51 protein-coding genes (1 of these 51 only partly in view) are annotated in these 55655 nt (G+C 73.4%); 27 read left to right on the forward strand and 24 right to left on the reverse strand.

Features of this window, described 5'->3' with window-relative positions; genetic code table 11:
- Positions 1-108 precede the first annotated feature (108 nt).
- Entirely contained in the window at positions 109-1701 is a 1593-nt protein-coding gene (locus ACFVDM_RS05950; RefSeq protein WP_383633833.1) for an MFS transporter, read from the reverse strand.
- Positions 1702-1923: 222 nt separating this feature from the next.
- On the opposite strand from ACFVDM_RS05950, the gene ACFVDM_RS05955 reads away from it, so the two are divergent.
- Positions 1924-2544: a TetR/AcrR family transcriptional regulator gene (locus tag ACFVDM_RS05955; protein WP_383633835.1), complete on the forward strand. Its 621-nt coding sequence runs from the start codon at positions 1924-1926 to the stop codon at positions 2542-2544.
- Positions 2541-3122, forward strand: a complete 582-nt coding sequence (gene thpR, locus ACFVDM_RS05960; RefSeq protein ID WP_383633837.1) for an RNA 2',3'-cyclic phosphodiesterase — start codon at positions 2541-2543, stop codon at positions 3120-3122. Before ACFVDM_RS05955 ends, thpR begins: the two co-directional genes overlap by 4 nt.
- 89 nt (positions 3123-3211) lie before the next feature.
- Here thpR and ACFVDM_RS05965 read toward each other — a convergent pair whose 3' ends face one another.
- From ACFVDM_RS05965 to ACFVDM_RS05975, 3 genes are all read right to left on the reverse strand, one after another.
- Positions 3212-4582: an NtaA/DmoA family FMN-dependent monooxygenase gene (locus ACFVDM_RS05965; RefSeq protein ID WP_383633839.1), complete on the reverse strand. Its 1371-nt coding sequence runs from the start codon at positions 4580-4582 to the stop codon at positions 3212-3214.
- A 5-nt stretch (positions 4583-4587) separates the two neighbouring features.
- Positions 4588-5709, reverse strand: a complete 1122-nt coding sequence (locus ACFVDM_RS05970) for an LLM class flavin-dependent oxidoreductase (protein ID WP_383633841.1) — start codon at positions 5707-5709, stop codon at positions 4588-4590.
- A 284-nt stretch (positions 5710-5993) separates the two neighbouring features.
- Entirely contained in the window at positions 5994-6134 is a 141-nt protein-coding gene (locus tag ACFVDM_RS05975; protein WP_383633843.1) for a putative leader peptide, read from the reverse strand.
- A gap of 814 nt (positions 6135-6948) precedes the next feature.
- Here ACFVDM_RS05975 and ACFVDM_RS05980 point away from each other — a divergent pair.
- The 7 genes from ACFVDM_RS05980 to ACFVDM_RS06010 all read left to right on the forward strand — a co-directional run bounded on the left by ACFVDM_RS05980 (position 6949) and on the right by ACFVDM_RS06010 (position 14748).
- Positions 6949-8565, forward strand: coding sequence for an ABC transporter substrate-binding protein (locus ACFVDM_RS05980; RefSeq protein WP_383633845.1), 1617 nt, complete (start codon positions 6949-6951; stop codon positions 8563-8565).
- Positions 8562-9512 carry an ABC transporter permease gene (locus ACFVDM_RS05985; protein WP_383634451.1) on the forward strand — a complete coding sequence of 317 codons (951 nt, stop codon included), beginning with the start codon at positions 8562-8564 and terminating at the stop codon, positions 9510-9512. Before ACFVDM_RS05980 ends, ACFVDM_RS05985 begins: the two co-directional genes overlap by 4 nt.
- On the forward strand, positions 9509-10429 hold the full coding sequence (locus ACFVDM_RS05990) for an ABC transporter permease (RefSeq protein ID WP_383633847.1): 921 nt from the start codon (positions 9509-9511) through the stop codon (positions 10427-10429). Before ACFVDM_RS05985 ends, ACFVDM_RS05990 begins: the two co-directional genes overlap by 4 nt.
- Complete coding sequence (locus ACFVDM_RS05995; RefSeq protein WP_383633849.1) at positions 10426-12159, forward strand: dipeptide ABC transporter ATP-binding protein; 1734 nt, start codon at positions 10426-10428, stop codon at positions 12157-12159. The genes ACFVDM_RS05990 and ACFVDM_RS05995 overlap by 4 nt, the downstream gene beginning before the upstream one ends.
- A gap of 78 nt (positions 12160-12237) precedes the next feature.
- On the forward strand, positions 12238-13581 hold the full coding sequence (locus ACFVDM_RS06000; RefSeq protein WP_383633851.1) for a VWA domain-containing protein: 1344 nt from the start codon (positions 12238-12240) through the stop codon (positions 13579-13581).
- On the forward strand, positions 13578-14234 hold the full coding sequence (locus ACFVDM_RS06005; protein ID WP_383633853.1) for a helix-turn-helix transcriptional regulator: 657 nt from the start codon (positions 13578-13580) through the stop codon (positions 14232-14234). Before ACFVDM_RS06000 ends, ACFVDM_RS06005 begins: the two co-directional genes overlap by 4 nt.
- Positions 14235-14283: 49 nt before the next feature.
- The gene (locus tag ACFVDM_RS06010) at positions 14284-14748 is read left to right on the forward strand and encodes a DUF3291 domain-containing protein (protein ID WP_383633855.1); all 465 of its coding nucleotides are present in this window, start codon (positions 14284-14286) and stop codon (positions 14746-14748) included.
- Between the two features lie 84 nt (positions 14749-14832).
- Here the strand turns inward: ACFVDM_RS06010 and ACFVDM_RS06015 are convergent, their stop codons facing one another.
- Both ACFVDM_RS06015 and ACFVDM_RS06020 read right to left on the reverse strand, forming a co-directional pair.
- Positions 14833-15282: a spore-associated protein gene (locus ACFVDM_RS06015; RefSeq protein ID WP_383633857.1), complete on the reverse strand. Its 450-nt coding sequence runs from the start codon at positions 15280-15282 to the stop codon at positions 14833-14835.
- 145 nt (positions 15283-15427) lie between these two features.
- Entirely contained in the window at positions 15428-16711 is a 1284-nt protein-coding gene (locus ACFVDM_RS06020) for an amidohydrolase (RefSeq protein ID WP_383633859.1), read from the reverse strand.
- Positions 16712-17018: 307 nt separating this feature from the next.
- Here ACFVDM_RS06020 and ACFVDM_RS06025 point away from each other — a divergent pair, with 307 nt between their 5' ends.
- Positions 17019-17726, forward strand: coding sequence for a hypothetical protein (locus tag ACFVDM_RS06025; RefSeq protein WP_383633861.1), 708 nt, complete (start codon positions 17019-17021; stop codon positions 17724-17726).
- A gap of 4 nt (positions 17727-17730) precedes the next feature.
- On the opposite strand, the gene ACFVDM_RS06030 is transcribed toward ACFVDM_RS06025, so the two are convergent.
- From ACFVDM_RS06030 to ACFVDM_RS06040, 3 genes are all read right to left on the reverse strand, one after another.
- Positions 17731-19758: a prolyl oligopeptidase family protein gene (locus ACFVDM_RS06030; RefSeq protein WP_383633863.1), complete on the reverse strand. Its 2028-nt coding sequence runs from the start codon at positions 19756-19758 to the stop codon at positions 17731-17733.
- Positions 19759-19864: 106 nt separating this feature from the next.
- A complete protein-coding gene (locus tag ACFVDM_RS06035) occupies positions 19865-23266 on the reverse strand; it encodes a CARDB domain-containing protein (RefSeq protein ID WP_383633865.1) in 3402 nt (1133 codons plus the stop codon).
- A 376-nt stretch (positions 23267-23642) separates the two neighbouring features.
- Positions 23643-24503 (reverse strand): helix-turn-helix domain-containing protein, encoded by an 861-nt coding sequence (locus ACFVDM_RS06040; protein WP_383633867.1) that lies wholly within the window; start codon positions 24501-24503, stop codon positions 23643-23645.
- Positions 24504-24581: 78 nt separating this feature from the next.
- Here ACFVDM_RS06040 and ACFVDM_RS06045 point away from each other — a divergent pair, with 78 nt between their 5' ends.
- From ACFVDM_RS06045 to ACFVDM_RS06060, 4 genes are all read left to right on the forward strand, one after another.
- Complete coding sequence (locus ACFVDM_RS06045) at positions 24582-25448, forward strand: alpha/beta fold hydrolase (RefSeq protein ID WP_383633869.1); 867 nt, start codon at positions 24582-24584, stop codon at positions 25446-25448.
- 24 nt (positions 25449-25472) lie between these two features.
- Positions 25473-26693 (forward strand): FAD-dependent monooxygenase, encoded by a 1221-nt coding sequence (locus ACFVDM_RS06050; protein WP_383633871.1) that lies wholly within the window; start codon positions 25473-25475, stop codon positions 26691-26693.
- Between the two features lie 245 nt (positions 26694-26938).
- Positions 26939-27349: a VOC family protein gene (locus tag ACFVDM_RS06055; protein WP_383633873.1), complete on the forward strand. Its 411-nt coding sequence runs from the start codon at positions 26939-26941 to the stop codon at positions 27347-27349.
- A gap of 36 nt (positions 27350-27385) precedes the next feature.
- On the forward strand, positions 27386-27814 hold the full coding sequence (locus ACFVDM_RS06060; protein ID WP_383633875.1) for a helix-turn-helix domain-containing protein: 429 nt from the start codon (positions 27386-27388) through the stop codon (positions 27812-27814).
- On the opposite strand, the gene ACFVDM_RS06065 is transcribed toward ACFVDM_RS06060, so the two are convergent.
- Positions 27815-28390 carry a DinB family protein gene (locus ACFVDM_RS06065; protein WP_383633877.1) on the reverse strand — a complete coding sequence of 192 codons (576 nt, stop codon included), beginning with the start codon at positions 28388-28390 and terminating at the stop codon, positions 27815-27817. It lies immediately after the preceding gene.
- 206 nt (positions 28391-28596) lie between these two features.
- Between ACFVDM_RS06065 and helR the strand changes: the two genes are divergently transcribed.
- Entirely contained in the window at positions 28597-30747 is a 2151-nt protein-coding gene (gene helR / locus ACFVDM_RS06070) for an RNA polymerase recycling motor ATPase HelR (protein ID WP_383633879.1), read from the forward strand.
- Positions 30748-30843: 96 nt separating this feature from the next.
- Here helR and ACFVDM_RS06075 read toward each other — a convergent pair whose 3' ends face one another.
- Both ACFVDM_RS06075 and ACFVDM_RS06080 read right to left on the reverse strand, forming a co-directional pair.
- On the reverse strand, positions 30844-32397 hold the full coding sequence (locus ACFVDM_RS06075; protein WP_383633881.1) for a polysaccharide lyase family 1 protein: 1554 nt from the start codon (positions 32395-32397) through the stop codon (positions 30844-30846).
- A 308-nt stretch (positions 32398-32705) separates the two neighbouring features.
- Positions 32706-33404, reverse strand: coding sequence for a DUF4232 domain-containing protein (locus ACFVDM_RS06080; protein ID WP_383633883.1), 699 nt, complete (start codon positions 33402-33404; stop codon positions 32706-32708).
- A gap of 183 nt (positions 33405-33587) precedes the next feature.
- On the opposite strand from ACFVDM_RS06080, the gene ACFVDM_RS06085 reads away from it, so the two are divergent.
- The 3 genes from ACFVDM_RS06085 (at position 33588) to ACFVDM_RS06095 (ending at position 35435) form a co-directional block, all read left to right on the forward strand.
- Positions 33588-33839 (forward strand): hypothetical protein, encoded by a 252-nt coding sequence (locus ACFVDM_RS06085; RefSeq protein WP_383633885.1) that lies wholly within the window; start codon positions 33588-33590, stop codon positions 33837-33839.
- A gap of 154 nt (positions 33840-33993) precedes the next feature.
- Positions 33994-34701 (forward strand): DUF2470 domain-containing protein, encoded by a 708-nt coding sequence (locus tag ACFVDM_RS06090; RefSeq protein WP_383633887.1) that lies wholly within the window; start codon positions 33994-33996, stop codon positions 34699-34701.
- 86 nt (positions 34702-34787) lie between these two features.
- Positions 34788-35435, forward strand: coding sequence for a DUF1707 domain-containing protein (locus ACFVDM_RS06095; protein WP_383633889.1), 648 nt, complete (start codon positions 34788-34790; stop codon positions 35433-35435).
- Between the two features lie 13 nt (positions 35436-35448).
- Here the strand turns inward: ACFVDM_RS06095 and ACFVDM_RS06100 are convergent, their stop codons facing one another.
- Together ACFVDM_RS06100 and ACFVDM_RS06105 are read right to left on the reverse strand one after the other, a co-directional pair.
- Complete coding sequence (locus ACFVDM_RS06100) at positions 35449-35976, reverse strand: DinB family protein (protein WP_383633891.1); 528 nt, start codon at positions 35974-35976, stop codon at positions 35449-35451.
- A 56-nt stretch (positions 35977-36032) separates the two neighbouring features.
- Positions 36033-37148: an alkene reductase gene (locus ACFVDM_RS06105; protein WP_383633892.1), complete on the reverse strand. Its 1116-nt coding sequence runs from the start codon at positions 37146-37148 to the stop codon at positions 36033-36035.
- Between the two features lie 54 nt (positions 37149-37202).
- On the opposite strand from ACFVDM_RS06105, the gene ACFVDM_RS06110 reads away from it, so the two are divergent.
- On the forward strand, positions 37203-37586 hold the full coding sequence (locus ACFVDM_RS06110; RefSeq protein ID WP_383633894.1) for a MerR family transcriptional regulator: 384 nt from the start codon (positions 37203-37205) through the stop codon (positions 37584-37586).
- A gap of 17 nt (positions 37587-37603) precedes the next feature.
- On the opposite strand, the gene ACFVDM_RS06115 is transcribed toward ACFVDM_RS06110, so the two are convergent.
- The gene (locus tag ACFVDM_RS06115) at positions 37604-38167 is read right to left on the reverse strand and encodes a winged helix-turn-helix domain-containing protein (protein WP_383633896.1); all 564 of its coding nucleotides are present in this window, start codon (positions 38165-38167) and stop codon (positions 37604-37606) included.
- Between the two features lie 108 nt (positions 38168-38275).
- Between ACFVDM_RS06115 and def the strand changes: the two genes are divergently transcribed.
- Complete coding sequence (gene def / locus ACFVDM_RS06120) at positions 38276-38935, forward strand: peptide deformylase (RefSeq protein ID WP_383633898.1); 660 nt, start codon at positions 38276-38278, stop codon at positions 38933-38935.
- A 151-nt stretch (positions 38936-39086) separates the two neighbouring features.
- Here the strand turns inward: def and ACFVDM_RS06125 are convergent, their stop codons facing one another.
- A complete protein-coding gene (locus ACFVDM_RS06125) occupies positions 39087-39692 on the reverse strand; it encodes a hypothetical protein (protein ID WP_383633900.1) in 606 nt (201 codons plus the stop codon).
- 237 nt (positions 39693-39929) lie between these two features.
- Between ACFVDM_RS06125 and ACFVDM_RS06130 the strand changes: the two genes are divergently transcribed.
- A complete protein-coding gene (locus ACFVDM_RS06130; protein WP_383633903.1) occupies positions 39930-40118 on the forward strand; it encodes a DUF6381 family protein in 189 nt (62 codons plus the stop codon).
- Between the two features lie 71 nt (positions 40119-40189).
- Here ACFVDM_RS06130 and ACFVDM_RS06135 read toward each other — a convergent pair whose 3' ends face one another.
- From ACFVDM_RS06135 to ACFVDM_RS06155, 5 genes are all read right to left on the reverse strand, one after another.
- Positions 40190-40588 (reverse strand): DUF6221 family protein, encoded by a 399-nt coding sequence (locus tag ACFVDM_RS06135; RefSeq protein WP_383633905.1) that lies wholly within the window; start codon positions 40586-40588, stop codon positions 40190-40192.
- A 108-nt stretch (positions 40589-40696) separates the two neighbouring features.
- Entirely contained in the window at positions 40697-41665 is a 969-nt protein-coding gene (locus ACFVDM_RS06140; RefSeq protein WP_383633907.1) for an alpha/beta fold hydrolase, read from the reverse strand.
- 197 nt (positions 41666-41862) lie between these two features.
- Positions 41863-42378 carry a lytic polysaccharide monooxygenase auxiliary activity family 9 protein gene (locus ACFVDM_RS06145; RefSeq protein ID WP_383633909.1) on the reverse strand — a complete coding sequence of 172 codons (516 nt, stop codon included), beginning with the start codon at positions 42376-42378 and terminating at the stop codon, positions 41863-41865.
- Between the two features lie 177 nt (positions 42379-42555).
- The gene (locus tag ACFVDM_RS06150) at positions 42556-43434 is read right to left on the reverse strand and encodes a DUF4389 domain-containing protein (RefSeq protein ID WP_383633911.1); all 879 of its coding nucleotides are present in this window, start codon (positions 43432-43434) and stop codon (positions 42556-42558) included.
- Positions 43435-43549: 115 nt separating this feature from the next.
- Positions 43550-44197, reverse strand: coding sequence for a VanZ family protein (locus ACFVDM_RS06155; protein WP_383633913.1), 648 nt, complete (start codon positions 44195-44197; stop codon positions 43550-43552).
- 155 nt (positions 44198-44352) lie between these two features.
- Here ACFVDM_RS06155 and ACFVDM_RS06160 point away from each other — a divergent pair, with 155 nt between their 5' ends.
- From ACFVDM_RS06160 to ACFVDM_RS06170, 3 genes are all read left to right on the forward strand, one after another.
- Complete coding sequence (locus ACFVDM_RS06160; protein ID WP_383633915.1) at positions 44353-45870, forward strand: SDR family oxidoreductase; 1518 nt, start codon at positions 44353-44355, stop codon at positions 45868-45870.
- 68 nt (positions 45871-45938) lie between these two features.
- The gene (locus ACFVDM_RS06165; RefSeq protein ID WP_383633917.1) at positions 45939-47312 is read left to right on the forward strand and encodes a cryptochrome/photolyase family protein; all 1374 of its coding nucleotides are present in this window, start codon (positions 45939-45941) and stop codon (positions 47310-47312) included.
- 142 nt (positions 47313-47454) lie between these two features.
- Positions 47455-48144, forward strand: coding sequence for a DUF1275 family protein (locus ACFVDM_RS06170; protein ID WP_383633919.1), 690 nt, complete (start codon positions 47455-47457; stop codon positions 48142-48144).
- 173 nt (positions 48145-48317) lie between these two features.
- Here the strand turns inward: ACFVDM_RS06170 and rpmG are convergent, their stop codons facing one another.
- Complete coding sequence (gene rpmG, locus ACFVDM_RS06175; RefSeq protein ID WP_383633921.1) at positions 48318-48482, reverse strand: 50S ribosomal protein L33; 165 nt, start codon at positions 48480-48482, stop codon at positions 48318-48320.
- A gap of 452 nt (positions 48483-48934) precedes the next feature.
- Between rpmG and ACFVDM_RS06180 the strand changes: the two genes are divergently transcribed.
- Positions 48935-50425: a PP2C family protein-serine/threonine phosphatase gene (locus tag ACFVDM_RS06180; protein WP_383633923.1), complete on the forward strand. Its 1491-nt coding sequence runs from the start codon at positions 48935-48937 to the stop codon at positions 50423-50425.
- Positions 50426-50465: 40 nt separating this feature from the next.
- On the opposite strand, the gene ACFVDM_RS06185 is transcribed toward ACFVDM_RS06180, so the two are convergent.
- Positions 50466-51962 (reverse strand): hypothetical protein, encoded by a 1497-nt coding sequence (locus ACFVDM_RS06185; protein WP_383633925.1) that lies wholly within the window; start codon positions 51960-51962, stop codon positions 50466-50468.
- A gap of 232 nt (positions 51963-52194) precedes the next feature.
- Between ACFVDM_RS06185 and ACFVDM_RS06190 the strand changes: the two genes are divergently transcribed.
- The gene (locus ACFVDM_RS06190; protein ID WP_383633927.1) at positions 52195-53334 is read left to right on the forward strand and encodes an aminoglycoside phosphotransferase family protein; all 1140 of its coding nucleotides are present in this window, start codon (positions 52195-52197) and stop codon (positions 53332-53334) included.
- Positions 53335-53410: 76 nt separating this feature from the next.
- On the opposite strand, the gene ACFVDM_RS06195 is transcribed toward ACFVDM_RS06190, so the two are convergent.
- On the reverse strand, positions 53411-54742 hold the full coding sequence (locus tag ACFVDM_RS06195) for an N-acetylmuramoyl-L-alanine amidase (RefSeq protein WP_383633929.1): 1332 nt from the start codon (positions 54740-54742) through the stop codon (positions 53411-53413).
- A 402-nt stretch (positions 54743-55144) separates the two neighbouring features.
- Between ACFVDM_RS06195 and ACFVDM_RS06200 the strand changes: the two genes are divergently transcribed.
- On the forward strand, positions 55145-55655 hold the beginning of the coding sequence (locus ACFVDM_RS06200) for a germacradienol/geosmin synthase (RefSeq protein WP_383633931.1). It continues 1706 nt past the right edge of the window; 511 of the gene's 2217 nt are visible here — the first part of the coding sequence; the start codon lies at positions 55145-55147; its stop codon lies beyond the right edge, outside the window.

Here is a 55655-nt window from a genome sequence, read left to right on the forward strand (position 1 = left end):
CCCGCGCCGCCCCCCCACCACGCCGCCCCCGCCCCCTCCCGCCCCCCCGCCCCCCCGAAGGCCCGCCCCGGCCCGCCCTCCGCCCCGCGGGACGCCCACGCGGGCCGGTCAGTGGCTGACGACGGGGATCCGGTCCTCGTCGCGCGTGCCGTCGGCCGTCCTCGGGCCGGCGGCCGGACCGCCCTGGTGTCCGGCGCGGATCAGCGTCAGCGCGAGGGCCGCGGCGAGGACCAGGATGCCCACCGCCCACCAGGTGGCCGTGGCGTAGCCGTCCACCATGGCCCGTGCGCCGACCAGCCGTCGCGCGGCGGGTGTGGTGGCGTCCGCGGCGTGCGCGGTGAGATAGGCGGTGGTGGCGGAGGCGGCGACGGTGTTCAGGAGCGCCGTGCCGATGGCGCCGCCGACCTGCTGCGAGGTGTTGACCATGGCGGAGGCGACCCCGGCGTCACGCGGTTCGACCCCGTGGGTGGCCAGCGACATGGCCGGCATGAACGCGGTGCCCATGCCGAGTCCGAGCAGCAGCAGTCCGGGCAGGACGACACCGGCGTACGAACTGCCGATGTCCATCCGGGTGAGGAGCAGCATGCCGGTCGCCGCGACCAGGAATCCCGGCCCCATCAGCAGCCTCGGCGGCACCCGGGTCATCAGCCGGGCACCGATCTGGGTGGATCCGGTGATCATGCCGGCGACCATCGGGAGGAAGGCCAGACCGGTCCTGACCGGGGTGTAGCCCTTGACGATCTGCAGATAGTACGTGAGGAACAGGAAGGTGCCGAACATCGCGATGACGGCGAGACCGAGCGAGAGGTAGACGCCTCCGCGGCTGCGGTCGGCCAGGACGCGCAGGGGCAGCAGCGGCGCCGCGACCCGCGACTCCGTCACCAGGAACGCGGCGAGGAGCACCGCCGAGGCGACGAACAGGCCGAGCGTCAGGGGGTCGGACCAGCCGGCGGACTCGGCGCGGGTGAACCCGTAGACCAGGGAGACCAGGCCGAGGCTCGACAGCAGGACGCCCGGGATGTCGAGCGGCGAACGGTTGCGCCCGCCGGCCGGTTCGCGGATCACGAAGTACGCGCCCAGGGCGGCGACGATCGCGAAGGGGACGTTGACGAAGAACGTCCAGCGCCAGTTCAGGTACTCGGTGAGGGTGCCGCCGAGGATGAAGCCGACGGCGCCGCCGCCCCCGGCGATCGCGCCGTAGATGCCGAAGGCCTTGGCGCGTTCCCTGGCCTCGGTGAACGTCACGGCGAGCAGGGAGAGCGCGGCCGGGGCGAGAAGGGCGCCGAAGACGCCCTGGAGGGCGCGGGCGCCGAGCATCATGGCCTCGCCGTTGGCCGTTCCGCCGAGGACGGAGGCGGCGGCGAAGCCGGTCAGGCCGACGAGGAAGGCCCGCTTGCGGCCCCAGAGGTCGGCGACGCGGCCGCCGAACAGCAGCAGCCCGCCGAAGGCCAGGGCGTAGGCGGTGATGACCCACTGCCGGTTGCCGTCCGATATCCCGAGATCCTGCTGGGCGGAGGGCAGGGCGATGTTCACGATGGTGGCGTCGAGGACGACCATCAACTGGGCCAGGGCGATGAAGACCAGCGCTTTCCAGCGCCTCGGATCGGGGCCGGCGGTGGCCGCGCCGGGGCCCGGCCGGGTCTCGGCACCGGGACGGCCGCCGGTGTCGCGCCGACGGGCGGACGGAACTGATTCGGACATGGAGGTACCCACTTCTGGACTGCGTGGCGCGTCCGCGCGGCAGCGCCGGTCGGACGGCGGTGGGGCGGGCCGGACGGCCCGCGCTTCGGGCCCATCGGCCCGGGGTGTCAGGGGAGGACGGCATCGGGCCGTCCTGGTGCGGGCCCGGCTAGAATGAAACCGGAACGCCGTTCAGCAATGAGAATACGGAACATTGTTCCGGAGTGCAAAAGGAAATCCGCCATGCCTGACAGCCCCGCCGGGGAGCCGGCCGTCCGCCGCGTGCGGCCCGATGTCCAGCGCAACCTGGACGCCCTGCTGACGGCCGCCGCCGAGGTGTTCGCGACGGACGGCGTGGACGCCCCCGTACGCCGGATCACCGCACGGGCCGGGGTGGGGGCGGGGACGCTCTACCGGCACTTCCCGCAGCGCTCCGACCTGATCACGGCCGTCTTCCGCCATGAGGTCGACGCCTGCGCCGAGGCCGCCCCGGCCCTCTCGGAGCGGTACGAGCCCGTCGAGGCGCTGTCCCGCTGGCTGCACCGCTTCGCGCGGTTCGTGGCGGCCAAACGCGGCCTGAAGGCCGTTCTCCACTCGGGCGACCCCGCCTACGAGAGCCTGCCCGCCTACTTCCGGGACCGTTTCGTCCCGGTGGTGACGGACCTGGTCGAGGCCGCCGCCGGTTCGGGCGGCATCCGTGCGGACGTCCGGCCCTTCGATCTGCTGCGCGCGGTCGGTGATCTGCTCGCCCCCGACGACGAGGCGTACACCGACCGCATGATCACCCTGCTCGTCGACGGGCTGCGGTACGGGGCGGACGCGTCGCCCGCCGCGGCGCGCGGCACGACGGACGTCGCCGGGTGAGCGACGCGCCCCCTCCCGCGCGGCTCCGCGTGTTCGTCGCCCTCGCCCCTCCCGACCCGGCGAAGGAGGAACTGGTCCGGCGGCTCCACACCGCGTACGAGGCCCACCCGCGCCTGCGCTGGAACCGGGTCGAGGACTGGCACCTCACGCTGGCCTTCCTCGGCGAGGTGCCGGCCGAACTGGTCCCGCGGCTGTGCGCGCCCCTCGCCCGGGTCGCCGGCGTCCACCGGCCGCCCCGGCTGGCGCTGCGCGGCAGCGGGACCTTCGACGACCGGGTGCTGTGGAGCGGTGTCGACGGGGAGCTGGACGCACTGCACCGGCTCGCCGGTGCCGTGCGCTCCGTGGTCCGGGAATGCGGCGTCCCGGGCGGGGACCGGGTGCTGCGCCCCCATCTGACGCTGGCGCGCGCCCGGCGCGGCGATCTCTCCTCGGTGGGCGCGGTCGCGGCGGACCTCGCCGGGTTCTCCGGCCGCGCCTGGGACGCCGGGCGTCTCCACCTCGTCGGCAGCAACGACCCGCGCGGCCCCGGACCGGTCCGCTACCGCGACATCGTCTCCTGGCCCCTGGGGTCTGTCTGACGACGCCCGGTAGACGGGAATGGTCAGACGGACCCCAGCCCCGGCGGCCGGGCCCCCGGACCTCCCCCAGCCGCCGCCCCCGACCCCCCTCAGGCCGTGACCGGCGGCAGGTCGAGGTGGTCGCGCAGGGTGGTGCCCTCGTACGCGGTGCGGTAGACGCCCCGTTCCTGGAGTTCGGGGACGAGCCGGTCGACGATGTCCGTCACCGAGGCGGGCAGCAGGTGCGGAAGGATGTTGAAACCGTCGACGGCACGGGTGCGGACGTAGTGGGCCCAGGTGTCGGCGACCGATGACGGGGTGCCGACGAACGACGCGTGTCCGGCCGACACCTCGCGTACCAGCTCGGTGATCGACAGGCCTCGTTCGGCGGCGTGTTCGCGCCACTTCCGGATGAGGGCGGCCTTGCCGCTGCGCAGTTCGATCGCCAGCGTGCCGCGGGACGGGTCGAGTTCCCCCGCGTCGGGTTCGATGTCGGGCAGCGGGCCGTCGGGGTCGTAGCCGGACAGGTCGGTCCCCCAGTACTGCTCCAGATACGCCAGCGCGCGCACCCCGTTGACCTGCTCGTTCCGCACCCAGCGCGCCTTCTCCTCGGCCTCGGCGGCCGTGTCGCCGAGCACGACGCTCGTGCCCGGGAGGATGCGCAACGCGTCCGGTGAGCGGCCGTACCGGGCCAGGCGCAGACGCAGGTCCTCCGCGTAGGCGACGGCCTTGTCGTAGGCGGTGTGGGAGGAGAACACCACGTCCGCGTGGCGTGCCGCCAGCTCCCGGCCGCCGTCCGAGTCCCCCGCCTGGAAGAGCACGGGCCGGCCCTGACGGCTGCCGGGGACGGTCGCGGTGGCGCGCAGCCGTACGAGGTCGTCGTCGTGTGCGACGGAACGGACGGCGCCCGGCGCGGACCAGGCGCCGGCCCGCCCGTCGGTGGCCACCGCGTCGGGGTCCCAGGACGCCCACAACTCCTTCGCCACCTCGACGAAGCGGGTGGCGCGGTCGTAGCGCCGCTCGTGTTCCAGCCAGCCGCCGTGCCGGAAGTTGGCTCCGGTCCAGGCGTTGTCCGTGGTGACGATGTTCCAGCCGGCCCGGCCCTCGGAGAGCAGATCGAGCGAGGCGAGGCGGCGGGCCAGGTCGGCGGGGTAGTTGTAGGTGGTGTTCTGCGTCGCCACCAGACCGATCCGCTCGGTGACGGCGGCGAGCGCGGACAGTTGCGTGACGGCGTCGGGGCGGCCGGCGACGTCCAGGTCGAAGACGCGCCCGCGGTTCTCCCGTACGCGCAGCCCCTCGCCGAGGAAGAACGCGTCGAACAGGCCGCGTTCCAGGGTCCGCGCGATGTCGACGAAGGTCTCGACGGCCGTGTGCGAGGGCGTGCTCGGGTCGGTCCAGATCAGCTGCGGGCCGACTCCGGTGTAGAACACGCCGAGGTGGAGCCGGGGCCGGGGGTCCGCCTGGGTGCGGGTCGTGGTCATGGCGTTCACCTCAGTGTCCGCGCCGCGGTGGCGGCGAAGCGGTTGGCGGGGCGGGGCAGGCCGAGCGTGTCGCGCAGGGTGGCGCCGGGCACCGGCGGGCGGTGCAGGCCGGCGGCGGCCAGCGCGGGCACGACGTGTGCGGCCAGCAGGGGCAGGTCCGTGGCGAGGACGGCGGGGTGCAGTCGTACGCCGTCGACCGGGCCCGCGAGCGCGCGCACCAGATCGACCAGGCCGTCGGTGGAACCGATGTGCCGCAGGCGTCCGGTCGTCCCCCAGGGGGCGTCCTCCTCCAGGGCGGCGAGGCGGTCCCGGGCGGGCACACCGTCCGCGTCGAGCACGACCTCCACCTCCGCGAGGACCAGGGGCGCGCCCGCCTCCCGGGCGTCCGCCGCCCGCACCGCGACCGAGGCGGGATCGGGACGGCCGACCAGGACGACGTCGGCGCGGTCGTCGGCGCCGAGCCCGTCCGGGACCAGGACCACGATCTGCCCCTGCGGCGGGCGCGGCGTGATCAGCGGCCCCTTGACCGTGAACGACGCGCCCACGAAGTCGACGGGGTGCACGCGGTCCGCGTCCAGGAAGCGCCCGGTGGCGATGTCCTTGATGACGGCGTCGTCCTCCCAGGAGTCCCACAGGGCACGGGCGGCATCGATGACATCGGTGATCTCCCGGTGCAGTTCTCCCGGGGACCGCACGGGTGTCCCGACCGTGGCCTGGGCCTGCGCCCCGGACGCGGCACCGACCAGCCAGCCGGCCCGGCCGCCCGAGGCGTGGTCCAGGCTCGCCAGCTGCGTGGCCAGATGGAACGGTTCGGTCGTCGTGACGTGCAGGGTGGGGACGAGGCCGATGCGGTCCGTGAGACGTGAGACGTACGCGGCGCGTGTCCCCGCCTCCACCCGGCCCGCCGGGCCGGGGCCGGTACCGGGCGGCAGGGGCGAGTCGTCGAAGGTGACCAGGGCGAAGCCGGCGTCCTCGGCCGCCGCGACGACCTGACGGAGCGCCCGGGGCGTCAGCACCTCGCCCGGAGGCCGGCCCGCGTGGCGCCAGGCGGCGGGGTGGGCGCCGTCGCCGTCCACCTCGACGGCGAGGAGCGGACCGCCGGGGCGGGCGGCGTCGAATCGGGTCATGGAGCAGCCTCCGGAAGGGGTTTCGGCGGGGTGGGACGGGGGCGGGCCCCGTCGGCGCGGCGTACGGGGGCGAGCAGTCGGCACCGCCCGCACCGGTCACGGACGCACGGGCGCACGGCGGGGGCGGACGGGTGGGGCAACGGCGGGGCCGGGCAGGCGGGACTTTCACAACACGCCCGAAGCCGGACGCCGGAGGCGCCGTCGCGCGGCAGCCGGATCGCACGCACCGGTCACGGCGGAGAGGGCGCGCGGGCCGCTTCAGCGGGCCCGGGAATCCTCTCGGATCAGTGGCCCGCGGGGTCCGTCGGACACAGCGCGCTGCTCACCCGCAGGAGGTCGACGTGGCGTCGGACGACGCGCAGATCGAAGGTCCTGCCGTGGCGGGGCGCACGGCCTGCGCGCTCGCCCAGCGGTCGCGTCCGCATGTCCGTCACCTCGCAGCCTCCGCCCGTCCGGCCCCGCGGTCGTCCCGCGGGTGCCGGGTGATGGCCGGTCACGTTAGCCGCTGACGCGGGGCGGGACAATGCCGGTTCCGGCCGCCGGCGCCCCCGCACCCGCTGCGGCGGGGCCGGATCCGGGCGCCCGGGCCGGATTTCTTCACACAGGTGTAACGAGTGGCCGTCACCTGGGCCGGGGCGTGCGGGCACCGCCGCCGTGCGGGGCGCACGCGGGCCCGCGAGTGGGGCTCCCCGGGCGCGCACGCCGCTCCCCCGCAGCGCCCACGGGGTGTCCGGCGCCTGCGTCCTCGCAGGTCGCGAGGGGGTGGCACGGTTCGCCCGCCGTGTGTGCGGGACCGCGTCCGGGCCGTTCGCGCGCGGATCCCGCGCGAACGGCCCGCGCCCCCAAGCACCGCTTCTCAGACGGGTGTTCGGGCTGGTACGTTGCCCGGCATCGCCCCCCTCGGACGAGGCCTCCCTGCCGGAAAGGACCGCGCCGCCCATGCCGTACCAGCCGCTCGCCCCGGGGGTAACCGCCCCGGACGGTGTCGCCGGTACGCGCCCGGACGGCGTCCCGGCCGAGCGGCCCGCGCCCCACCGCAACGGGCCCGGGCGTCGTTTCACGCTCCGGCGCCACATCGATCTGCACCGCGTCTCCAGCGCCATCTGTCGGGCCTGACGTCTCCTCACCGCCCGGCCTCCCGGCCCCGGCCACCGCCCCGCCCCGGCCGCGCACGCCCGTCGTGCGCGCCGGTGGCCGCGGTGCCCGGCCGCCTCCCTCCCAGCAGCTGGAGAACCACTCATGTCCGGTCCACGCCGCCGGTTCCGCCGTACGCTCGCACCCCTCGCCGCAGCCACCGTCCTCGTTCTCGCGGCCGGCGCCTGCTCCCCGTCCGGCGCCGGGCCCGCGGGCACCTCGACCCCGCGCTCCGGCGGGCACCTCACCTTCGCCCTGGCCTCCGATCCGATGTGCGTCGACCCGCAGCAGGCCGGCAACAACGACGCGATCTACCCCGCCCGTCAGCTCGTCGACTCGCTCACCGACCAGGACCCGGAGACCGGGCGGATCGTGCCGTGGCTGGCGACGTCCTGGCAGGTCAGCAAGGACTCCACGACGTTCACGTTCGTCCTGAGGAAGGACGCGACGTTCAGCGACGGCACGCCCGTCGACGCACGGGCCGTGAAGGACAACTTCGACGGGATCGTGAGACTCGGCGCGAAGGCCGTCCTCGGGAGCAGCTACCTCGCCGGGTACCGGAGCACCACGGTCGTCGACCCGTACACCGCCAAGGTGGTCTTCGACGCCCCCAACGCCCAGTTCCTCCAGGCGACTTCGACGTTCACCCTCGGTCTGCTCGCCCGCTCCACGCTCGCCCTGCCCGCCGAGAAGCGGTGCACCGGCCGTCTCGTCGGATCCGGTCCGTTCACGCTCGCCGGCTACACGCCGAACCGGTCCGTCGAGGAGCGCCGCCGCGCGGACTACGCGTGGGGCTCCTCGCGGTGGACCCACAAGGGCGCCGCCCGGCTGGACCGGCTGACGTTCACCGTCGTCCCCGAGTCCGGGATACGCACCGGAAGCCTCCAGTCCGGCCAGGTCGACGCCATCGGCGGGGTCGCGCCGCAGGACGAGGCCGGGCTGAAGGCGGCCGGGTTCACGCTGAAGAGCCGCGCCAACCCCGGCCTTCCCTTCGCGCTGACGGCGAACGTCGCCCGGCCGGCCACCCGGGACATCCGGGTCCGCCGGGCCGTCCAGAAGATCATCGACCGCCGCGAGATCGTCGACACCGTGCTGAGCGGCAGCTACAAGCCCGCCACCAGCGCCCTCGCGAGCACCACCGACGGGTACCGGAACCTGAACGCCCGGCTCGGCCACGATCCGGCGGGCGCGGCACAGCTCCTCGACGCGGCCGGCTGGCGCCCCGGACCCGACGGAATCCGCGTCAAGGACGGCAGGAAGCTGTCGCTGAAGGTCATCTGGGGGGCCAACTTCGGCCCCAACCAGACGGCGCTGGAACTCATCCAGCAGCAGCTGCGGAAGGCCGGCATCGCCGTCACCCTGCGGTCCGCGACGATCGGGGAGTTCCTGACGCTGCGGCAGAAGGGCGACTACGACTTCTCCTGGGGCAACACGACGCGCGTGGACCCCGACATCCTGCGGACCGGATTCTCCAGCAAGCTGCTCAACACCGGCCATCTCTCCGACCGTGAACTCGACGGCGTCCTGGACCGGGAGGCGTCCACGAGCGATCCGGAGGCGCGTGCCGCGCACGTGGCCCGCGCCCAGGAGATCGTGCTGGACCGGGCCTACCAGATCCCGGTGTTCGAGCTGACCACGGTGCTCGGTCTCTCGCCGAAGGTGCACGGTCTGGACTTCGAGGCGTCCTCGCGGCTCCAGTTCCACGGGACGTGGCTGTCATGACGCGCTATCTCGCCGGACGGCTCCTCCAGGCGGTGTTCGTCCTCTGGGCGGCGTTCACCCTTTCCTTCGCCGTGCTGTACCTGCTGCCCGGGGATCCGGTCTCCATCATGGCGGCGGGGGGCGGCGACACCAACACCGTCCCGCCGGAGCAGCTCGCCGAGCTGAAGCAGGCGTACGGACTCGACAAGCCGGTTCTCGCACAGTACGGCGACCGGCTCCTGGACGCGGTGCGGGGGGACTTCGGGACCTCGGTACAGACCGGGGAGAGCGTGCGGCACATGATCGCCGCGGCGCTGCCGGCCACCCTGCAGCTGACGTCCGGGGCGCTGCTGCTGGCGCTGGTGATCGGGGCGGGCATCGCACTGCTCGGCACGTACACGCGGTGGCGCCCGCTGCGGCAGCTCCTGCTGTCGCTGCCCGCGCTGGGGGTGTCCGCGCCTACGTTCCTGGTCGGTCTGGTGCTGGTGCAGATCGTGTCGTTCCGCTGGCGGCTGCTGCCGGCCGTCGGGAACGAGGGCTTCGACAGCCTGGTCCTTCCGGTGATCACCCTGGCGCTGCCCACCGGCGCGGTGCTCGCGCAGGTCTTCGCCAAGAGCCTGCGGACCACGCTGGAGGAGCCCTACGTGGAGACGGCACTGGCCAAGGGGGCGAGCCGGGCGCGGGTGCACTTCCGGCACGCGGCGCGCAACGCCGCGATCCCGCCGCTGACGGTCGTGGGGGTGCTCGTGGGCAATCTGCTGGCGGGATCGGTGGTGGTGGAGACGGTGTTCTCCCGGACCGGGGTGGGGCGCATCACCGCCACGGCGGTGGGTTCCCAGGACATCCCCGTGGTCCAGGGGCTCGTGGTGTTCGGGGCGCTCGTCTTCGTCCTGGCGAACCTGGCGGTCGATCTGGTGTATCCGCTGATCGACCCCCGGATCACGACGACGGCGGCGGTGGCCCGGTGACCGGGGTGGCGGTGGGCGCGCTCGACGGCCGGGACCCCGGCCCGCGCACACCCGACCCGCGCGAGGTCGTCCGGGACGGGGCCGGTGCGCGGGCGAGGCGGCTGGGCGGCTTCCTGCTGCGCCGCCCGGGACTGGTCCTGTCGGTGCTGCTGCTGGCGCTGGTGCTGGTGGCGGCGTTCCTGCCGGGCCTGTTCACCTCGCAGGATCCGCTGGCAGGTGTCCCCCGCGAACGGCTCGGGGCGCCGGGGGCCGAGCACCTCTTCGGTACCGACCAGCTGGGCCGGGATCTCTTCGCGCGGGTGGTGCACGGGGCGGGGCTGTCGCTGCGGGCCACGGTGCTGGCCGTCGCGGTGGGGCTCGTCGGGGGCTCGGCCGTCGGACTGCTCGCCGGATATCTCGGCGGCTGGGCCGACGCCGCGCTGATGCGGGTCGCCGACGTGCTGCTCGCGGTCCCGAACCTGCTGCTGTCCATGGCGGTGGTGACGGCGCTGGGCTTCGGCACGGTGAACGTGGCGATCGCCGTCGGTCTCACGAGCGTGGCGAGCTTCGCCCGCATCATGCGCTCCGAAGTGCTGCGGGTGCGCGGGGCGGTGTACGTCGAGGCGGCCCGCTCCTCCGGCACGCGCTGGTACGCGGTACTGCTGCGGCGGGTCCTGCCGAACGCCTCGGGCCCCGTGCTCGTCTACGCGGCCGTCGACTTCGGAGCCGTCGTGCTCCAGGTCTCGGCACTGAGCTTCCTGGGGTACGGGGCGACCCCGCCCGCTCCCGAATGGGGAGCCCTGGTGTCCGGGGGCCGGGACTACCTCGCCACGGCGTGGTGGCTGACCACCCTGCCCGGACTGACCATCGCGGCCACCGTGCTGGCCGCCAACCGGATCTCGCGCGCGCTCGACGGCGAAAGCAGGCTCATCCCATGAGTGACGAACCACTGGACCCGGCGCCCGCCGCCCCGCTGCTCGACGTGCGCGGTCTGCGGGTGTCGTACCGCACGCGGGGCGGACGGGTCCCTGCCGTCCGGGACGTGGGTCTGACCGTACGGCCGGGCGAGACCGTCGCCGTGGTCGGGGAGTCGGGGTCGGGCAAGAGCACCACCGCCCACGCGCTCATCGGGCTGCTGCCGGCGGGTGGTGTGCTGGAGTCCGGCGAGATCCTGTTCGACGGGGTCGATCTGGCCCGGGTGCCGGACCGGGAGCTGCGGGCCCGGCGCGGCCGGGACATCGGGCTGATCCCCCAGGATCCGATGGTGTCGCTCAACCCGGTGCAGCGCATCGGCCCCCAGGTCGCGGAGGTCCTGCGGATCCACGGCCTGGCCGGCCGGGAGGAGGCGGCCGAGCGGGCCGTGGAGATCCTGGGGCACGCGGGACTCCCGGAGCCCCGGGTGCGGGCCCGGCAGTATCCGCACGAGCTGTCGGGCGGGATGCGGCAGCGGGTGCTCATCGCCGTCGCCGTGGCGGCCCGGCCCCGGCTGGTCGTCGCGGACGAGCCGACGAGCGCCCTGGACGTCACCGTGCAGCGGCGGATCCTGGACCACATCGAGGCGCTGACCCAGGAATCGGGCAGCGCCGTCCTGCTGATCACCCACGATCTGGGCGTCGCGGCCGACCGGGCGCGGCGGATCGTGGTGATGTCCGGGGGCGAGGTCGTCGAGGCGGGCGACACCGAACAGGTGCTGGGTGATCCGCGCCATCCGTACACCCGGCGGCTGCTCGCCGCCGCCCCCGGCCTCGCGGGCGGCCGTCTGGTCGTGGACCGCCGGGCGTCCGGGGCGGGCAGGAGCACGCGGCCCGCCGCGCGGACCGTGGAGCGGACGGCCCCGGCCGCCGGGGGCGCGGCCGGGCCGGGTGGCGGGGATCTCGTCCGGGTCGAGGACCTGGTGAAGGACTTTCCGCTGCCCCGCCGGGCGGGCGGTGCGCGGACGCTGCGGGCCGTCGACCGGGTCGGCTTCACCCTCGGGCGCGGGGAGACCTTCGCCCTGGTCGGGGAGTCGGGGTCCGGGAAGTCGACCACCGCGCGCATGGTGGTGCGGCTGGCGGATCCCACCTCCGGCCGGGTCGTCTTCGACGGGGAGGACATCACCCGGCTGCGGGGCGGTGCGCTGCGGCGGCTGCGGCGCCGTATGCAGATCGTCTACCAGAGTCCTTACGCCTCGCTGGATCCCCGCCCCCCGGTCGCGGAGATCGTCGCGGAGCCGCTGCGGGCGTTCGGTGTGGGCAGCCGCAAGGAGCGGGCGCGCAGGGTCGCCGAGCTGCTGGACCGGGTGGCGCTGCCGTCCTCGGTGCTGCGGCGCAGACCGACGGAGCTGTCCGGGGGGCAGCGGCAGCGGGTGGCGATCGCCCGCGCGCTGGCGCTGGAACCCGATCTGGTGGTCTGCGACGAGCCGGTGTCGGCGCTGGACGTGTCGGCGCAGGCGCAGATCCTGGAGCTGCTCGTCGACCTCCAGCGCGATCTGGGGCTGAGCTATCTCTTCATCTCGCACGATCTGGCCGTGGTGCGCCAGATAGCCGACCGGGTGGCGGTGATGCGGCACGGACGCCTGGTCGAGACGGGGACGACGGACGCCCTGTTCGCCGCACCGTCCGATCAGTACACCGCAGAGCTGCTGGCCGCCGTTCCGGGGTCACGGCGCACCACGGCACCGGTCGGGTGAGCCGCGGCGGCTGCCACCGCTGCCCGGTCCCCCGGGCCGGGCGGGCCGGTGCGGGCGGCCGCGAGGCAGACTGTCCGGGTGACGACGTTGAGCAAGGGTGCCAATATGCCCGTTCCGGTCCCGGCCGTCCGAGCCGTCCTCGGCTGGTCGCCCGGTCCGGGCGTGCCGGACGTCGACGCCTCCGCGCTGCTGCTGGACGCCGGCGGCCGGGTGCGCTCGGACGCCGACTTCATCTTCTACAACCAGCCCCGGCATCCGTCCGGTGCCGTACGGCACCTCGGCAAGGCCGCGGGGACGGACACGCTGGAGGTCGGACTGGCGTCGCTCGGCCCGGACATCGACCGGGTGGCCCTCTGCGCCTCGGCGGACGGCGGGGCGTTCGGCCGCGTCCCGGGCCTGCATCTGCGGCTGCTCGACGCCGCGTCCGGTGCCGAGCTGGCGCGCTTCGACATGACGGCCGGCGACGAGACCGCGTATGTGACCGGGGAGCTCTACCGGCGTGCCGGGGCCTGGAAGTTCCGTGCGGTCGGCCAGGGGTACGCGACCGGGCTGGCCGGACTCGCGACCGATTTCGGGATCACGGTCGACGAGGAGCCGCCCGTCTCCCCCCCGGCCGCCGCGTCTCCGCCGCCCGCGCCCGTGCGGGCCGCCCGTCCGGTCCGGGGCGAGGAGCGGCTGCCGGTCGACATGCGCAAGCGGCTGTCGCTGCGCAAGGAGCAGGTGGCGGTCAGTCTGACGAAGCACGGGCTTTCGGATCTCGTCGCGCGGGTGATCCTGGTCCTCGACGCCTCGGGCTCGATGGGCGGCCTCTACCGTCGCGGCACGGTGGCGCGGGTCGCGGAGCGCATGGCGGCCGTGGCCGCGCAGCTCGACGACGACGGCACGATGCAGGCCTGGACGTTCGCCAGCAATCCCGCGCGTCTCCCCGACCTCGTCATCGGTGAGCTGCCCGAATGGCTCGCCCTGCATGTGCGGGTGGGACAGAGCCCGCCCCTGTTCGGGCGGACCAGGCCGCCAGGAAACCTCCTGCCAGGACAGATCGACATGCGGACCGTCGGCATCCAGAACGAGGAGCAGAAGGTCATCGCCGAGGTCCGCGCCTATGTGCGCGCGCACCCGGTGCCGGCGCCGACCCTGGTCCTGTTCTTCTCCGACGGGGGCGTGCACCGCGACCGGGAGATCGAGCGGGAGCTGCGGGCCGCCGTGGAGGAGCCGGTGTTCTGGCAGTTCATCGGGCTCGGCCGCGGACGGTACGGGGTGCTGGAGCGCTTCGACACCCTGCCCGGACGGCGCGTGGACAACGTGGGCTTCTTCACCGCCGACGACATCGAGAAGCTGCCGGACCCGGAGCTCTACGACCGGCTGCTGTCGGAGTTCCCGTCGTGGCTGAGGGCTGCCCGGCAGCTGGGCATCCTGTCGTGAGCGGCGAGGACGCCGCCCTCGACGCGGTGCTCGCGCTGGGCGACCCGGTGCGGCGCGGGCTGTACCGGTACGTCGTCGGCGCGGCCGGCGACGTGGGGCGGGACGCCGCGGCCGAGGCCGTCGGGATCTCCCGTTCGCTGGCCGCGTTCCACCTGGACAAGCTGGCCGACGCCGGGCTGCTCGACGTCACGTTCCGCAGGGCGGCGGGGCGCGCCGGGCCGGGCGCCGGGCGTCCGGCGAAGCTGTACCGCAGGGCCGAGGCCGAGCACGCGGTGTCCGTACCGCCCCGCGCGTACGACGCGGCGGGCGCGCTCCTGGCGGAGGTGGTGGAACGGGCCGGGCTCGACGGGGAGTTGCAGGCTTCGGCGCGTGCCGCCTGGCGCGCCGAGGGTGCCGTGTCAGAGGCGGCCGATCCCGTGGAGGCGCTGCGCGAGCGCGGGTACGAGCCGTACTGGGACGGTTCGACGCTGCGGCTGAACAACTGCCCCTTCCACGCCCTGACGGACCGTTTCCCGGCGCTCGTCTGCGGGATGAACCTGGCCGGGATCCAGGGGCTGCTCGACGGGCTGCCGGGTGGGCGGGGCTGGCGGGCCGCGATGGATCCGCATCCCCGCGGGTGCTGTGTCGCGCTGGAGCGCACCGACGATTCCTAAAAACAACATTCATTGACTTTAGAAAGTTCACGCGGGCATGCTGGGCCGCGTGAACGACTTCCACCTTGCCCAAGTCAATGTCGGGCGCATCCTCGCCCCGCTCGACAGCCCCCGGCTGGCCGACTTCGTCGCCCGGCTGCCCGCCATCAACGCCGTCGCCGAGGGGACGCCGGGCTTCGTCTGGCGCATGGTCGACGACGACGGTGCCGACGCCACGCAACTGCGCCCCTCCGACGATCCGATGCTGCTGATCAACTGCTCGGTCTGGGAATCGGTCGAGGCGCTGCGGCAGTTCACCTACCGCAGCGAGCATCTGGAGCTGCTGGCGCGCCGCCGTGAGTGGTTCGAGCGTCTGGCCGATTTCCACCAGGCGCTCTGGTGGGTGCCCGCCGGCCACCGCCCGAGCGTGGCCGAGGCGATGGACCGCGTGGCCCTGATACGCGAGGCCGGCGAAGGGCCGGAGGCCTTCACCTTCCGGAACCCGCACCCGCCGCCGGGCGCGCCGGCGGCATGAGGAGCACGGGGCACCACACGGTGCGGCGGCCCGCCCGGACCCGATGTCACGGGTCCGGCGGGCCGCCGCTCGCGAACCGGCCGGTCAGCGGACTTCGGTGACGCGGTGTTCCCTGCGCGAGGCGCAGTTGGAGTTGTCCACGGAGACGTAGACGTTGGCGATGTTCCCGCCCCAGCTCACACAGTGGCCCTTGCCGTAGACGTAGGCCGGTCCGGCGTACGACGTGAAGGAACCGGAGTCGCCGGCCCACGCGTCGGTGTCGGGCACGCTGATGTACACGGACATGTCCTTCGCCGTGCCCGGGTTGGTGCGGATGGTCGCGACGCAGTTCTTCCCGTTGGCCGGGTTGTACGTCAGGTAGACCGTGCCCAGCGAGCCGACGGCGATCGAGTTCACCGTCTTGTAGGCGCTGCCGCAGACGGTCTGCGGTGTGACATTGGGCGCGGCCGTCGCGGTCGTGCCGAACGCGGCCGTGGCACTCAGCGCGAGGGCGCCGACCGCTCCGAGGGTCGCGGCGTGACGCATGATTCCCATTTTTCCCCTTTGGGTTTGAGGGAGCCGATTGTTACCACTTAGTGTGACTCGTTGTCAGTACGGATGGTTGCAACCGATACCCTCTCCATCCGGGTGATTGATGGAGTGCGGTGCTGACGGGTCGATGGGCGCGGCGCCGGGCGGGCTACTGCGGCGTCGCCGCGCCGTCCCCCACGAGGTTCACGTCGAGCCAGGACAGCGCGGCAACGACCAGGGCCTCGACCCCGGTGGTGAGCGTCGGTTCGAGCACCGGGGCGAAGTACGGGGAGTGGTTGCCCGGGAGTTCGTCGATCCGTCCCTGCGCGTAGGCGGCGAGCGTCGGTTCCGTCTCCAGCCCGCCCCAGAACCAGAAGACCGTCGGGATGCCCAGCGCCTCGCCGAAGACCCCGACGTCCTCGCTGGCGTTCACCTGGGGCATCGGGAGAATCCGCTGGGCGCCGAAGTGCGCGGCGAACGCGGCGACGGTCCGCTTCGTGGCGTCCGGGTCGCTGACGAGGGCGGGTGCGGAGGCGAACCAGGTGAAGTCCGGAGGGCTCACCGCCCCGCCGGCCCGTGCCTCGCCCTCGACGACGCGCTCGACCGCGGCCCGTACGAGGTCGCGTACGGCCGGAGTGAACGCGCGGATGTTGACGCCGAGTTCCGCGGTGTCCGGGATGATGTTGTCCTTCGTCCCGGCCTGCAGCCGGCCGACCGTCACCACGGCCGTCTCGGCCGGCGGGACCTCACGGGCGACGATCCCCTGGAGCCGGGTGACGACATGGGCCGCCATCAGCACCGGGTCGACCGCCGCCTCCGGCCGTGAGCCGTGGCCGCCCCGGCCGTGCAGGGTGATGTTCAGCGAGTCCGCGGCGGCCATCACCGGCCCGGAGCCGTAGCCGAGGAATCCGGCCGGCAGCGGTCCCACGTGCTGGCCGAGGACGACGGAGGGGACGGGGAAGCGCTCGAACAGCCCGTCGGCGACCATGTCGCGGGCGCCGGACGCCAGTTCCTCGGCGGGCTGGAACACCACGAGGAGCGTGCCGCTCCACCGGGTGCGGGCGCCGGCGAGGAGCGCGGCGGCCCCGCTCAGGCAGACGGCGTGCATGTCGTGTCCGCAGGCGTGCATGACCGGCACCTCCCGGCCCTCCCCGTCCACGGCGCGGACCGTGCTGGCGTACGGCAGTCCGGTCTTCTCCTCCACCGGGAGGGCGTCGAAGTCGGCGCGCAGCATCACCACGGGTCCGTCCCCGTTGCGCAGGACACCCACCACTCCGGTGCCGCCGACCCCCTCGGTGATCTCGTCGAACCCGGCGTCCCTCAGCCGCTGGGCCAGGAGCGCGGCCGTGCGCGTCTCCTGGAGCGACAGTTCCGGATGGCGGTGCAGATCGCGGTAGAGGTCCGCCAGGTCCTCGCGCATCGCGGCCAGCCCCGCGGTCACCGTTCCGCTCATCGTCCACGCCTTTCTCCGTACCGGCCCCGGGGCACCGTAACCCTCCGTCTCCCTGCGCGCGCGTCGGCCGACACGCTGCCCGGGGCCGCCGGGAGCGGGAACGGCAGGGGGTCGATAGCACTTTCGAGGAGAGATCGATAACCTGATCGTCCGTGAAGTGAGCCGGGTCGAGGGGTACATGAGCACGCCTGCAGGGGGATACGGACCGCCGCCACCCCTTCCTCCGCACATTCCGCCGCCCCCGTCGAGGCCTCCGAGGACGGGATCGTCCAGGTGGGAGTGGTGGGTCGGGGCCATCGCCGTCCCGGTGATCGGCATCGTGGTCACGCTGGTCGTCGGGAACGGCCAGGACCGGTCGGACCCGCCCGCCGCGGCGCCCGCGCCCGCCGCTTCCACCCCGGCGCCCGGCACCCGGACGCCCGACACGCCGGACCCCGCCGGCGAGGAGCCGGATCCCGAGGACAGCACGTCCCCGGTCGGGCTGCCCACGGGCTCGCCGACCGCGTCGCCCTCGGCGTCGGACGGCGTGGACGTGACCCCGCCCGCCGGGCGCGGAGCGGCGCGCACCGGCATGTGGGGCATCGCGCCCCAGCCCTGCACCCAGCACGAACAGCAGCTGGTGGACCTCGACGACGGGGCGAGCCGGGTCGAGCAGGAGAACGACGGCGCCGTGAAGGACCCGGCCGGGGCGGAGCTGCTCTACTGGCCCGACTCGTGCAGCGGTCTCAGCGACTACCTGCTGCGCGCCCTGCCCAACACCCGGGTGGGCATCCTGCGCGAGGACATGCCGAAGAACGCCGACACCTGCGCCGCCGCGTCCGCCACCGGCCTCGGCGCCCTCTCCCTGTCGGACGGCAACGACGCCACGGAGCGGGGCTTCGTGGAGGGCGCGGCGATCTGCTCGGTGACGGACCGGGGCGCCGTGTCCATGGCACTGATCGACCACATCGCCCGGGGCTCCACGCTGGACATGTCGGTCACCGGTCGCCTCTACGTGTGGCCGAAGGCCCCCTGACCCGTCACCGGCCGGCGTCCGCCGGGGCCAGGTGCTGCCAGAGGAAGGTGTGCGCCAGGGCCTTGTTGTGGGCCGCCTGTTCGTTGTCACCGGCGCCGGCGTGGCCGCCTCCGGTGTTCTCGTGGAGCAGCACCCGGTGGCCCAGCTCGCGCAGCCGCGCGGCGGCCTTCCGGGCGTGGCCGGGGTGCACGCGGTCGTCCCGGGTGGACGTCGTCAGCAGCACCGGCGGATAGGTGCGGTCCCCGGCCAGCCGGTGGTACGGGGACAGCTCCTCCAGATGGGCCCGGTCGGCCGGGTCGTCGGGGTTCCCGTACTCGGCGGTCCAGGACGCGCCCGCCAGCAGCCGGTGGAAGCGGAGCATGTCCAGCAGCGGGACGTCCGCGACGACGGCGCCGAACAGCTCCGGGTACCGGGTCACCATCGCCCCCATCAGCAGGCCGCCGTTGCTGCCGCCGGAGGCGCCGAGCATCGCCGGCGTGGTGATGCCCCGGTCCACGAGGTCGGTGGCGACCGCGGCGAAGTCCTCGTAGGCGCGAGGGCGGTCGGCGCCCAGGGCGGCCCGGTGCCAGGCGGGCCCGTACTCCCCGCCGCCCCGGATATTGGCGATCACGAAACTCCCGCCGCGCTCCAGCCACGCCCGGCCGGTGACCGCGCCGTAGTACGGGGTGAGGGAGACCTCGAAGCCTCCGTAGCCGTGGAGCAGGGCGGGGCCCGGTCCGGTGGCGGTGCGGTCGGGGCCGATCACGAAGTACGGCACCCGGGTGCCGTCCTCCGAGGTCGCGAAGTGCTGCGCCACCGTCAGTCCGGCCGTGTCGAAGCGGGCCGGGGCCTGCTTCAGGGTCTCCATGGGGCCGCCGATCGTCCCCCGGTACAGCGTGGAGGGCTGGAGGAAGCCGGAGACGTCGAGGAAGTACTCGTCGGAGGCATCGGGGTCGGTGTCGGTCACCGAGACGGCGGAGAGCGCCGGGACGTCCGCGAGCGGTTCGCGCGTCCACGGCCCGTCCGGTGCCGGGGTCAGCACCTCGATACGGGTGCTGACGTCGTGCATCGTCTCCAGGATCAGATGGTTGCGGGTCCAGGAGTGGCCGGCGAGCGCGGTGCGCGCGTCGGGGGTGAACAGGACCCGGGCGGTGCGGTCGCCCGCCAGGAACGCGTCGAAGCCGAAGGCCAGCAGCGATCCGGCGGGATGGCCGAGCCAGGGGGACTTCGGGACGACGATCAGGTGCGCGCGGTGGGCGTAGGCGTCGGCGTCGGCGGGCACGTCGATGCGGACGAGCGTGCCGTCCCCGGTCAGGAGGTGGAGTTCGCTGTGGTGGAAGTCGGTGGACCGGGACACGAAGTCGCGGGCGAAGCCGGGCGTGGGGTCGTGCCAGCCGGCCGCGGCCACATCGTCCTTCTCCGCCTCGAAGACGGTCTCCGCCGCCTCCGGCGGGGTGCCGCGGCGCCAGCGTCGTACGGTGCGGGGGTAGCCGGAATCCGTCAGGGAGCCGGGGCCGGTGTCCGTGCCGACGAAGACGGTGTCCTCGTCGATCCAGCCGATGCGCGTCTTCGCCTCGGGCAGCCGGAAACCGTCCTCGACGAAGCCGAGGGTGTCCAGGTCGAATTCCCGGACCTCGACCGCGTCTCCCCCGTCGCGCGAGAGGCAGACCAGGGCGCGGCCGAAGTCGGGGCGGCGGACCCGGGCCCCGGCCCAGAGCCACTTGGCGCCCTCCGCCTCGGCGAGCGCGTCGATGTCGAGCAGGACCTCCCACGCGGGCGTCGGCGTACGGTACTCCTCCAGGGTGGTGCGCCGCCACAGCCCGCGGGGGTGGTCGGCGTCGCGCCAGAAGTTGTAGAGGTGACGGCCGCGGCGGGCGGTGTAGGGGATCCGGTCGGGTGCGTCGAGCACGTCTCTCAGCCGCTTCCGCAATGGGGCGAATCCCGGGCCGCGCGTGAGCGCCGCCTCCGTCTCGGCGTTCCGCTCGGCCACCCAGGCGAGCGCGGCCTCGCCCTCGACGTCTTCCAGCCACGCGTACGGGTCGTTGTCGATCATCATCGAATTGTGCAGGGTCGCGTGGTCCGGTGGAACACCGCGGGGGTACGGGACGGCGGCCGGTGCCCCGCGGTGTGCGGGACACCGGCCGCCGCCGGTGGGGAGGTCACCGCCGGGCGGTGGCCTTCGCGGGTCCTTGGTCGATGACGAACTGCGATCCGGGCTCGACGAGGACGTCGCCGTCCGCCGAGCCGGTGATCGTCACATCGGTGAGCGTGGCGCTGCCGCGCGCACCTCCCTGGGCCAGGATTCCGGACCCGTTGACGGAGTTCTCGATGCGGACGTCGCTGATCTGCGCGCCGGGCACCGATCCGCCGCCCGACTTGAACTGGATGCCGTCGTAGGTGGAGTCGTGGATCTCGGTGTCACGGATCGTGACGCCCGGGATGTCCTGTCCGGACGCGAACAGGGTGATGGCGCCGAACTCCTGCGCCTCGCCCCAGAACGCGCCGCCCGTGCGGTACAGGGCGTTGCCCGCAATCAGGGTCTGTCCGGAGAAGGGCAGCGGGTCGTGGTCGGTGGCCAGCATGATGCCGGGGTAGTTCATGGTGTCCGAGACGATGTTGTTCTCGATGGTGTTCCCGTGGCCGCCGTAGACCGCGATGCCGTTGGCGCGCCAGGGCAGTTGGATGGTGTTGTTGCGGAAGTGGTTGTCGTGGCCGATGTCCACCGAGGGGTTCTTCACGTACCGGCTGGACCAGACGGCGAGCGCATCGTCGCCGGTGTTGCGGAGGGACGAGTTGAACACGGTGGAGTTGCGGGTGCCGTTGGCGAAGTTGATGCCGTCGGCGTAGGTGTTGCGGATGCGCATGCCGGAGAACTCGACGCCGTCGCCGGGACCCCAGAGTTCGGGGATGTTGTCGTAGTCCCGGCCGACCCAGACGCCGACGTTGGCATGTTCCAGCCAGACGTTGGTGATCTTGGTGTCCTGACCGAAGCGTCCGTTGAGGCCCACCCCGCCCTCGGCGTTGCCGTCCCCGCCGCGGATGGTGCCGGAGCCGAAGATGGCCAGGTCGGAGATGGTGGTGTGGTCGTCGATGTCGAAGCCGAAGTTGCCCTCGTGGGGGTGGTTGATGCCGCCCGCGTCCTGCGGCGGGGTGAGGGTGTAGAGCTGGGAGTGCCACATCCCGGCGCCCTTGATCGTGACGTCCCTGATGCCGACCTGGTTGTACGGTCCGCGGTTCAGCGGGTCGTCGGTGAGGATCTTCTGCTCCTGGCGCCACTGCCCCGGCGGGATCCACACACAGCTGATCCGGCCGTTCTGGTTGGCCGTCACCGCGCGCTGGAGGGCGTCGGTGTCGTCGATGCCGTCGTTGGGGACGGCGCCGTAGGCGGTGATGGAGGTGCATCCGGCCGGCTGGGCGGTGGGCGGTGCCACCTGTTCCAGGTCGAGGAGGTCGATGACGTAGAAGGCGGCGGAGTCGTCCGCGTCCCGCTGGAGGCGGAACGTGGTCCCGGCCGGATAGTCCTGTCCGAGCAGTGCGTGGGACTCGTCGAAGAGCCGGCGGGCGTCGGCCTGCGGGGTGTTGGTCAGCCCCTCCGGGCTGTCGGTGTTCCCGTAGAGCCAGCTGTGCTTGGAGGAGAGGGTCAGTTTCCTGGCGAAGGTGCCGTTGACGTAGAGGCTGATCGTCGCCTCCCTCCCGCCGCCGCCCGGGGCGTCGGGGATCGAGTTGCGGACGACGAGGGAGTTCGTGGGCACAGTCGAGGTGATCTCGACGAACTGTCCGGTGGCGTCGAGCCGTACGGACTGGCGCCCGGAGGACTCGGTGGCGAAGTTGGTGTGCCCGAAGGTGCGCTTCGCGTCGGACTTCAGCAGGGTGCCCCGGTACTCACCGGACTCGGCCTCGTACTCGGTGTACGGGACGGCCGCCCCGCGGCCGACGACGACGGACCGGGCGAAGACGTTGTTGTTCTCGTTGGTCTCGGCGACGAGGCCGGTGGCGTCGGCGGTGGCGGTGAGGGTGGCTCCCCCGCTCCTCGCCGTCCAGGTGCCGCTGACGGGCACGGAGACGGTGGCCCCGGCGGCGACTGTCCCGGTGGCGCCGTTCAGGGTGGTGTCCGCGACGAGCAGCCGGGTGACGGTCGGGGTGTCGACGGCGGTGGTGCCCCGGTTGTGCACGGATACGGTGAAGCTCACGGCGGCACCCACGGCCGGGTTCGAGGGGCTGGAGGTGATGCCGAGCACTTCGAGGTCCGGGCCGGGGCTCTGGGACACCTTCAGCCGGTCGGCGGCGGTGAAGCTGTTGTTGGTGTTGTCCTGTTCGACGACCGTGTCGGCGGGGTCGACCGCGGCGGAGACGGCGTACGCCCCCATGGGCCGCTTCCCGGTCGCAACGTGGACGGTGGCGGCGGCACCCGCGGCGAGCGCGCCGACCGGTGCGCTGCCGGCGACGACGCCCTCCACGCTGACGTCGACGGTGGTCGCTGCGGAGGCCGCGGTTCCGGTGTTGCGCACCGTCGCGTCCACCGTGATGTCGTCCTTCTCGGACGGGGCGGCGGGTGACCAGGACAGCGCGGAGACGGTCAGGTCCGGGTTGGGCGCGGCGGTGCCGACGACCTCCAGGCCGGCGACCTGGCCACCCGGGGCGCCGGTGTTGGAGAAGAAGGTGAGGCGCACGTCCGCGTAGCGGCCGTCGACCGGGACGGTGACCGTGTTCTCGTTGCCCGAGGGGTCGAAGACGTAGTCGGCGCGGTCCTTCAGCGAGGTGAAGCCGGTGGCCGACTGGGCCCGGCCGAGCACCTGGATGCTCTGGGTCCGGGTGGACCACGCCTGGTCCGGGGGCAGCTTGACGACGACGGCCTCCAGATCGGCGTCGGCGCCGAGCTTCACGGTCAGGGACGACGGGTAGCCGTTGGACTCCCAGTACGTTCCGGCCTGGCCGTCGTTGGCGTGGGACGCCACGAAGTTCTGTACGGACGAGGTGGCCTCGATGGGCTTGTTCAGCGCCAGATCGGAGCCGGCCGCGGGCGAGGGCCCGCCGCCGTCCCCGGCGTCCTGGCCGTAGACCTCCACCTCGGAGAGCTGACCGGCGCTCCAGCCGGTGTTGGCGGTGATCCGCACCCGGAGGTAGCGCACCTCGTCGGCGGTGAAGCCGAGGGTGACCGTGTTGCCGGACGCCGGGTCGAACTTGCGGGCGGCCGGTTCGGCGAGCGTGCTGAAGGCGGTGCCGTCGGTGCTGCCCTGCACGCTCAGGGTCTGGCTTCTGGCCTCCCAGGCGGCGGGCAGTCTCAGCACGACCCGGTCGACGTCGAAACGGCCGCCGAGGTCGATCCGGACCCACTGCGGGAAGGCGCCGGAGCCCTCCCAGTAGCTCTGCTGGCTGCCGTCGGTGACGTTCGACGCCGGATAGGCGCCGTGCGCGCCTCCGGTGGTCACCGCCTTGCCCAACGCCAGGTCCGGGGCGGGCTGTTCAGCCGCCGACACGGCGGCGGGGACGAGCCCGAGGGTCATCAGCGCGGCGGTCACCGCGGCTGCCGCCAGTCTCCGGGCGCGTTGCTTCCATCTCATGCTGTCCTCTTGTTCCGTGGGGCCGCGGGACCGGGGCGCGGGCAGCCGTCACCGGCCGCGCGACGCGCTGCGGCGTCGGGCGGGCGGGGGCGACCGGGTACGGGCCGCCGGTCGCCGATGGGGGGCGATCGGGGAACACCGGCAGACGGGAAAGCAGCCGACCGCCGGAAACTCTCGCACCTTGCTTGAATTTTTGAGTGATCTGGTTAATTTTTTGCGGCGTTGCGGTGACAGGTTTCTAGGAGGTCACTGTTTTGTCAACGGTTCCCGCAGCGGAACCGCTGCCGCGCCCCGTCCCCGGGGCAGGGCGAACTCCCTTGCAGGACAGAGGAGTACGGCGCTGACCAGTGCCGCTTCCGGCGTGGCCCGGTCGGGATCAGCGGCGCGGCGCGCCCGAAGGAGTCGACGCCGTCCGGCCCGGCCACGCGAGATCGTCGACCGCGAGGAACGGCTCGCGCGCCACGGCGGCGGGCGTCGTCCCGGTGAACTCCCGTACGTCCCGGTGCAGATGCGACTGGTCGGCGTAGCCGGTGTCGGCCGCGACCCGCGCCGCGTTCTCCCCGGCGACCAGGCGGTGTGCGGCACGGTCGAAGCGGACCAGCTTCACCGCCTGCTTGGGCGCCAGGCCGAGCTGCGAACGGAAGCGGGACCACAGCCGCTTACGGCTCCAGCCGGCCTCGTCCGCGAGCAGGTCGACGCGGACCTGGCCCCGCCCCGTGACGATCCGGTGCCAGGCCAGGGCGACTTCCGGGTCCACCGGCGGCCCGGCCGCGTACCGCCGGGCGAGTAGCGCATCGACGAGGGCGAACCGGGCGTCCCAGAGCGGGACTTCGGCGAGCCGTTCACGGATCCTGGCCGCTTCCGGGCCCCAGATGTCGGCCAACGGCACCACGGCACCGTCCAGTTCGGCGGGCGAGATGCCGAGGATCGCGCGGGCGGTCACCGGGGAGAGCCGGACCTGGACACACTCCACGTCCTGTCCGCGCGCCACGACGGCGCCCCCCGCCCCCAGACCGGCACCGGCCACCAGGCTGCCGCTCCGGGGGCCGCCCGCGCCGTCGAGGACCGGCGCCCCCGGCCCGAACTCCAGGAGCAGCGTCACGGCGGGGTGCGGAACCATCCGGAGGCGGTCCAGCTCGCGGACACCGAACCCGGCCATCGTCAGACCGGGCACCGCGCTGGGCCGGTGCGGGGCGGCCACGTCCCACACCGCCGCACCGTGCTCGAACGTCGGCATGCCTCCATGCTACGCGCGGCGCGGAGGGGGAACATTCGTCCAATACCGCGCCGGGGCACGGCGGCGAGGCTGGGTGCCATGACGGATTCCTCCACCGCACCGCACACGACGGACGCCCCCGCCACCGGGGCCACCGAACTCCTGACCCTGGCCTCGTCCGGGGGCGAGCTGCACGTCCGGCGGGACGGCCCGCGCGAGCTGCCCGCACTGCTCCTCCTGCACGGCACGGCCTCCTCGGTCCGCTCGTGGGACGCGCTCGTGCCCCTGCTGACCGCGCACCACCATGTCGTCCGGCTCGATCTGCCCGGACACGGACGGTCGGCCAAGCCGGCCGACGCGGACTACGCCCTGCCGGACCAGGCCCGGTCGGCCGGGGAGGTCCTGGACCGGCTGGGCATAGAGCGGGCCGTGGTCGTGGGGCACTCCAGCGGAGGTGTGGTCGCCACCGCGCTCGCCGAGGAGCGCCCCGGGCTGGTCGACGCGCTGGTCCTGATCAACACCGGGCCGTCCCTGGACGCGTTCATCGCCTCCCCGCAGGCGGCGGCGATCGGCCTCACCGCGTGGCCCCCGTCCGACGCGCAGCTACGGGAGTTCGCGGGCACGGGCTTCAGCCGGGAGGGGTACGTGTTCCCGGACGAACTCCTGGACGACGTGCGCGGGATGACCCTGCACGCGCTGACCGCGACGACCGGGGCCACCCGCGCCTATCTGGCGGAACGCACCCTGCCGGACCGGCTGAAGGACCTCGGCGTCCCGCTCCTGGTCCTCTTCGGCGAGGACGACCGCCGCTGGCGCTCCTCGTCCGCCGCCGACTACCGGGCCGTCGAGGGCGCCGAGATCGTCATGCTGCCCGGTCTCGGTCACTCGCCGCTGATGGAGGACCCCGTCCGGACCGCCGCACCCCTGCTGGGCTTCACCGCGCTCCACGCCGCGCGGCGGGACTGAACGACACGAAGGAGAACGGGCGTCATGCGGATTCTCGTCTCGGGCGCCGGTGTGGCCGGTCCCGTACTGGCCCACTGGCTCATCCGCTACGGCTTCGAGGTCACCGTCGTCGAACGCGCCCCGGCCCCGCGCCGGACGGGCGGTCACGCGGTCGACCTGTTCCGGCCGGCCGTGGACATCTCGGAGCACATGGGGGTGCTGGACCTGATCGAGGAGCGGGCCACCGGCACCACCCGGATGACGGTCCACCCCGAAGGGGCCCGCGGACCGGTCCGGGCCGACCTCTCGCACCTCTTCGGCGCGGTGTCCCGGCGGCACGTCGAGATCATGCGCGACGACCTCACCGAGATCTACCGCGCCACCACGCGCGACGACGTCGAGTACGTCTTCGACGACTCCGTCACCGCCCTGTCCCCCGACGGCGAGGTGCGGTTCGAGAAGGGCGCTCCCCGCCGCTTCGACCTCGTCGTCGGCGCGGACGGGCTGCACTCCGTCGTGCGCCGGCTGGCCTTCGACGCGTCGGCCCGCCGCACCGAGTTCATCGGCGCGCACTTCGCGGTGGCGAGCCTGCCCGACGACCCCGGCGTCGACGGGGAACTGCTCATGCATGTCGGGGTGGGCCGGACCGTCGGCATGTACCGGGCCCGTCATCTGCCCGACGCACGGGCGCTGTTCCTGTTCCGGGGACTGGACCCGGACGCCTGCGGACCGCACGACGTGCCCCGGCAGAAGGAGCTGCTGCGCGAGGCGTTCGCGGGGCTGCATCCCCGGGTGGACGGCTGGCTCGACGCGCTCGACAGCACCCCGGCGTTCTATTTCGACGCGATCAGCCAGCTGCGGATGGACACCTGGTCGCGGGGCCGGGTCACGCTCGTCGGCGACGCGGGCTACTCCCCCGGACCGGCGGTCGGCGGGAGCACCACCCTCGCCGTCCTCGGCGCGTACGTACTGGCCGGGGAGCTGGCACGGGCGGACGGCGACCACGAACGGGCCTTCCCCGCGTACGAGCGGATCATGGCGGAGCCGGTACGGGGCAGCCGGGCGTCGGCGCTCAGTGCGGCGAAGACGCTGGTGCCGGCCTCCCGGGCGGGGGTCCGGGGGCTGGCCCGGGGCGCGCGGCTGATCTCGTCCCTGCCCCCGCGCCCCGCCAGGGCCCTCCTCCGGCTCACGACCGGGAGCGGGCGGCTGTGGGACCGGGTGGCCGTCGCCGCCCCGGCCGCGCCCGCCCGGTTCGCCCGGGGCTGACCGGGGCCGACCGGGGCTGACCCGGGCCACGATCGCGTCAGGGCTGATCACACGGCGGAACAGGGCGATCTGCCGGACAGCCGGCATCCGGCCGGCGTGGCGACGGGCCGCCCCCACCTCGCCACCGCCCCGCTGGTCCCGGCCCGGGGCCGCCGGCCGTGGCGCGGCAACACCCCGAGGGGGACGGGAGGTTCGGTCAGGAATCGAGAAGCGGCGGGTCCCGGGCCGGACCTAGCATGATCGGCATGGACATCAGCATTCACACCAGCTTCCTGCCGCACGACGACCCGGACGCGTCCGTGGCCTTCTACCGCGACGTCCTCGGCTTCGAGGTCCGCAGCGACGTCGGGCAGGGCCGGATGCGCTGGATCACGGTCGGCCCGGCCGGCCGCCCCGGCACCTCCCTGCTGCTGGCACCGCCCGCCGCCGACCCCGGAGTCACCGAGGACGAGCGCCGCACCATCACGGAGATGATGGCGAAGGGGACGTACGGCTGGATCCTGCTGGCCGCCCCGGATCTCGACGCCGTCTTCGCGAAGGTCCGGGACGGCGGCGGCGAGATCGTCCAGGAGCCCACGGACCAGCCGTACGGCATCCGCGACTGCGCGTTCCGGGACCCCGCGGGCAATCTGGTCCGCATCCAGGAAGTGCGCTGACCCGCGGGCCCGGCCCCCTGAGGAAACGGAGAGCCCATGTGTCACCCCGCGTGGAGGCGCGCCCGTCTCGCGGCGCTGCGTCTGCAGGAACTGGCCCGGCTGCGGCCCGTGCGCGACCGGATGGACCGGGAGTACGCCCGGCCGCTGGACGTCGAGGCACTGGCGCGCGCGGCGGGCCTGCCGGCCGGACTGCTGGGCCGGGAGTTCCGGCGAGCCTACGGCTCCTCGCCGTACGCGTATCTGATGGCTCGTCGTGTCGAGCGGGCGTGTGTGCTGCTGCACCGCACCGACCTGGGTACGGCGGAGGTCCGGCGCCGGGTCGGCTGCCCCTCGCCGCGCGTCTTCGACCGGCACTTCACCGCGCGCGTCGGGATGTCTCCGGACGACTACCGGCGGCGGACCGGCGGACGCCCGACGGCCGAGGTCCCCGCCCAGGGCGTGCGCCGGGGTGTCCGGGCCGGCTGATCACAGCCCCCGGGCCCCGTCGATCCTCTCCCGCAGCAGATCCGCGTGGCCGTTGTGCCGGGCGTACTCCTCGATCATGTGGATGAGCACCCAGCGCAGCGACACCGTGCCGCGCCAGGAGTCGTGTCCCCGGACGTCCAGGTCCGGGGCCTTCTCGGCGAAGCGGTCGGCGAAGGCGACCTCGGCGCGCCAGTCCCGCCAGGCCTCGGCGACGGCGCCGGGACCCGCGTCGCGTACGTCGAAGTCGCCGTCGGGGTCCTGCTCGGTGGTGTGGCGCGGCGGGGCGTCCTCCCCGGCCAGGACCCGCCGGAACCAGCGGCGTTCCACATCCGCCAGATGCCGGAGCAGACCGAGCAGCGAGAGCGTGGACGGTTCGACGGAACGGAGGGCCAGCCGGCCGTCCAGACCCGAGCACTTCAGCTCCAGCGTCCGGCGCTGGTCGCCCAGGAAGTCGCGCAGCATGCGGCGCTCGTCGCAGGTCCCGGATCCGGTGAAACGCGCGTCGGGGCCGCCGTTCGCGGCGGAGCCGGTGCCGCCGGGGAGGAAGAGTTCCGCTCGTCTGCTCGAAGGGCTCATGCCCGTCATCATCCCCGCCGGAGAGCGGCCGAAAGGAGGGAACGGGGAAGAGGAACGAGAAGGCGGGGAGACCGGCAAGGGGGCTGGGCCACCTCTTGCCACTCTCAACTTATAGCGCACCGGGGGGCTTGCGGCAAGGCCCCCCATCTCCCGCAGAATCCCTGGTCCAGGCCCTGAGGCCCATCGAATCGGGAGATGCACAGCGGATGACACCCACCTCTGCGACCACCGGCGCGTTCGCTCTGCCGGCGCGGCTCGCGGCCAAGAACGACCCGGCACTGATCGCGGACGACGAACGGCACCTCGCCGCCGTCGCCGCCTGTCTGGACGAGTCGGTCGCCGAACTCTCGGACCGCCTGGACGCCGCCCGCAGGTCGCCGGGCGGGGCGGGACGGCAGGCCATGGACCGCGACACCGAGATCCACCGGCTCACCGCCCGGCTACGCACCCTGCGGCGCTTCGGCCGCGATCTGTGCCTCGGCCGGATGGTCGGCGCGGACGGCACCGGAACGCTGTACGTGGGACGGCTCGGGCTCACCGACCGCACCGGACGGCGGCTGCTGCTCGACTGGCGCTCCCCCGCCGCCGAACCCTTCTTCGGGGCCACGCACGCGCGGCCGATGGGGCTGGTGAGCCGCCGCCGCTACCGCTGGGACGGGGACCGCGTCGTCGACTTCTGGGACGAGGTGTTCACACCCGGCGGCATCGCCCCGCACGCCGCGCTCGACGACCAGTCGGCGTTCATCGCCGGTCTGGGCGGGAACCGGTCCGAGCGGATGCGCGATGTCCTCGGCACCATCCAGGCCGACCAGGACGCCGTCATCCGCGCCGGATCGCGGGGCACGCTCGTCGTCGACGGCGGCCCCGGCACGGGCAAGACCGTCGTCGCCCTGCACCGCTCGGCGTATCTGCTGTACGCGGATCCCCGGCTGGGGCGGCGCGGCGGCGGGGTGCTGTTCGTCGGCCCGCACGAGCCCTACCTGGGGTACGTGGCCGACATCCTGCCCGGCCTCGGGGAGGACGGTGTCCGCGTCTGCACCCTGCGCGACCTGGTGCCCGAGGGGGCCTCGGCTGTGGCCGAGAGCGATCCCGTGGCGGCCCGGCTCAAGGCGTCCGCGCGTCTGGTCGGGGCCGTCGAGGCCGCGGTCAGGTTCTACGAGGAACCGCCCACCGCGCCGATGACGGTCACGACCCCGTGGTCCGACGTCGCGCTGACCGCCGGCGACTGGGCGGCGGCCTTCGCCTCCGCCCCAGGAGTCCCCCACAACGAGGCGCGTGACCAGGTCCTGGAGGAGCTGGTCACGATCCTCGCCGACCGGCACGGCGGCGAGGTCCCCGAGGAGCGGCTGCGGAACGCGCTGCGCGGCGACCGGGAGCTGCTCGACGTGTTCGACGGCGCGTGGCCGCTGATCGAGCCGGCCGATCTGGTCGGGGATCTCTGGTCGGTCCCCGCCTATCTGCGTCTCTGCGCGCCCTGGCTGGACCGCGAGGACGCCGCCCGGCTGCGGCGTCCGGCGGGCGGCGCGTGGACGGTCGCCGATCTGCCGTTCCTGGACGCGGCGCGTCAGCGGCTCGGCGATCCGGAGGCCTCGCGCCGGGGGCGGCGCCACCGCGCGGCCGTCGCCGCGGAGCGTGCGCGGATGACGCGGGTCGTCGACGACCTGCTGGAGGCCGACGCGGACGGGGAGGGCGCGGTCACGATGCTGCGGGGTCAGGACCTCAGGGACACCCTGGCCGACGGTTCGGTGCCGGACGAGGGGACGGCGGATCCGCTGGCGGGGCCGTTCGCGCACGTGGTGGTGGACGAGGCTCAGGAACTGACCGACGCCCAGTGGCAGATGCTGCTGGTGCGCTGCCCGTCGCGGAGCTTCACCGTCGTCGGCGACCGGGCCCAGGCCAGGGACGGCTTCCCGGAGTCCTGGGAGGAGCGGCTGGAGCGGGTCGGCCTCGACCGCGTCAGCCGCGCCTCGCTCACCGTCAACTACCGGACCCCGCGCGAGATCATGGCCGAGGCGGAGCCGGTCGTCCGCGCGGTGCTCCCGGACGCCAACGTGCCGACGTCGATCCGCAGCGGAGGCGTTCCCGTCACCCACGGGCACGTCGGGGAGCTGGAGTCGATCCTCGACGCGTGGCTGTCCGCACACGCGGAGGGAACCGCCTGCGTCATCGGGGACCCGACGTTCCGGGAGACGGCCCGGGTCCGTGTCCTGACGCCCGCGCTGTCCAAGGGGCTCGAATTCGATCTGGTCGTCCTGGTCGATCCGGAGTCCTTCGGCGGCGGTGTGGCGGGCGGGGTCGACCGCTATGTCGCGATGACCCGGGCGACCCGGCGTCTGGTCGTCCTGACCCGCCCCTGAACCGGGCCGGTGCGCCCGGTGACCTGCGCCGGCTGCCGCCACGGCCGGTGCCGGGCCGGACACGGGGTCCGGCCCGGCCGCGGGCGCGCGGGACGGTCAGGCGTAGGTCTCGAACTCGGCGATCCTCGGGGTCCCGGTGGCACCGGTGATCTCGAAGGTGATCTTGCGCAGCGAGGTCGTGGGCACGGTGACGGTGCCCGCGCCGCTGCCGGAGGCCAGCACGGTCCCGGTGTCGCCGTTGAGCACCCGCCAGGTGCCGACGACGCCCGTGGCGCCGGAGGCCTCGCGGATCCGCAGGGAGGAGACGGAGGTCGCGGTGTCCCACTTGACCGAGATGGAACCGGTGGTGCCGGCGGGCGACCAGTAGGTGCTCGGATCGCCGTCCCGGACGTTGCCGTAGCTGGTGCCGGACGCCTTGCTCGATCCGTCGGCGCCTGCGCCGAGGCTGAGGTTGGTGCCGGTCGGCGGGGTCGGGTCGGTCGGGTCCGGCGTCGGGTCGGTCGGATCCGGCGTGGGGTCGGTCGGGTCCGGGGTCGGCGTCTGCGTCGAGCAGTTGCCGTCGGAGACCTTCAGCCCCTTGTTGGCGCCCGCCGTCTGGGTCACGATGCCGGGCACGCAGGACGCCGCGTCCATGGTGTAGGCGTAGGGGATGCTGACGGTGGTGTTCGACTGCGGGTTCGGGCCGGCCGGGTGGTTCTCGGTCCCGGGGGCGGACCAGGTCACGTTGTCGAAGATGTTGCCGCCGACCTGCCAGTAGCCGGTCGTGTCGGTGTAGAAGGTGCCCAGGACGTCCTTGGAGTCCTTGAAGTAGTTGTTCTCCACCTTCGCGTGCGCGCCGGCCCGGGAGTTGATCCCGGACTTGTTGAGCTTGACGTAGTAGTTGTCGTAGATGTGCGCGATGCCGCCGCGCAGCAGGGGCGTGCGCGAGTCGACGTTCTCGTACAGGTTGTGATGGAACGTCACATAGCCGTTGTCCAGCTGGGTCTCGCTCGATCCGATGAGTCCGCCGCGGCCGGAGTTGCGCAGGGTGCTGTACGACAGCGTGACGTACTGCGTGTTGTCCTTCATGTCGAAGAGGCCGTCGAAGCCCTCGTCCTCGCCGCCGGAGGCCTCCAGGCTCGCGTGGTCGACCCAGACGTTGCGGACGTCGCTCTCCATGCCGATCGCGTCGCCTCCGTTGGAGGTCGGCGAGCCCGACTTCTTGACGTTCCGCACGGTCACGTTCTGGATGATGATGTTGCTGGACTGCCGGATGTGGATGCCGAGCTGGTCGAAGACCGCGCCGCTGCCGACGCCGACGATCGTGACGTTGCTGATCTGCTTGAGCTCGATCACCCCCGCCGCCGTGTTGCAGCTGTCCCCCGAGACCTTCTCGGTGTTGCCGTGATTGATGGTGCCCTCGACCTGGATGATGATCGGGGTGCTGCTGCTGGCACGGCTGCAGAGTGCCTGGTGGATCGCGGTGCCGGTGGTGGCCTTGACGGTCTGCCCGCCCGCACCTCCGGTCGTCCCGCCGTTCTGGCTCGCGTAGCCGGTGGCCCCGCCGGTGGCGGCGGACGCCGAGGGCATCGCCACCACGGCCCCGGCCCCGGCGGCCAGCGCGGCAGTCGCCACCGCCGCGTACAGACGCAGCGCGACTCGTCTCTTCATGTCCATGTCTCCCTGTCGATCCTCGGAGCCCCGTCACCCTGAATGACATGAACCTGTCATCCATGAGCCGTTGATATGGAAAGCGCTTTCTGGTCCGGAGGATAGGGCGGTGCCCAACAGGCTGGCAATACTCACGACACTTCCCGTACACGACGGGGTGCGAGTGTGACCTCAACTGCCCTATATTTTCCCGAGTTACGCACCGGACGCATCGTCGACGGCGGGCTCCCGGGGCCATGGAGCAGCCCCGGGAGCCGTCTCGATGAGGGCAGCAAGCGCGTTCTATAGGAGAGGTCCGGTCTCAGCGATCAGCCGTCGATCGCGGTCGTCGTGAACCGGTCGCCGCAGATGCGGGGCAGCGCGGTGCGCAGGGTCAGCGCCTCCCGCGAGCCGGGCGGGTACACCCTCAGATAGTCGGGTGCGTCCCAGCAGCCGGAGGGCTCGATGCCCTGGTTCACCGTATGGAGGACGACGGACGCGCTCCGGCCCGGCGGGATCACCCGCGCCTGGTGCGTACCGCCCTCGCGCGCGGCGGGCACGCCGATCATCGCGCCGTCCCGCTTGATGAGCGAGACCCCCGGGAAGCCGCGCAGGGTGCACGCGGCGCCGGTCCGGTTGGTGAAGGTCAGCCGGTAGTGGACCTGGCCGGCGCCGGCGTCCGGCTGCCCCAGTCGCATGGTGAGCCCTTCGGCCGCACAGCGCCCGGGGCCCGGCACCGGACTCGAAGCGGCAGCGGATCCGGGGGACGCGGGCGCCGTCGTGCCCCGCGGGGGCGCGGACGTGTCCTGGGCCGGGGACGAGGAGGGATCGGACGGGTCGGACGGGTCGGACGGGTCGGACGGGTCGGACGGCTGTACGGCGCCGGTGGCGGCGGGCGTGGCGCCGGAGGATGCGGCCGGGCCGGACGATCCGTCGCACCCGGTCACGAGCAGGGCGAGGGCGACGGCGGCGAGGGGGAGCATCCGGCGGCCGTGCCGTGGGGGGGTGGTGCGCGCGAGAAGGCTCATGCCTCTCGCCTGCTCGGTCCGGTGCCCCGCGAACCCTTTTCCCGCCCGCCGGAACCCGGTCCGGGCGGGAAAAGGGTTCGCGGGGCGCGGCCGACTCGCCCCCTCTGCGGGGGAATCGGCGGTCCGGAAGGGTGACGCGGACCGCGACCGGCCGTCGCCGCCGGGGCCGTGCGGATATCCCTGATGTCCGTGAACACCCATCTGATCCGCCTCGCGCGCCTCCTCGCCCCGGCCGCCGCCGTCCTCGCCCTGACCGGTGCGGCGCACGCCGCACCGGCGGGACCGCCCTCGCCCCTCACCCCCTGCGCCGGAACCGTCGCACCCTTCGGCTACGTCTGCGTCCCGTCGCCGAAGCAGTGCTTCACGACACCGTGTCCGCAGTACGCCTTCGTGCCGGTGCTGCCGGGTCGGCGTACGGAGCCGGGCCCGGCGTAGACGACGTACCGGCGGGGCCGCCGCGACGGGCGCGGCGGAGCCGCCCGGCACCCCCGGACGTCCGGCGTGTTCCACCACCCTCACCCATGGGTTAGGTTAGGCATACCTAAGTAGCTGACAGCAGGTCTTGTCCCCGCCGATCAGGAGCACTCGGATGCACCCCTTCCCCGCCCGTGGCACGGAGCCGACCCCCGCTGAACGTCTGCGCTCGGTCCTGATCTCCGCCCACTCCATGACCGTGGTCAGCGACGGACTCGAACCCGTCGAGGTGCACCGGCTCGACGGCACGGGCGCGATGGGCCACATCCACCTGCACGAACCGTCCGCCACCGGCCCCGCACACCCTGCCGCACCGGTGCCGGTCCGGCTGGAGTTCACGGACATCGCCCCCACCCCCGTGCGCGACCGGCTGCGCGCCCGCGTGACGCTGACCGGGCTGCTGGCCGCTCCGTACGATCCGGACGCCGCCGACAGCGTCTGCATGGAGTTCGGCCAGGCGGTCATCGACGACCGGGCCGGGCGGTCCTACGTCACCCTGGCCGCGCTCCAGGACGTGACGCCCGACCCGGTGGCCGTGCACGAGGCGGAGATGCTGACCCATCTGATGGACGGTCACGGCGAACTCGTCCCGATGCTCCTGCGCCTGGTGCGGCCGAGGCCGGAACGGTCCCTGCGGCGCGCGCTTCCCGTGGCACTGGACCGCTACGGTCTGACGCTGCGTCTGGAGTACGCGCGGGGGCGCCGGGACGTGCGGCTGCCGTTCGCCACGCCCGTGGACGCGTGGGAACAGGCGGGGGCGCGGATCCACGCCCTGCTCACCGCGGCGCGGCGCGCCTCCCACCCCAACCGGCTGCTGACCTGAGGGTACGGGGCGGGGCCACCGGGACAGTACCCCTGCACATGATCGAAACCGTTGCGGCTCCTGGGGCCGCGGGCGAGAATCGGACCATGACGGGTGAACCTCGGCCGGCCGGCGACAGCTCGGACCACGACAACAGGCCCGCGCTGCGGGCGTCCGACCGGGAACGCGACCAGGTGGTCGAGATCCTGCAGACGGCCGCGGGCGACGGCCGCCTGACCATCGGCGAACTGGACGAACGGCTCGACGCGGCCCTGTCGGCCCGGACGCGGGACGAGCTGGCCCGGCTGACCGCCGATCTGCCCCTGGACGGCCGGCCCCCGCAGGCCGCCGAACTGCTCCGGATCGACCAGCGGTTCGGGGACGTCACCCGCACCGGCCGCTGGCTCGTCCCGCGCCGGATGGAGATCCGGCTCATGTTCTGCGAGGCGAAGCTCGACTTCACCGAGACCGTCATCACCCACTCCGGCCTGGACATCGACGTCGACCTGCGCGTCGGGGGCAACCTGATCCTGGTGACGCGACCCGGCATCACCGTCGACCCCGACGGTCTGGAGCGGTCCAGCGGCGAGATCAGGATCCGCCCCGGCACCGAGGAGGACGTGCCGCCGGTGCTGCGGGTGCGGCTGACCGGGCAGTCCCGCGGCGGCGACATCACGGCCCGGCCCCCGCGGCGGAGCCTGTCGCAGGTGATGCGCCGCCGCGACCGGGGCGGGGACGGCCGCCGAGGGGGGTGACCGACGGCGGTCCTCAGTCCCCCGTCGCGCCGTCGGTCCGCTCCCGCAGCAGATCCGCGTGGCCGTTGTGGCGCGCGTACTCCTGGATCATCAGGACGTAGACCCAGCGCAGACTGAACGTGGCCCCCGCCACGGACGGGAACGTCTCGTCGAGGGAGCGGCCCGCCACGCGCGCGTCGCACGTCCGGATCTCGGCGCGGAAGGCCGCGACGTCGTGCTCGGCGCGGTCGCCGCGGACGCCCTCGAAGCCCTCGTCGCCGTCCGAGGGACCGGTGAAGATCTCGCCGACGTCCTCACCGGCGAAGCTCCTCCTGAACCACCACCGCTCGATCTCCGCCATGTGCCGGACCAGACCGAGCAGGGTCAGCGCCGACGGCTTCACCGCCGTCCGCGCCAGTTGCTCCCCGTCCAGCCCGGCGCACTTCACCAGCAGCGTCTCCCGGTGCCAGGTGAGCCATCCCTCCAGTGTCCCGCGCTCGGACAGGACGCCCAAGTCCCTCAGTTGTACGGTGCGTTCCACCGCCGGTGCTCGCCATGTCATGCCCCCACCCTCGCCCGTCGCCGGGGAGCGGTGCAAGGAGGGCTCGCGTCCGGGCGTCAGCGGCCCGCCAGTGCCGGGTAGTCGTTGTAGCCCTCGGCGCCGTGGACGTGCATCAGGAACTCCGGGCGCAGGGGGTTGAGGGGCGCGCCCGTGCGCAGGCGCTCCACGAGGTCGGGATTGGCGAGGAACCCCCGCCCCAGGGAGACCAGATCGGCACCCCCGGCCAGCAGCCGCTCGGCGTGCCGCAGTCCGGCGTCGGCCGCCAAGTCCTCGTGGGAGAGCTTCGGATTGGCCATGAGGGTGCCGGGCCAGTCCGCCCGGAGCTGCCGGTAGAGGGGTTCGTCCGGGTCGGCGTACACCAGGTGCAGATAGGCCGGGGCGAGACGGGCCAGTTCGGGCAGAAGCGCGGCGTAGAGGGCGCCGCTGTCGCCCTCCGCCACGGAGTTGACGTTGTTCGCGGGCGATATCCGTACGCCGGTCCGCTCGGCGCCGACCGCCTCCGCGACGGCCCGCACCACCTCGACGGTGAAGCGGATCCGGTGCGCGGCCGGGCCGCCCCAGGCGTCGGTGCGCCGGTTGGTGTTCTCCGAGAGGAACTGGTGCAGCAGATGGCCGTTGGCGGAGTGCACCTCCACCCCGTCGAAGCCGGCCGACACCGCGTTGCGTGCGGCGGTGGCGAAGTCGGCGACCGTGGCGGCGATGTCGTCGGCGGACATCGCGCGCGGGGCGACGGTCTCCTGGAAGCCGGACGGGGTCCGGAGCGTCTCGGGGAAGCGCACCGCCGAGGGCGCGACGGGGGTGTGGCCGCTGGTGTCCGGGTGGCCGACCCGGCCGCCGTGCTGGAGCTGGAGGAACATCCGGCCGGCCGGATTCACCGCTCGTACGGCCTCGGTGACGCGCCGCCAGCCCGCGACCTGGGCGGCGGTGTGGATCCCGGGGATGTGCGGGTAGGTCCGGCCGACGGCATTGGGCGTGGTGGCCTCGGCAATGATGAGACCGGCCGTGGCGCGCTGGGCGTAGTGGGTGGCCATCAGCTCGCCGGGAACGCCGTCGGCGTCGGCCCGGTTGCGGGTGAGCGGGGCCATGACCAGGTGGTTGGCCAGGTCGATGCCGCCGAGACGGGCCGGTGCGAAGAGGCGGGAGGCGGTGGTCGTCCGCGAGGTCTGCGTCATGCGGGGTACCGTAGAACCTCACATTGATGTCAGGTTCAAGTCGTGAGGTGCGGGATGCGGATCGGCGAACTGGCGGCGCGCACGGGGGTCGGCGCGCGCTCCCTGCGCTACTACGAGGAACAAGGGCTGCTGATCTCCGACCGGACGCCCGGCGGCCATCGTGACTATCCCGAACGCGCCGTGGACCGGGTCATCCGGATCCAGGAGCTCTACGCGGCCGGCCTCCACAGCGCGAAGATCGCCCGGATCCTGCCCTGCATGCGCGACGAGGACGGCGGCCCCTCCGTGCGGGCCACCCCCGAGCTGGTCACCGAACTGACCGGCGAACGGGACCGGATCGACCGCATGATCAGCGAGCTGGTCCGTTCGCGCGAGGTCCTGGACGAGGTCATCACCGCCGCGTCGGCCACCTGCTCCCCCGCGCCGAAGCCGGCCTGACGGCCGCCCGGCACCCCTCAGCAGTCGAGCAGCGGGAACAGCCGGGTGACGGCGGCGACCGGCACGGTCCCGTCCGGGCGCGCGGCCGGATCGTGCTCCCGGTCCCGGTATCCGGCCAGCAACCGGCGTACGGACGCGGCGAGTTCCGCCGCCTCCTCCGGGGTCAGATGCACCACGGCACTGAACGACGCGTCGTGCCGCCAGCCCTCGGGACCCTGCTCCCGGTGCGCCAGCCAGTAACGGTAGCTCTCGTCCTCCAGCCCGCGTGCGAGCGTGGTGAACTCCTCCGGCTCCGCCCGCTCCCCCTCCCGGGACGGGGCCCGGCGCAGTTGCCACGGCCGCACCCTGCCTCCCTCGTGCGGGGCCTCCTCGATGAGCCCGTGACGGGCGAGCTGCCGCAGATGGAACGAGCAGAGCCCCGAGCTGTACCCGAGCCGGGCCGCGGCCCGCGTGGAGGTGACCGTGCCCTCCTCGGCCAGCAGGTCCAGCAACGCCGTGCGCACGGGGTGGTCGGGAAGGGGGCGCCGCACACGGTGCAACGAAGGTTCCATGGCCGGGACTTGCCGGTTCTCCTCGCTCATTTTGCAAAGAGTGCTACTTTGCAAAGCACTGAGTCAAGCCGCGCCGGGACCGCCGCGGCACGGCTCGGCGCTACGGCAGACACGGCAGACGGAAGGCGCTGATCCACGATGACGGTGGGGTTCGACGAGAGCTCGCCGGACCGGCGGGTGCGGGTGATGGGTGAGCCGGTGGACTCCTACCCGGCGCTGCCGCCGGAGGTGGAGCGGGGCACCGTGCGCCGCATCACCGTCGTCGGCGAGGAGATCCTGCGCCGGGAGTGCAAGGACGTGACCCGGTTCGGCACCGCCGAACTGGCCCGGCTGATCGACGACATGTTCGCCACGAACCAGGTGGCGAGCGGTGCGGGACTGGCGGCCAATCAGATCGACGTGGATCTGCGGCTGTTCGTCTGGGACATCACGGACGAGTGGGGGGTGCGTCATGTCGGCCACCTCGCCAATCCGGTCCTGGCGGACGTACCGGCCGGGGAGCGCCGGCTGGTCGAGGAGGACGAGGGGTGTCTGTCGGTCCCCGGGCCGTTCCGGACGGTGCCGCGGCCCGACCGCGCGGTGGTCCACGGCTTCGACCTGCACGGGGAGCCCCTGGTCATCGAGGGGCGCGGCTACTTCGCCCGCTGCCTCCAGCACGAGACGGACCATCTGCACGGCCGGCTCTACCTGGACCGGCTCTCCCAGCGGGAGCGGAAGTCGGCGCTGCGCGAGATGGCGGCCGCGAAGGACGAGGTCTTCGCCCGGCGGGCCGCCGCCGCCGAGAAGCTGGGCAAGTAGCGGCGGTACGGCGCCGCGCCGCGAGCAGTCGGCGCCCGCGGCGAAGCCGGGACGGAGCGGCGGTACGCCCGCGCGGTGCCCGCCCCGGAGCGGGACGGGCACCGCGCGAAGAGGCCCGGCGGTCGCGTACGGCCGGGCCGACACACGGGGATCAGCCGGCGGCGGGCCACTCCAGCGGCTCGCTGGTGAAGCCCTGGCTCAGCTGGACCGCGGCGGCCTTCTGTCCCTCGGGGATCAGGAAGGCCTTGCAGATGTCCGCGGACTCGCCCGGGTTCAGCTGCTTCTGCGTGTCGGGGGCCGGGCAGTCGGGCCACTTGGCCTCGCCCATGATGACGATGAGGGCCCTGGTGCGCTTGCCCTTGTCGGTCTCCACCACCAGGTCGTCGTCCATGTCGCCGACCTCCATGGCCTTCCCGCTCTTGTGCGTGACCGTGGCCCACACGTACACGGGGATCTTGGGCTCCTCCCCCTTGTCCTTGTCCAGGCCCGAGTTGTCCATGTCGGCCTTCGTGCCCGTGCGCACCTTGGTGGGCGTGACCGTGTAGGTGCTGCCCTTCGACTTCTGCATGGTGCTCTCCTGCGGCGGGCTGGCTTCGCCCAGGCGGAACGTCTTCCTGTCGTCCGACGACGACCCCGATCCCGACGAACCGTGGCCCTTGCGGCCCTTGGCCGAGTCCGTGCCGTTGCAGCCGGTCAGCGCCACGGCCAGCACCAGGGCCCCCACGGCCACCGGAACGGCCCGAGTCCACGTACGCATAACTTCCTCGTTCCCCGTTCGAACATGCTCGTGCGCCCGGCCGGAGTCTTCGGTTCCTGTGCCGGGCCTGTGCGATTCAGGCGCACGATCTTGCCAGAAGCGGCGGGGTGCCCGAGCCGGGCCCCCGTGCCGGTGCGCTTCGGCATCCGTCGCGGCGTGTGACCGTTCGAGATGCAGGGGCGCGGACGCGCTGATTCGCTGGTGGGGTCTGATCTCCCCGAGACCCAGGAGTGGATCATGAGCGTTGCGGACGAAACCGGCAAGCGGGCCGAGCGGATCCGTGCCAAGGCCCAGGAGATGAAGGAGGCCTCCGAGCGGGCCGCCGATCCCCGGGAGCGCCGCCGTCTGGAGGACAAGGCCCGGCGGCTGCGGGAGCGGAGTGAGCAGGTGTCCACCAAGGGCGAGGGCGGATCGAATCCGCTCTGATCCGCTCGCGCCCGGCGGCCGGTGCCGCTCCGCCCCGATGGGCGGAGCGACACCGGCCGCTCCGTGCGGAGTTACTGGGCGAACCGTGGAAGCCACTTCACCCGGTAGTCGGGGTGGCCGGCGTGCTCGGCGGCCATCTGCCGGACCACGAAGCCCAGTCCGACGGCCCGGCCCGAGGCGAAGTCCCGCCGCGGCCGGTCGACGTCGAGCGCGGCGACCTCCGTGTACTCGTCCAGGAGGACTCTGCTCGTCTCGATGCGCCGCAACGTCCTGGCGGGGTCCTGGAGGGCGATGTGCCGGTCGTACGGGTGCGTGCGCAGGGCGAACGCGACGGCACCGCCGCGGTCGTGGATCTCGCCGGGCACCTCGGCCGGGCAGCGCCACGCCTCGCCGCCGGCCGCCCGTGCGACGTCCTCCTCCTCGTCGAGGCGTGCCCGGACGAACGCGACCAGGTCGGCGTTGTCTGTCATGTGGTTCCGCATCCTTCCGCTCGGTCCCGCACCACCGGGACCGAGGGGACAGTATCCCGTCACGCCGCCCGCGTGCCGCAGCCCTCGCGCGGACGCGGCGCGTGGCGTTCAGCGGCTCCGGGGACGGATCCGCCCGCGGCGCCGGCCAGGGGCCAGCAGCCCGCCGCCCACGAAGACCGCGAGGCCCACCGCGCAGCCCGCCGCCGCCAGCACGAGGGTGCGGGCACTCGCCACGGGCCGCCGGGCCGCGGACGCGGTGTCCTCGGCGGCGGCGAGGACCAGGCCGGTGACCGTGTCGGGGCGGGACACCGGGGCGAGGTGCGAGGAGGCGACCTCGACGGTGTGCGCGCCGGCGCGTTCGGCCTGGAAGCGTTCCAGCGCGGGAGGGAGCAGCCGGTCCTCGGTGGCGACGAGGGCCCAGGAGGGTACGGTGCGCCAGCCGGCCTCCGCGGCCGGTTCGGTGAACACGGCGGCGTCGAGGGGGCGTTGCGCGCCGGCCAGGGCGGCCGTGGTGCCGGCGGGGCGGTCGGCGGCCAGGATGTCGTGGAACCGCCCGGGGGCGAGGGAGAGGGCCGTGCCCCGGGTGCCGTCGGTGTCACGGACGGAGGTGCGGGTGAGTGCCTCGGTGAGGGCCCCGCCCGGGAAGCGGGCGCAGAGCCGGCCGAGCGTCTCGCCCCGGTCCGGCATCAGGGCGGCTATGTAGACCAGCGCCCGCACCTTCGGGTCGTCCGCGCCCGCGGTACCGATGACCGCGCCGCCGTAGCCGTGGCCGACGAGCACGACGGGGCCGGAGATCCGGGCGAGCGCGGCACGCAGGGCGGCGGAGTCCTCGGCGGGTCCGCGCAGCGGGGTGTCCGGGGCGAGGACCGGGTAGCCGCGGCGCTGGAGGCGGGCGGCGACGGCGTTCCAGACGGACGCGCCGGTGAAGGCGTCGTGCACCAGCACCACGGTCGGCGCGGGTCCGGTCGCGGGGCTGGGAGCGGCGGCGGCCGGTGCCGCCGCTGTGGAGAGGGCCACGGCGAGCACGGCGGCGAGGGCCGCCGCCCGCCGGGGGCCGGGAGGGGCGGGTATGCGCATGGTGCACCCGATTCTGACGACGCCGTGGTCCCTCCAGGGTGGCGAGCCGGGGCCGGTTCGGCGCGGCGCGGCGGGCAGCCGGGTGACGGCGCCGGAGCGGCGGAGCCCCCACCCGGGAGGGGGTGGGGGCTCCGGTCCGGCCACGGCGCGCGGGGACGGCCGGGTCCGGACGGTGCGCGCGGGGGTGCGGGCGCGGGTCAGCCGACGTTGACGTCGACGCAGGCGTAGAAGGCGTTGGCCGTGTCGGCGATGTTCCACACGGCGAGGACCTTCTGACGGCCGGTGTGGCTGCCGAAGTCGACCTGGTGGGTGACGGTGGCCCCCGGCTGGGCGCCCCCGTCGTTGAATTCGGCGATCTTCTGACCGTTGGCGTAGTACTGCCAGGTGCTGGTGGCGTGGCGGGCGGTGAGCACCCACTGGAAGGAGGCGGTGCGGCCGACGGGGCTGACCTTCCAGCCCTTGCTGTCGTCGTCGAGTTCGGCGAAGCCGCTGTTGCCGCCGCTGCAGCTGGTCAGCCCCTTGGGACCTTCCACGCTCTGGGGTTCGTACTGGATGGCGCCGCAGCTGATGGTCCTGGCGGCGCACTGCGCCTGCCGGCTGGGCGGGGACGAGATGTAGCCGTGGGCGTCGGCCGAGGCCGCCGGGAGGCTCAGGGCGAGCACCGGGGCGAGTAGGGCACCGACGACGGCTGCGGTCTTCCTTTTCGCGTGCATGTGTCTTCTCCTTCACATGAGGCGTGGCCGCGTACGGACCGGGCGTGGGGGCCCGGGGGCGTGGCGGTGGTGCCTCTCAGGTGTGGGGCCAAGAGACGCGAAGGGCACGGCAGGATGCGCGACCGGACCACCCTTCGGGGCGTCCGGCGCCGGCCCTGCACTTGGACTAGACCATACCTATTGATGCGTACGCGTCAAGACGGGGGCGGCATCGCCCGGTGGTACCCAGCCGTCCGCGAGGGCGTCCGCCCGTCCGGCGGACACCGGTGCCCGCAGTCCGTAGTCCGAGCCGGACGAGCCGTCGGACGAGGCGCCGGTCACGGACGTCGTGACATCGGCGAAGAACCCGACGACCAGGAAGATCCCGAGCAGCACCTTGCCCCCGGTGCCCAGGACCAGCGGCCGGGTCGCCGACCGCCCCCGCCCCTCCGGCACGGACAGCGCGTCCTCGCCGAACAGGCCCTTGGGATAGGCCGGGCTGAGCATCGACAGATAGGCCGAGAGCCGCATCTCGTAGCGCAGGACGGCGGCCGTCGCCTCGAACAGCGGCTTCGGCATCCGCCCCAGGACCAGCGTGACCAGCCACCAGATCACCGCGAGCGCGAACCAGCCGGTCGTGGCGAGGCTCTGCACGATGGCCGCGGGAATGGCCAGGATCAGCCGGAACAGGACCGCCAGCCGGTTGAGCCGGGTGGGCCGAACATCGATGCACACCGGATAGTCCGACGGCTGGGTCAGCGTGAACGGCGGATAGCGGTCGACGAGCAGCATCACGTTGGCGGAGACCCGGGTGCGGTAGGCGAGCGTGGCCGCGAGGAACCCGAAGACGGGCATCGGCAGCCGTCCCAGCACCAGGGCGGCGAACCAGCCGAACACCACGGTGAAGAAGGCCGCGATCCCCAGGAAGAACAGCACGATGAAGTGGGGGATCAGCAGCAGGAGCCGGAACAGGACCGTGAGCCGGCGCTGGCGCGCGGGCTCGATGAGGTCCAGGACGGGCAGGAACTCCTCCGCGTCCCCCGATCTGCGCCCCGGACTCCACTGCGCGTCGGCCATGTCGCTCCCCTTCGGCGGGTGATCCGTACGCCTGCTGCACACACGGCGTCACCCCACGCTGGAACCGGCGGGTCCGGGCCGCAATCGCCCGCGGGCCGATCGGGTGCCCCGGCCCTCACCCCCGGCGGGGACGGAACCGCCGGAGCCGCTTGCGGGTCCCGGCGCGCATCCGCGTCCACCACGGCTTCCGGCGCCGGGTCCCGCGGCGCTTCCGGGCCGGGGCCCGCTTCTCGGGAGCGGGCCGGTCCGTCGTGGTCACCGGCCCGGCCGCGAGGACGTGGTAGCGGTGGCTCACCCACCGGCCCACCAGCAGATAGCCGACGAGCGCACCCGCGGTGTTGAGGATGACGTCGTCGATGTCGAACGCCCGGCCCTCCACCAGCGCGCCCTGCGCCAGTTCGATCACGACGATCGCCGCGACGGTCACCAGGAACGTCCGGAGCACGCGCAGCCGCCTCGGCAGGAGCACCGGCAGCAGCACGCCGAACGGCACCCCCAGCAGTACGTTGCCGCCCATCTGCTCGCAGGCGGCGAGGAAGGTGTAGTGCTCCGCGTAGAGGCGCAGCGAGCGCCCCGGCCGGAGGTTGGACGTCACGAGGTCCGCCGACGCGGGGGACGGGGTGAGCGTCACCTCCGCCAGGACGACGGAGAATCCGGTCATCGCGAGCAGGGCCGCCGTCAGGACGGCCACCCGCAGCAGAACCCGGCCCGCGGCGCGGTGGTGCGCGGCGCCGCCCTTACCGTTCGCAGCTTCTGAGTCCATGGACGACGGATGCCCCCGACCGGCCGTGCCACGCCCCGAGGCCCCCGCGCCCGCGCCCTGCGCCGCGCGCGGACACGGGGAAGACTGGTCGGGAGAGGTCCGGTACGGAACGGTCCCGCGCACGGTGGGGCCCGGCGATCGATGCGGAGATGCCCATGGCGAGCGACGGAGCGGTCTGCCTGGTCACCGGGGCCACCGGCTACATCGGCGGACGGCTCGTCCCCGAACTGCTGGCGGCCGGGTTCCGGGTGCGCTGTCTGGCCCGCACCCCGGAGAAGCTGCGGGACCAGCCCTGGGCGCAGGACGTGGAGATCGTCCGGGGCGATGTCACCGACGCCGGCTCGCTCGCCCCGGCGATGGCGGGCGTGGACGTGGCGTACTACCTGGTGCACGCGCTGACCTCGGGCGCCGGCTTCGAGGAGACCGACCGAAGGGCCGCCACCGTCTTCGGCGACGCGGCCCGCGCCGCGGGCATCGGCCGGATCGTCTACCTCGGCGGTCTCACCCCGGCCGGTGTGCCCGAACGGGAGCTGTCGCCGCATCTGCGCTCCCGTGCCGAGGTCGGCCGGATCCTCCTGGAGTCCGGTGTCCCGACCGCCGTGCTGAGGGCCGCGGTCATCATCGGGTCCGGTTCCGCCTCCTTCGAAATGCTGCGCTATCTCACCGAGCGCCTGCCGGTCATGGTGACGCCGAGCTGGGTGTCCACCCGGATCCAGCCGATCGCGGTCCGGGACGTGCTGCGGCTCCTGGTGGGCGCCGCCCGGCTGCCCCGCGAGGTGAACCGGACCTTCGACATCGGCGGCCCGGACATCGTCACGTACCGCGACATGATGCAGCGCTACGCGAAGATCGCCCACCTCCCGCACCGGCTCATCCTCCCCGTCCCCATGCTCACCCCCGGTCTCTCCAGTCACTGGATCGGCCTGATCACCCCGGTGCCGAGGTCCCTGGCCCGTCCACTGGCCGAATCGCTGCGGTACGAGGTGGTGTGCGCCGAGCACGACATCTCCCGCTACGTCCCGGACGGGCCGGGACAGCCCTTCGGCCTGGACAAGGCGCTGGAGCTGGCCCTGCAACGGGTCCGGGAGGCGAGGGTCACCACCCGGTGGTCGTCGGCCTCGGTGCCGGGCGTGCCCAGCGATCCGCTGCCCTCCGACCCCGACTGGGCCGGCGGCAGCCTGTACACGGATGTGCGCGTCCGGGCCGTGGACGCGCCGCCGGACGCCCTGTGGCGGGTGATCGAGGGGATCGGCGGCGACCACGGCTGGTACTCGTTCCCCCTGGCCTGGGCGGTGCGCGGCTGGCTCGACCGGCTGGTCGGCGGGGTGGGGCTGCGGCGCGGCCGGCGGGACACCGACCGGCTGCGGGTGGGCGACTCGCTGGACTTCTGGCGGGTGGAGGAGATCGAGCCGGGGCGGCTGCTGCGGCTGCGCGCGGAGATGCGCCTGCCCGGCCTGGCCTGGCTGGAGATGTACGCCGAACCGAGCGGCGCCGGCCGCTCCCGCTACCGGCAGCGGGCCCTGTTCCATCCGCGCGGGCTGCTGGGCCACGCGTACTGGTGGAGCGTATGGCCGTTCCACTCCGTCGTGTTCGGCGGCATGGCCCGCAACATCGCCCGCACCGCGGCCGCCGCGGCGTCACCCGAACCGGCGAGGCCCACGGCGGCGCGCTGACCGGCGGACCCGGGCACGCCCGGAAGGAGGCACGATGACAGGTCCCGGCCTCCCCAGGAGTTGACGCCATGACCGTAGCGGTCGTCCTGTTCACCGCAGACCTCCGGCTGCACGACCATCCGCCGCTGCGCGCGGCACTCGCCCACTCCGACGAGGTCGTGCCGTTGTTCGTCCGCGACCGGGCCGTGGAGGCGGCGGGGTTCGCCGCCCCGAACCGGCTGGCGTTCCTCGCCGACTGTCTGCGCGATCTGGACGCCGGGCTCCGCGAACGCGGCGGCCGGCTGGTGGTGCGCTCGGGCGACGTCGTCGAGGAGGTGGGCCGGGTGGTCGCCGCGACCGGCGCCACCGACGTCCATGTCGCGGCCGGGGCAAGCGCCTTCGCCCGCCGCCGCGAGGAACGGCTGCGCACCGCGCTGGAGTCCGGCGGACAGCGGCTGCACGTCCACGACGCGGTGGTCACCGCCGTCCCGCCCGGCGCCGTGACGCCCGCCGCATCGGACCACTTCGCCGTGTTCACCCCGTACTTCCGCCAGTGGTCGGGGCAGCGGATCCGCGACCCCTTCGGCGCACCCCGCACGGTGCGCGTCCCGGACGCCGCCGCGTCGGAGCCGCTGCCGGAGCGCGGCCGGGTGTCCGGGGTCTCCGAGGGGCTGGCCGAGGGCGGGGAACTGCGGGCCCGCGCCCTGCTGACCGCGTGGCGGCGCCGGGGGCTGGACGCGTACGAGGAGCGGCACGACGACATGGCCGGTGACGCCACGTCCCGGCTCTCGCCGCATCTGCACTTCGGCACTCTGTCCCCCGCGGAGACCGTGCACCGGGCCCGCGCGGCCGGCGGACCCGGCGCCGAGGCGTTCGTGCGGCAGCTGTGCTGGCGGGAGTTCCACCACCAGGTGCTCGCCGCCCGGCCCGCCGCCTCGCACGAGGACTACCGCACCCGGCACGACCACTGGCGCTCCGGGAAGGACGCGGCCGAGGAGACCGAGGCGTGGCGGCAGGGACGGACCGGCTATCCGGTGGTCGACGCGGCCATGCGCCAACTGCGTCACGAGGGCTGGATGCACAACCGGGGCCGGCTCCTGACCGCCGGCTTCCTGACCAAGACCCTGTACGTCGACTGGAGGGTCGGGGCCCGGCACTTCCTGGACCTCCTCGTCGACGGGGACGTCGCCAACAACCAGCTGAACTGGCAGTGGATGGCCGGCACCGGCACGGACAGCCGCCCCAACCGGGTCCTCAATCCGGTGACCCAGGCCAAACGGTACGACCCCGACGGTGCCTATGTGCGCCGCTGGGTGCCGGAGCTGGCCGAGGTACCGGGCGGCGCGGTGCACGAGCCGTGGAAGCTCCGGGACGCGCCGGAGGGCGTGCGCGCCTATCCCGCGCCGCTGGTCGCGCTGGCCGACGGGCTGGCCCGCTTCAGGCGGGCGCGCGACCTGGACTGAGGGCGTTCGGCGGACCGCCTCCGGACCGGGCCCAGGTCCCCGGGCGCGGTTCGACCCCACGCTCCGACGGGCCGCGCCGCCCCTGGCGCACGACCGGCGCGCCGTGCCCGGGGGCGCTCCGTGCGGCGGCGAGGATGCCGGTGTGCCCTCTCCCCCGGTGTCCGCCGAGCCCGCCGTCCTGCCGGATCCCGGCCGTCCGCGCGCCCGTACCGCGCTGGTGCTGCTCTCCGCGGCCTCCGGCGCGGCCGACGCCTTCGTGTTCCTCTGTCTCGGCCAGGTCTTCGCCGGGGTGATGACGGGCAATCTGGTGCTGCTCGGGGCCTCGGCCGCCGGGGCGGGCGAGAGCGGGACGGCTCCGCGGGTGGTGGCCGCGCTCGTCTCGTACGGATGCGGGGTGGCGGGGGCCGCGTGGGTGGGCGGGCGGACCGCGGGGCGGCTCCCGGTGATGCTGCTGACGGAGGTGGCGCTGCTCTCGGCGGGCGCGGTGCTGTGGGCGTGCGGTCTCGTCGCGTCGGAGGCGGACAGGCTGGGGCTGCTGGTGGCGATGGGGCTCGCGATGGGCATCCAGGCGCGGATCAGGGACACCCCGACGAACTACTTCACCGGCACCCTGACCTCGCTCGTCGGGCGTCTGGCCCGGGGGACGCGGAGGCACGGCGACGGCTGGGTGCTGGCCCGGCTGGCCGCCGTCGTCGCGGGCGCGGGCGGGGCGGCGCTGACGGTACGGCTGTGGCCGGCGGGCGGGGCGTCGGCGGCGGCGGTGCTCGCGGCAGCCGCCGTGCTGGTGGAGGCGGCGGGCCGGTCCGGCGTGCGGGCCGAGGGTGACCGATGAGGCCCGGACAGCGATGTGCCCCGGCCGGATCGGGGGAATCCAGCCGGGGCGGTCTCGGGTGGGGGCGCTCGGCGCGCCGCCCACATATAGATGAACGATAAACCACCAGGTTCCGTTCCCGTGCACCCGCACCCCGGAGTGTGATCCAGGGCACGGGCCGCCGTCGCCGAGCGTCAGCGTTCCTCACGGAACAGCACATGCCGCCCCGCCGCGGGGTCGAACTTGCGCAGGACCAGCCGGTCGGGGGTGTTGCGACGGCTCTTGCGCGTCACATAGGCATGCCCCGTCCCCGCGGTCGAGCGGAGGGTGACGACGGGACGGACTTCACTGCGGGCCATGGGCGCCTCCGGACTCGTACTCCACGCCCCCGTCACCCCTGTCGGCAACGGGATTCGTTTTCGTTACGCCGATGCAACGCGTCCGCTCCCCGGCGCATTCCCGCCGGTCCCCGGCACGCTTCCCGGAGGGTTCCGGCGTCACGGCCCCGGGCGGGCCTCGGCCGCACCCGCCCGGGATCCTCGCGCATATGCCGCCGTGGGATGCGTACGCCCCGCGCAAAAACGGCGCTCGTCAGCGCTCAAACGTCCGCGCGCGCCGGTTGACTTGCATCAACGCCCGGAGGCAGCAAAGGTGTTCGACGGATCGAGCTTCCAGTCCGCCGCTGACATATGCCCCGTGCAAGAACGCACCGAGTGTTGCCAAAGCACTTACGGGCTCCCGCCGGCTGTGCGACAGTCGTATTCGGTCCACCCTCAGACCTGGTTGTACCGCGCCCGTATCGGAGTACGACATGCCGCCCCATCTGTCCGCGGACCGGCCCGCGTCCCAGCCGCCCGAGCGCGACGCCGCCGGTGCCCCCGGTGCCGTCGGTGCCGTTGACGCGCTGATCCACCGGACGCTCAGGCTGCGCGGGGACGTGGACGCGGTGCGACGCGAGACCGTTCAGATCGACGAGGACGATCCGCAGCAGCGCTGGCAGCGCGCGCTCTGCGACCTGGCCGTCCATCAGCTCGACGACCTCGGCGCGCAGTTGGGACAGCTCAAGGAAGGTCTCCCGCCGCAGGCCGCGGAACATGCGGAGCGGTCGGCCGCAGCGGACCGGACCGGGCCGGAGACGCCTTCGGACGACGGCCCCGGCTCGCCGGTCGGCCGGGTGGGCAGCGCGGAATGGAACCTGCTGACGGACGAGGTCAGCTGGTCCGGGGAGCTGCTCCGGATCTTCGGCCGCACCGCCGCGGCCGGTCCGCTCTCACTGGACGAACTGCCCTCGGCCCTGCTCCCCGACGACCAGCCGCTTCTCACCGCCCTGGTGACGGACTGTCTCGTCGACGGCAAGCCGATAGACGGCGAGTTCCGCATCGTCCTCCCGGACGGGCGGACGCGGACCCTGCACATGAGGGGCGAACCCGTCCTCGACGCCGACGGCTGCACCGCATCCATGTGGGCGGTCATGCGGGACGTCAGCGCGCTGCGCCGAAGCCGGCAGGCCGTCCGCCGCACCCATGACACCTTCCGCCGCCAGCAGGACATCGCCCAGGCCGAGCGCCGGGTGGCCAAGGACCTCCAGGAGGCCGTACTGCCCCCGTGGCGCGGTTCCCTGCGCCTTCCGGAGCAGGGACCGGGAGCGCTCGACATCGCGGCGCACTATCTGCCGTCCGAGTCCGGCGCGCTCATCGGCGGCGGCTGGTACGACGCCATGGACCTGCCCGACGGCAGAACGCTGCTGACGGTCGGCGATCTGACCGGCCACGGCATCCGGGCCACCTCCGCCATGACGATGATCCTGGGTGCCCTGCGCGGTATGGCCGTGGCCGGCATCGCCCCCGCCGCACTGATGGGGCACCTCAACCACTTACTGGAGACGTCCGTCCAGCCCGCCCTCGGCAGCGCGGTGTGCTGCCGTTTCGACCCCGCCACCCGCGTCCTGGAATGGGCGCAGGCGGGACACCCGGCACCGCTGCTCTTCCGCAACGGCACCGGGCGCCCCGTTCCCCCGCCGGACGGCATCCTGCTGGGCGCGGCCCCGGGGGCGGCCTACGAGCAGGACGAACTGCGCCTGCTGCCCGGAGATGTGCTGGTGCTGCACACCGACGGTCTGGCCCGGGACGGCGGCAGCGCGGAGCGCGGCCTGCGTCCGGGCATGGACACACTCCTCGGACTCGCCCCCCGCTTCGCCCGCGCCCGTTCGGCACAGGAGTGCGTACGAGCCGTCGTCGAGCAGTTCGGCGGAACCGAGCGTATGGACGACGCCAGCGTGCTCGTCGTCCGCATCCCGGTCTAGGAACGGGCCACCGGGGTACGCCCCCGGCCGTGGCGCCTTCTCAGATCTCCGCACTCCTGGGCCGCTTGACGAGGTGGCTCTGGGGCAAGGAGCGCTTGATCTCCTGACGCAGGTCCTCGATCTTCGCGTACCCCGCGAACTGCCCCGTCAGCCGGTACATTTCGCGCAGCCGGTCCCAGGTGCGGTGCGAGGAGGTCTCCCCCATCGTCATCAGGGCGAGCCGGGCGTAGCGGTCGGCCTGCTCGGGGTCGTCGCCGATGAAGCAGGCCGAGGCCAGCGAGATGTAGTCGAAGATCTTGGACCGCTGGCGTCCGTTGACCCGCAGTTCCAGCGCCCGCTTGGCATGGCGCTGGGCGGGGACGGCGGCCGAGGGGTCGTGCTCGGCCAGCGTGCGGAACGCCAGGGCCTGCATGCCGTGCAGATCCGCCTCGTCGAACATCTGCATCCAACTGGGCGGCGGCACATCGGTCTTGTCGGAGACGAACAGCTCCTCGGCCATGCCGAGCGTGCGGCGCATCGCCTGTCCGTGCCCCATCGACGCCTGCGCCCAGGCCTCGATGGTGTGCAGCATCGCCCGGGTGCGCGGCAGAACCATGTCGCCGGAGCCGGACTTGGCGAGCTTCATCAGGTCGAGGGCGTCGTCGGGACGGCCCAGGTGGACCATCTGGCGGGCCGCCCGGGAGAGCGCCTCGCCGGCGCGGGGCCGGTCGCCGCCCTCGCGTGCCGCGTGCGCGGCGATGACGAAGTACTTCTGGGCCGTGGGTTCGAGGCCGATGTCGTGGGACATCCAGCCGGCCAGCACGGCGAGGTTGGCGGCGACGCCCCAGAGGCGCCGCTGCAGATGGTCGGGGTGGCGGTAGGCGAGCATGCCGCCCACCTCGTTGAGCTGGCCCACCACCGCCTTGCGCTGGAGGCCGCCGCCCCGGGAGGCGTCCCAGGCGCGGAACACCTCCACGGAACGCTCCAGCGCCTCGATCTCCTCCGAGCCGATGGGCGCGGCCTCGTACCGGTCGAAGCCGGCCGGGTCCGCGTGCGCGGGATCGTCGATGCGTGGGGCGTCCGCCGCCAGGACGGGGTCGGTGTGGAGCCAGTCGTGCATGGGGCCGGCGATGGTCGAGCCCGCGGCGAGCGCGGCGCCCGCGCTCACCAAGCCGCGTCGGTTGAGCATGAGGTCCATTCCCGTGAATTCGGTGAGGACCGCTGCCGTCCGCTCGGGCGCCCACGGGAGCTGGTCGGGATTCTGCTCCGTCCCGGCCTCCCGCCGTTTCCCCACACGCCCGCGTCGGCCGAACCCGAGGTCCTCGATGGTCACGACACGACCGAGCCGCTCGGTGAACAGGGCAGCCAGCACCTTGGGGACGGGATCGCGCGGGGACTCCCCCATGTCGATCCAGCGCCTCACGCGCGAGGTGTCGGTGGCCAGCTGCGGATGGCCCATGGCCGCCGCCTGCCGGTTCACCATTCTCGCGAGTTCGCCCTTGGACCATCCGGCAAGGCCGAACAGGTCCGACAGACGGGTGTTGGGTTCTCCGGTCACGTCAAGCCCCCAGGTTCTCGGCTGTGTTGACAGTAACCCCGTGTCAGGTGCCGTGCGACTATTCGCCAGGCTTCGCCAGGGTGCGCTACGTGGTTACCCACCCGTGCGCCGGTGTCAGGTAGGAAAGCGCCACCCCGCCCGGCAGCCCTCGGTACTCCCCAGGGTGCCGAACGGCCGCCGGGCCGGGGCGGCGCACGCTACTTGTCGGCGCACGAAGGGATCTGTCTCGCCCATGTACACAGCATCGTCCTCCGTGTCCGCCCCGCCCCGGCCGCTTCGACCCCTCGGGGCGGGCGGCGGACCGTATCTCGATCCCCGCGCCACCGTCCCGGCGCCGGGCATCGGCCGGCCCCGGCGCGCGGCAGGGCCCGGTGCCCCCTCGCTCGGCGGAAGGCTGGACCTGTCCGGGCCGCAGGGCGCGCAGTTGAGGATGGTGATCGCCTCGGTCCACCGGATCTGCCCGGAGTTCAATCCGGTGCAGGTGCTGCGGCGCAGCGGCCGTTCGGTCCTGCTCGTGGGCTCCACCGGCCGCGCGACCGCGGTCGCCAAGTGTTTACTGGACCACTCCCCCGCGTGGTCGGAGCGGTTCCGGCACGAGATAGCGGCATACCGGGCGTTCGTCCGGCACCGCCCGCCGGTCCGGGCGCCCCGGCTGATCGCCGCGGACCCGGAGAACTGCACCCTGGTCATCGAGCGGATGCCCGGCAGGGTGGCGGCGCTGACCCGTCATCCCTCGGAGGCCCCGCCGCGCGCCGATCTGCGGGCCGTGCTCGGTGCGGTCACCCGGGTCAACGCCTGGCGCCCGCCGCCCGGTCTCTTCGAGGCCCCGCTGGACTACGCGGCGCGCATCTCGCGCTATCACGAGCTGGGACTCTTCACCGACCGGGACCTGGGCGATCTGCAGAAGCTGCTGCACGGCCTCGCCCACGCGGGGGGCCGCCAGGGCATGGGCCAGTTCTGCCACGGGGACGCGCTGCTCTCCAACATCCTGCTGTCGCCCACCGGTCCGGTGCTGGTGGACTGGGAGCACGCCGGCTGGTATCTGCCGGGCTACGACCTGGCGACGCTGTGGGCGGTCCTGGGGGACGCTCCGGTGGCGCGGCGCCAGATCAGCCAGCTGGCGCAGGCGCCCGGCACGGCGGCGCGGGACGCGTTCCTCATCAATCTGATGCTGGTGCTCACCCGGGAGATCCGGACGTACGAGACGGCCGTCCAGCGGGCCATGCGGGATTCCACCGCGCCCGTGCGGGCCGGCCAGGAGCGTCCCGGTGCGCTGTCGTCGGGCGAGGAGCAGCGTCTGCTGCTGCGCCGTCTCCATGACGACTGCGCCATGGCCCGGCGTGCCGTGCGGGCCGCGGTCGGCACGCGTTAGACCTGACCGACGGGGGAGGCGCGCCGCGGCTCCGGTGCCGACACACCGGGACCGCGGCGCGCTGCTGTGCGGTACGTCAGCGGGCGCGGACGATGTCCACGTCGGACGCCTTGACGAAGGCGATCCGGTGTCCGATCTGGACCGTCACATACGTCTCCGCGCCCCGGAAGTAGCTGTGGTCCAGGGGGTAGGAGGCGTCGATCGTCGGCGCGTAGAAGAAGCCGGTGGGCGCCTCGCCGCCGCCGGGGTAGGACTGGCCCGCCTTGATCGTGTACGGGAGGGCGGTGCCCACGCGCTTGTCTCCGAAGTCGGCCGGGTACTCGGACTTCTCCGGGTACGCCACCCCGTAGACCGGCACCTCCGTCCTTCCGGCCTTCGGGCGGACGACCGTGCCGGCGGTGGGCAGGGTGGTGCGGGTGTGGGCGGGGGTACGGAACCAGGCCTTCTCGCCGTACCACCAGATCGCGGTCCAGCCGGGCGCGCGGCCGGCGACGACGGCCTGCTGGGTGGCGCTGATCTTGCTGCCCCAGTCGGCGGCGCAGTTGGTGCCGGGCGAACCGTCGGTGTGGAGTCCCGGGTCGGAGAAGAGCGGTGCGTCGTCGGAGGGTGCGGTGTGCAGCGGGACGGCGCTGGAGCCCTGGACGGGGAGGTCGACGCCCTTCTCGCAGTCACGGAAGGCCTGCCGGTTCTCCGCGAACCGGGGACTGACCGTGACAAGTGGGCTGCTCTTGGCCGCCGTCGGCACGGGCGGCTTGCCGAGCAGGGTCATGAAGCGGTTCCAGTCCCAGTAGGTTCCCGGGTCCCAGTGCATGCCCTTGGTGCCGGCCGCGCTGGTGGGCGGCACCCCGTCGTGGCCGATGATGTGCTGGCGGTCGAGCGGGATGTCGTACGTGGCGGCGAGGTAGCGCACGAGCGCGGCGGTCGAGCGGTACATCTCGGGGGTGTACCAGGTGGCGCCCTCGGTGGCGACGCCCTCCTGCTCGATGCCGATGGAGTGGCTGTTGACGTACCAGTTCCCGGCCTGCCAGGCGACGTCCTTGTTCTTCACCATCTGGGTGACGTGGCCGTCGGCGGAGCGGACGACGTAGTGCGCCGAGGTCTGCTTCAGGGGGTTCTGGAAGATCTTCAGGGTGGTGTCGAAGTCCTCCTCGGTGTCGTGGAGGACGATGAACCTGATCTTGTTGGTGCCGGGCCGGTCCGCGGTGTCGTAGTTGCCGTACGTCTCCTTGTCGGCCGGGTCGCCGGTCTGCTGGTAGGCGGCGGGCACCCAGTCGCAGGAGAGGCCCCGCGGGCACTCCGGGCGCACTCCGTCCGCACCGGCGTGCGCGGCGGGTGCGAGCAGCGCGAGGCTCAGGGCCCCGGCCGCGGTGAACGCGAGTGCGCGTCTGGTCCTCTGCTTGGACGTCATGACAACCCTTCTTGGAGCCGGGCGTTTCCCGTGCGGTGCGTGCCGTGCGGTGTGCGTGTTCCGATCTCGTGATCAGTGGTGCGCGCACACTCTCCGGCTCGGGGTGATGGCACGTCAAGAGTGGTGTGGCACAAGCGAGTCGAGCCACTGGACCAGACCACTGGCAGGTGCTCCGACCTGCGGACGGAAAGCCGGGGACGGGAGTCTGGCGGTGCCGCGTTACCCGGACTTTACGTGGCGGCCGGCCGGCCGACCCGGGGCCCGCCTTCACTCGGACGGGGGTACTTCTTGTGTGACTAATGGCTGTCAGACATGCCCCGAACGGACGCAGGGTAGTGCTCGCGCGGACACGTCAGCTCCGCGTGGCAGGCACGCGGAGGCCCAGCGAAAGGCCCGACGCACATGGCACAGCCCTTCACCCTGCCGGACTTCTATGTCCCGTATCCGGCGCGGCTCAATCCCCATGTGGAGGAGGCGCGACAGCACACGAAGACATGGGCGCGGGCCATAGGGATGCTGGAGGGCTCCGGCATCTGGGAGGAGAAGGACCTGGACTCCCACGACTACGCGCTGCTGTGTGCCTACACCCATCCCGACTGCTCGGCCGAGGCCCTGTCGCTGGTCACGGACTGGTACGTGTGGGTCTTCTTCTTCGACGACCACTTCCTGGAACTGTTCAAGCGCACCCCGGACCGCGAGGGCGGCAAGCGGTATCTGGACCGGCTGCCGGCCTTCATGCCGATGGAGCGCGGAGCGCCGACCCCGGAGCCGACCAATCCGGTCGAGGCCGGTCTGGCGGACCTGTGGGCGCGGACGGTGCCCAGCATGTCGGACGCGTGGCGGGCCCGGTTCGCGGTGGCGACGGAGAACCTGCTGAACGAGTCGCTGTGGGAGCTGTCCAACATCAACGAGG

It is taken from the genome of Streptomyces sp. NPDC057682, assembly GCF_042799575.1.
Taxonomy (GTDB): domain Bacteria; phylum Actinomycetota; class Actinomycetes; order Streptomycetales; family Streptomycetaceae; genus Streptomyces.

Excerpts from the sequence above, each read along its gene's own strand:
- ACFVDM_RS05950 (WP_383633833.1), bottom strand. The coding sequence starts at position 1,701 with ATGTCCGAATCAGTTCCGTCCGCCCGTCGGCGCGACACCGGCGGCCGT.
- ACFVDM_RS05955 (WP_383633835.1), top strand. The coding sequence starts at position 1,924 with ATGCCTGACAGCCCCGCCGGGGAGCCGGCCGTCCGCCGCGTGCGGCCC.
- ACFVDM_RS05965 (WP_383633839.1), bottom strand. The coding sequence starts at position 4,582 with ATGACCACGACCCGCACCCAGGCGGACCCCCGGCCCCGGCTCCACCTC.
- ACFVDM_RS05970 (WP_383633841.1), bottom strand. The coding sequence starts at position 5,709 with ATGACCCGATTCGACGCCGCCCGCCCCGGCGGTCCGCTCCTCGCCGTC.
- ACFVDM_RS05975 (WP_383633843.1), bottom strand. The coding sequence starts at position 6,134 with ATGCGGACGCGACCGCTGGGCGAGCGCGCAGGCCGTGCGCCCCGCCAC.
- ACFVDM_RS05980 (WP_383633845.1), top strand. The coding sequence starts at position 6,949 with ATGTCCGGTCCACGCCGCCGGTTCCGCCGTACGCTCGCACCCCTCGCC.
- ACFVDM_RS05985 (WP_383634451.1), top strand. The coding sequence starts at position 8,562 with ATGACGCGCTATCTCGCCGGACGGCTCCTCCAGGCGGTGTTCGTCCTC.
- ACFVDM_RS05995 (WP_383633849.1), top strand. The coding sequence starts at position 10,426 with ATGAGTGACGAACCACTGGACCCGGCGCCCGCCGCCCCGCTGCTCGAC.
- ACFVDM_RS06015 (WP_383633857.1), bottom strand. The coding sequence starts at position 15,282 with ATGGGAATCATGCGTCACGCCGCGACCCTCGGAGCGGTCGGCGCCCTC.
- ACFVDM_RS06020 (WP_383633859.1), bottom strand. The coding sequence starts at position 16,711 with ATGAGCGGAACGGTGACCGCGGGGCTGGCCGCGATGCGCGAGGACCTG.
- ACFVDM_RS06030 (WP_383633863.1), bottom strand. The coding sequence starts at position 19,758 with ATGATCGACAACGACCCGTACGCGTGGCTGGAAGACGTCGAGGGCGAG.
- ACFVDM_RS06035 (WP_383633865.1), bottom strand. The coding sequence starts at position 23,266 with ATGAGATGGAAGCAACGCGCCCGGAGACTGGCGGCAGCCGCGGTGACC.
- ACFVDM_RS06040 (WP_383633867.1), bottom strand. The coding sequence starts at position 24,503 with ATGCCGACGTTCGAGCACGGTGCGGCGGTGTGGGACGTGGCCGCCCCG.
- ACFVDM_RS06045 (WP_383633869.1), top strand. The coding sequence starts at position 24,582 with ATGACGGATTCCTCCACCGCACCGCACACGACGGACGCCCCCGCCACC.
- ACFVDM_RS06050 (WP_383633871.1), top strand. The coding sequence starts at position 25,473 with ATGCGGATTCTCGTCTCGGGCGCCGGTGTGGCCGGTCCCGTACTGGCC.
- ACFVDM_RS06055 (WP_383633873.1), top strand. The coding sequence starts at position 26,939 with ATGGACATCAGCATTCACACCAGCTTCCTGCCGCACGACGACCCGGAC.
- ACFVDM_RS06060 (WP_383633875.1), top strand. The coding sequence starts at position 27,386 with ATGTGTCACCCCGCGTGGAGGCGCGCCCGTCTCGCGGCGCTGCGTCTG.
- ACFVDM_RS06065 (WP_383633877.1), bottom strand. The coding sequence starts at position 28,390 with ATGAGCCCTTCGAGCAGACGAGCGGAACTCTTCCTCCCCGGCGGCACC.
- helR (WP_383633879.1), top strand. The coding sequence starts at position 28,597 with ATGACACCCACCTCTGCGACCACCGGCGCGTTCGCTCTGCCGGCGCGG.
- ACFVDM_RS06075 (WP_383633881.1), bottom strand. The coding sequence starts at position 32,397 with ATGAAGAGACGAGTCGCGCTGCGTCTGTACGCGGCGGTGGCGACTGCC.
- ACFVDM_RS06080 (WP_383633883.1), bottom strand. The coding sequence starts at position 33,404 with ATGAGCCTTCTCGCGCGCACCACCCCCCCACGGCACGGCCGCCGGATG.
- ACFVDM_RS06085 (WP_383633885.1), top strand. The coding sequence starts at position 33,588 with ATGTCCGTGAACACCCATCTGATCCGCCTCGCGCGCCTCCTCGCCCCG.
- ACFVDM_RS06090 (WP_383633887.1), top strand. The coding sequence starts at position 33,994 with ATGCACCCCTTCCCCGCCCGTGGCACGGAGCCGACCCCCGCTGAACGT.
- ACFVDM_RS06095 (WP_383633889.1), top strand. The coding sequence starts at position 34,788 with ATGACGGGTGAACCTCGGCCGGCCGGCGACAGCTCGGACCACGACAAC.
- ACFVDM_RS06100 (WP_383633891.1), bottom strand. The coding sequence starts at position 35,976 with ATGACATGGCGAGCACCGGCGGTGGAACGCACCGTACAACTGAGGGAC.
- ACFVDM_RS06105 (WP_383633892.1), bottom strand. The coding sequence starts at position 37,148 with ATGACGCAGACCTCGCGGACGACCACCGCCTCCCGCCTCTTCGCACCG.
- ACFVDM_RS06110 (WP_383633894.1), top strand. The coding sequence starts at position 37,203 with ATGCGGATCGGCGAACTGGCGGCGCGCACGGGGGTCGGCGCGCGCTCC.
- ACFVDM_RS06115 (WP_383633896.1), bottom strand. The coding sequence starts at position 38,167 with ATGAGCGAGGAGAACCGGCAAGTCCCGGCCATGGAACCTTCGTTGCAC.
- def (WP_383633898.1), top strand. The coding sequence starts at position 38,276 with ATGACGGTGGGGTTCGACGAGAGCTCGCCGGACCGGCGGGTGCGGGTG.
- ACFVDM_RS06125 (WP_383633900.1), bottom strand. The coding sequence starts at position 39,692 with ATGCGTACGTGGACTCGGGCCGTTCCGGTGGCCGTGGGGGCCCTGGTG.
- ACFVDM_RS06130 (WP_383633903.1), top strand. The coding sequence starts at position 39,930 with ATGAGCGTTGCGGACGAAACCGGCAAGCGGGCCGAGCGGATCCGTGCC.
- ACFVDM_RS06135 (WP_383633905.1), bottom strand. The coding sequence starts at position 40,588 with ATGACAGACAACGCCGACCTGGTCGCGTTCGTCCGGGCACGCCTCGAC.
- ACFVDM_RS06140 (WP_383633907.1), bottom strand. The coding sequence starts at position 41,665 with ATGCGCATACCCGCCCCTCCCGGCCCCCGGCGGGCGGCGGCCCTCGCC.
- ACFVDM_RS06145 (WP_383633909.1), bottom strand. The coding sequence starts at position 42,378 with ATGCACGCGAAAAGGAAGACCGCAGCCGTCGTCGGTGCCCTACTCGCC.
- ACFVDM_RS06150 (WP_383633911.1), bottom strand. The coding sequence starts at position 43,434 with ATGGCCGACGCGCAGTGGAGTCCGGGGCGCAGATCGGGGGACGCGGAG.
- ACFVDM_RS06155 (WP_383633913.1), bottom strand. The coding sequence starts at position 44,197 with ATGGACTCAGAAGCTGCGAACGGTAAGGGCGGCGCCGCGCACCACCGC.
- ACFVDM_RS06160 (WP_383633915.1), top strand. The coding sequence starts at position 44,353 with ATGGCGAGCGACGGAGCGGTCTGCCTGGTCACCGGGGCCACCGGCTAC.
- ACFVDM_RS06165 (WP_383633917.1), top strand. The coding sequence starts at position 45,939 with ATGACCGTAGCGGTCGTCCTGTTCACCGCAGACCTCCGGCTGCACGAC.
- rpmG (WP_383633921.1), bottom strand. The coding sequence starts at position 48,482 with ATGGCCCGCAGTGAAGTCCGTCCCGTCGTCACCCTCCGCTCGACCGCG.
- ACFVDM_RS06180 (WP_383633923.1), top strand. The coding sequence starts at position 48,935 with ATGCCGCCCCATCTGTCCGCGGACCGGCCCGCGTCCCAGCCGCCCGAG.
- ACFVDM_RS06190 (WP_383633927.1), top strand. The coding sequence starts at position 52,195 with ATGTACACAGCATCGTCCTCCGTGTCCGCCCCGCCCCGGCCGCTTCGA.
- ACFVDM_RS06195 (WP_383633929.1), bottom strand. The coding sequence starts at position 54,742 with ATGACGTCCAAGCAGAGGACCAGACGCGCACTCGCGTTCACCGCGGCC.